This window comes from Brenneria sp. hezel4-2-4 (genome assembly GCF_013155275.1).
Classification (GTDB): domain Bacteria; phylum Pseudomonadota; class Gammaproteobacteria; order Enterobacterales; family Enterobacteriaceae; genus Brenneria.
The window spans coordinates 115343-173013 of sequence record NZ_JABJXS010000008.1; the positions used below are offsets into that span (position 1 = coordinate 115343).

Genomic DNA, 57671 nt, shown 5'->3' on the forward strand with positions numbered 1-57671 from the left:
GCCTGGGCAATGGCGAATCCCATTTTCCCCGAACTGTGATTGCTGATGAAGCGCACCGGATCGAGCGCTTCTCGCGTCGGGCCGGCCGTAACCATAATGTTCAAATGTTGCAGATCGTTGACGGCGGTAAAATGGCGCTGCGCCAGTTCGACAATCTCCAGCGGATCAATCATCCTGCCCGGGCCGATGTCGCCGCACGCCTGGCTGCCGCTGTCCGGCCCCCAGAGTTGCAAACCACGCGCCGCCAGCGTACGCAGGTTGTCCTGCGTCGGTAACGCGCGATACATCTGCTGGTTCATCGCGGGAACGACGGCTATGGGCGCGGGCGTCGCCAGACAGAGGGTGGTTAGCAGATCGTTGGCCATGCCAGCGGCCAGACGCGCGATCAGGTCGGCGGTGGCGGGAGCCAGAATAACCAAATCCGCCCATTTCCCCAACGCGATATGACCCATCGAAGCTTCCGCCGCCGGATCGAACAGGTCGTCCGACACCGGGTAACCGGACACGGCCTGCAAGGTCAGCGGGGTGATAAAGGTTTTGGCGGCTGATGTCATGACAACCCGCACTTCCGCCCCGCTATCGCGCAGGCGTCTTACCAGCTCCGGGCATTTATAAGCGGCAATGCCCCCGCTGATGCCGAGCACGATTCGTTTTCCAGAAATACGTTGGTTAGAAAGCTCATTCAGACTGGAAAGTCCCATCATCATGGTCCGATTAAAAACCGAAAGAGGCGTCATTTTATCATAACCTTGCCCTAAGCGCGGAATCTTAAGCCTCCCGGCTGACTGGCGAACAAAAATTGCGAACCGATTCGCAACCTGTCACGGCTGGCATCGTCCCTTAATGCCGGCCATGTCATGATGGCGTTCGGTCGGAGCGGGAGGTTCTATGAGCTGGGGAAATGAGCAGGCGCCGCGGGAGAAATTGGTGAGCCAGGGCGCTGAAGCACTGACGGATACCGAGCTGCTGGCGATTTTTTTACGCACCGGGTTGCCCGGTATGCACGTCATGCAACTGGCCGAGAGCCTGTTGGCGAAATTTGGTTCGCTGTATCACCTGATGTCCGCCGAACAGGCGGAGTTTTGTACCACCAAAGGCATTGGTATCGCAAAATATACGCAATTGCAGGCGGTGGCCGAGCTGTCGCGCCGGCTGTTTTCGTCCCGTCTGGCAAAAGAGGATGCGATGCTGAGTCCGGAAATCACCGGGCAGTATTTGCAATTATTACTGGCCCGTCAGGAACGGGAGGTTTTTTTGGTGATGTTTTTGGATAATCAGCATCGGGTTATTCGTCATCAGGAAATGTTCGCGGGTACGATTAACAGCGTAGAGGTACACCCGAGGGAAATTGTGCGTGAAGCGCTGAAAGCCAATGCCGCCGCGTTGATTTTGGCTCACAATCATCCATCCGGGAAAGCGGAACCCAGCCAGGCCGACCGGGCGATAACCGAACAAATTATTAAAGCGTGTCTGTTATTAGAGATTCGCGTGCTTGATCATCTGGTCATCGGGCGTGGCGAATATGTCTCTTTTGCCGAGCGCGGATGGATTTAACCGATATTTCCGTGATCCTGGGGGATCTTTAGCTGTTCGGGACTTGAGCACTTACGCTTCAAAGCGTATACTACGCCACCTTTGAGAATCTTGGGTGTGGCGTTAAGAGCCTATCTCAGCAGGTTTATCCTGATGACGGAGTCTTTTCAGTGAAGTTGCTGAGATGGGCTCTAGAGCCTGACGAGGCGGCCACCACTCTATACGAAGCTCGAGCTGATTTTGATTTTTGGAGAATAGACATGTCCCGAGTCTGCCAAGTTACTGGCAAGCGCCCGGTGAGCGGTAACAACCGTTCCCACGCACTGAACGCGACTAAACGCCGTTTTCTGCCGAACCTGCACTCACACCGTTTTTGGGTTGAGGGTGAAAAGCGCTTTGTAACGCTGCGCGTATCTGCTAAAGGTATGCGTGTTATTGATAAGAAGGGTATTGAGACGGTTCTGGCCGATCTGCGTGCCCGTGGTGAAAAGTATTAAGGAACTGAATCATGGCTAAGGGTGTTCGCGAGAAGATCAAGCTGGTTTCTTCTGCTGGTACTGGTCACTTCTATACCACCACGAAGAACAAGCGCACGAAGCCGGAAAAATTGGAACTGAAGAAATTCGATCCAGTTGTCCGTCAACATGTGATCTACAAAGAAGCTAAAATTAAATAATTTTGGCGGATTACTGAAAACCCGGCTTCGGCCGGGTTTTTTTATGGCGGGCTATCCTTGCCCGTCACCACAAGCAACGATTTTTTATGGTTCCGATTTTCTGTATCAGCCGCTTGTATCCTTCTTCATGTTATGCCAATTTCCTGAACTTGGGTTTCTGCAACCATTTGGTAATGAACACATATGAATTCGACGTTACACCAACTTTTGCTGACGACGCCGCATGCGCAACATCCTGCCGGATTGGCAAGAATATCAGGCGCAGATAAAGCAACAGCATGGGCGGAAATACGCTTTCTGGCAGCGGCTCAATTAACCGATCGAATTTTTCAGGAGATAAAGCATGCCCGAACTGCCAGAGGTTGAAACCAGTCGTCGGGGAATCTCACCCTATCTTATCGGTCATACCATCCTTTATGCCGAAGTCCGCAATTCTCGTCTGCGCTGGCCGGTTTCCAGCGAGATTTTATCGCTCAGCGATCAGGTTGTGCTGGGCGTCCATCGGCGCGCCAAATATCTGCTGATTGAGTTGACCGCCGGGTGGATTATCGTTCATCTGGGCATGTCCGGCAGTCTGCGTATCCTGCCGGAGTATATTGAGCCGGAGAAACACGATCATGTCGATTTGGTCATGGATAGCGGCAAAGTCCTGCGTTATACCGACCCGAGGCGTTTCGGCGCCTGGTTATGGACGGATAACCCTGAGGCAAGCCCGGTGCTGGCGCATCTGGGGCCGGAACCGTTGAGTGAGGCGTTTTCCGGCGATTATCTGTATCAGCGATCGCGCGGCAAAAAGACGCGGGTTAAGCTATGGATTATGGATAACAAGGTCGTGGTTGGCGTGGGGAACATCTATGCCAGCGAATCGTTGTTTATGGCGGGCATCAGGCCGGACAGGCCTGTCGGTTCGTTAAGCGAAACGGAAGCGAATTTGCTGGTGGAAACCATCAAACAGGTTCTACTGCGTTCGATTGAGCAGGGCGGCACAACGTTGCGGGATTTTTTGCAATCAGACGGCAAACCGGGATATTTCGCTCAGGAACTTCAGGTCTACGGACGGACCGGCGAACCTTGCCGGGCTTGTGGAACGCCGATAGAAATCGCCAGGCACGGGCAGCGAAGCACTTTCTTTTGTCGCCGTTGCCAGCGTTAATTTTCCTGCAATCACATTTATTAAATCAGGGTTGATGCATGCATAAAAATAACGATGTCGTATTTTTCCTCGAAAGTTCGAAAAATATGGGGGGACAGGAATGGCAACTGCTGCAACAGATGGAAGAATTGAACCGGCGAGGCGTGGCGACCTATTTATTATGTAATCCCCAAGGGCGCATTGATGGCGAAGCACGTTCGCGCGGGTTGTCCGTCATTAATTTGCCCTTTCGCAACAGCTTTCATCTGCCGACGATTCAGGGGATTAGAAAAGCGATAAAGCGCCATCGCCCGATGGCGTGTATTTGTCACAGCGGCCATGATGCCAACAATCTGTGCGTTGCGGCAATCACCCTGGTCAAACGGCCCAAAATCATCAGGTCGAGAACCTATTACACCAACAGAAAACCGAATCCTCTTAGCCGCTTTCTGCCGATTGATTTGGTCATGGTGCCAAGCCAGTTTATGGCTCACAAGATTAAGCCGCAGTTTTTGGGTAAAGAGATTGCGGTGGTTTATCCGGGAATTGATTTTGCAAAACTTGATAACGAGATCAATCTCCCCGTCAGGGAGGATTTATCCGACTGGCTCAATGAAAATCAGGGCGATGTGATTATTCAGCTCGGCATGTTGAGGGCGGAAAAAGGACATAACATAATCCTGTCTGCGATGAGCGAGCTAATAAAAAGCAGGCCTCACCTGAGATACGTTATTGCCGGTGGCGGTAATGCTGAGAAAATAACAGCAGAAATTGCTGAGCGTGGCTTACAAAAAAATATATGGCTAGGAGAATTAAAGTCGGTGGCCGCAGCCTTGAAGAGAGCGAACGTGCTGGTCATGCCTTCAACCAAAGAGCCGCTGGGGATGGCGCAAATAGAAGCGTTGGGATTGGCGGTTCCGGTGATTATCAGTAACGAAGGCGGGCTGCCGGAAACGGTCAAGGATCACGTCACCGGGCTTATCGTTGCACGAAACGAGCCGCAGGAATGGGTCAGGGCAATTGATTTCGCATTATCAAATCAGGAGACCATGCGATCCTATGCGCAAGCGGGACAAAAAGATGTTAGAGCCAGATTTGGGCTGGACGCGAATACCAATCGCCTGATGAGCATTATCAGGTCTTGATGCGCTTTAGGCGTGTTGCAGTTTTTTCTGTAATGCGCCGGCAATGGACGCGGGCAGGAAGTGAGAGACATCGCCGCCATGACGAGCCACTTCCTTGACCAGCGAAGAGGAAATAAAAGACCACTCTTCGGAAGGCATCAGGAACACGCTTTCCAGCGCCGGCATCAGATGGTGATTCATTTTGGCGAGTTGCAGTTCGTACTCGAAATCGGATACCGCGCGCAATCCCCGCACCAGAATGGTTGCTTGCTGATGTTGCGCAAAATGCGCCATCAGTTCGCTGAAGCCGACAACGTCCACATTCGGCAAATGTTGGGTGACTTCTTTTGCCAGCGCTACCCGCTCATCAAGCGTAAATAACGTATTTTTGCTCGGACTGGCGGCAATCGCCAGCACCAGATGGTCGAACATCCGTGATGCGCGGGTGAGTAGATCCAGGTGGCCGTTGGTTAGCGGATCGAAAGTGCCGGGATAAATCGCTTTGATTGTCATGATGATCCTCTGCTCCTATGCTCAAAACCACGGCCAATTATTGCGTCCGAGGCGGCAGATAGGGTTCCAGCAATGAGAGCAACTTCTGCAAGGCCCCTTGATTCTGATGCAATACCTCGACGGCGTGTCGGCCATAATAGCGGCGGTAATCTTCATCGGCGAGCAGATTCCCAACTTCTCTGGCCAGCGATGCCGCATCCGTCACGGTAATCAGGCCATCCGCCTGCTCAAGTTTGTTGCAGATGTCTTTAAAGTTAAAGGTGTGCGGCCCCATCAGAACGGGAATGGCATGGGCGGCGGCTTCGAGCGGATTATGACCGCCGCGTTCGACCAGACTGCCGCCGACAAACGCCAGATCGGCGATGCCGTATAACAACATGAGTTCACCCATGGTGTCGCCAACAATAACCTGAGTATCGGCGGAAGGGAGTTCGCCGCTGCTTCGCAAGGTGTAGTTGAAACCCAGGCTTTGGGTCAGCGCCTGCGTGGTGGAGAAACGCTCCGGATGTCTGGGAACCAGGATCAACAGCAGGTCAGGGAAATTAACCAGCAGCTGACGATGCGCCGCAAGCACAATGGACTCCTCGCCTTCGTGCGTGCTGGTCGCGATCCATACCGGGCGGTGTGGCGCCCACTGGCGCCGCAACGTCACCGCGCGGGCCGCCAGTTCCGGGGTAACGGAAATATCGAATTTAAGGCTGCCGGTAACGGTGAGACTTGAACGCTTCAAACCGAGATCGATAAAACGCTCGCCGTCTTCCCGATTTTGCGCGGCCACCAGTGTGATACGCCGCAGAATATGACGCGTCAGACTGCCGATTTTCTTGTAGCCGGCGGCTGAGCGGGCAGATAAGCGAGCGTTGGCGATCACCAGCGGAATTTTACGTTTATGCAGCTCATCAATCAGGTTAGGCCACAGCTCTGTTTCCATAATGATAACGACTTTGGGGCGAACCTGATTAAAGAAACGTCGCAAAGCGGAGGGTAAATCATACGGGAGATAAACGTGATAAACCGTATCGCCGAAAGCGGAACGTACACGCTCTGAACCGGTTGGCGTCATCGTGGTGACGGTAATCGGCAGGTTAGGGTAGCGATGCCGTAAAGCCCTGACCAGAGGGATAGCCGCCAGCGTCTCGCCCACGGAAACGGAGTGCAGCATTATGCCATCTGGTTTCACTTTTTCCGCGCAGAACCCGTAGCGTTCACTCCAGCGTCTACGATATGCCGGCGCCTTGCGACCGCGCAGCCACAGTCGAATCCATATCAGCGGCTGAATAAGGTAAAGAAGAACGGTGTAGAGAGTTTGTAGCATGCGTTTATTATGAGTCCAGTTAAGTACTAAGACCTATCATATAATGAAAATTTCATATTGCTAATGAGTTAGTAACTTGAGTAGTTTCGTATGTGCCTTCTCTGTAACAATTTTCTTTTTAGTTTATTTAGTACCCTTTTTATTTTAAGTTTTATTGGTAAGTTTTTCTTTATTTTTTTCTTTTTCTCTTGATTCACTGACTTATTTAAGTCAGTGAATCGGTCATTGCCAATATCTGATTGAAAGGAATGATCGCTTAGTTCAATGCAATGGGGGATGACACCTCTCAAATTTATTATACCGTATTCCTTAAATAAAAACCAGTGGTCTGCAATTGACCATGCAGGATAAAGGAACTTATATAGTTCATGTGCACCTTTATTGTTAATTACATAACCATGGGCTAGCGTCCCTGTAAGTCCATTATATATTTCATATGTCTTGTTTACTCGTATTTTCTCGTTTTCAATGTATTTTGATATAGGGGTAAGTAATGTTACTGTAGGTTTACAAAGTTCTTCTTTTTCCAGGAAAAGAAGAATATCCATTATGCTGGAATTTAATAACGCATCATCTTCTAAAATAAGAGCATTAGGTATGTTTTGGTCTATTATTTTTTTATATAAAAACAAATGACTTAATGCGCACCCTAATTCTCCTGGAGTATTTAGCATGTTGAGGGGTAATGTATGTGTTTTTTTATCAGTTTCCGACAGTTGATATCCATTGATTGCAGGGAATATCTCATAATCAAGGCCCAATTCAGAGCACTGATTGACTATGTTTTCCCTTCTTTGAACTTTTTCTTTTAAATTAATAATAAATGTTTTCATATTTTTATCGATAGTGAGTTGTAATTTACAATCAAATTGTGTTTTTATTTTATGGAGTTATATTTAATTCTGCTTTTTATAGCTTTAATAAACTTTCTTTTTCTAAATTCATGTTTTGATTTTTTCTTCCACTGGAGTGGTGTAACCGCTTCTACTAATGGAATATCACTCCATGTTGAAGCATGATAAGCTTTTTCAAAAAAAATCGTGGATGGATATTGACCCCATTCATTCCAAGGTTTTGTTGTGCCTACATAGTGGATAAGAATACTATCATCTGTAATCGTTTCTTTATATTTTTCATGTGTACGATCATTTAATTCGCTCTTTATACTATAAATACAATTAAACTTTCTTGGAAGTAAAAGGGTTTTATGAAACAGTAGAAAGTTTAATGCATCTTGGTCAGGATATTTCATTTTTGGATTTTTTACTATGAATGAAAGTGTTTCGCGTGTTAGTTCATCATCATGCCATTTTTGCATATTGATGAGCATTACACCGGAGTTGAAATAGACCCCCTCTAATTCATCATTTTTTAGTCTCTCAGCTGCTTTTTTCTGCATGGATGCCACATCTGGTATGACGGCACTAACATTATCCTGAAAATCCAAATGGGCTAGATAATCAAGATCTCCTTTACACATAACGTCTGCATCAAGATAGAGCAAGCGTTCAAGTGTTTCTCCCAGGTAGTCAAATGCAATTAGTCGGAAGTACGCGGAATGTGGCCAATATTTGGTAGGTAGATTTTCTAATGGTATAGTATTGACATGATATAAACTTATATCAACGTTAAATGTCTTCGCCATTTTTTCAAATCGTGAAACCGTATTTTCGTCAAGACAATCTATAAAAAAGTGAAAGCATAGTGGTATAGTGTTATTGATAATTATAGACGTTGCGGAAATTGCCGCTCCGAAAATAAAGTTTTTATCAATACCATAAGCAATATGCAGGCAAGGGAGAGCAGGGTTAACGTTGGGGAAACCTGTTATCTTTATAATATTTCTGATGATTGTTTTTTTAAAATACATGATTTTTCTGATGTGAGTGTTAGAAGATTTTTTTGATAAAATACATCATATAACTTTTTAAGCCCGCGACTATTTTCCCCGAGTGAAATTGGTGTTTCGCACAGTAGCGAAACTGGCTAGCAGATTTTGCACCAAGTAATTTTGAATTTGACCATGGTGAGTGGTTTTTAGCCTGAATGAAATATTTGGTACAATGATATTCACTGGACCATTTATGCCAAGGTTTTGTTGGTCCAATATAATGTATGAAAACAGTATTATCTACTATTGTATTGGCATATTCTTTATTTTTTTTAGTTTTCAACTCATAATTAATACTGAATTGTGCATTGTATTTTTTACTAATAAATATGACTTTTTTGACAAAAAGCATATTAAGTATATCTTGGTCAAGAAATGATATTTTTTCTTTTACTTCTTCCTTTGCTAATAAATTCATGGCTTTTTTGCTAATATCTTCTTCTGCCCAGCGGTATATATTGATAAGTAAAAAGCCAGCATTGAAATAACCATTTTTTATCTGTTCATCTTTCAGGGCAATAGATCGTTTTTCCCACCAATCTTTTTCACCTTCCGTAACTACGGCAGCCATAGTATTACTTAAGTCAAGAGTTAATAACTCTACCAGACTACCCTTACAGATAATGTCTGCATCAAGATAGAGTAGCTTCTCTATCTCATTATAGAAATAATCAGCAATAACGAATCGGAAATAAGTTGCATAGGACCAGTTTTTGGTGCTGGGTAAATCCTTTAATTCTTCACAATTTACGATATATACTATTATCTTTGTATTGTAATCTACAGAAAGTTTTTTGAAATCAATAAGATCATTATCTTCAAAATAGTCAGTAAAAATATGAAAGGTAAAATCAATATCTTTGTTGTTGAGTAATATTGAAGTAATGGATATTCCACATCCAAATAGGAAATTTTTATCAATTCCATATGCAATGTTTAATTCTTTATTATTTTCTGGATTTTTATTCTTCTTATTTAATATTATTTTTTTTGTGATAACATCGTTTTTATTAAAATACATAATGTTCTCAATGAAAGGTTATGTTATCAAAATGATTATAGATTAATCATTTTGTGTAGATTTGTTTTGAGATCTTTATAATATTCTGCATCGTAAAAATGGCTTATTGATAATTTAATGCTCTGGGATGATGGTAGCGGTTCTTTATCGACAATACTGTTCATGATCGACTGTAATTTGCTCAAATCATATGGGGGATACAATCTGCCGTTAATGCCGTTTTTTATAATATCTGCTGGCCCTGATGGGCAGTCTGAACTGATGCAATAGATACCGTAAGACATGGCTTCCGCAAGAACCATTCCGAATCCTTCAAAGGAGGATGTTAAGAGTAAGGAACTAACTGTTTTAATCTCGGTTCTAATATATTCCCATGGATTTGCCTGCCAGCCATGCCAATGGATATGCTGACTGATCCCTAACTGCTGTGCATAAGCCTGACATATTTTCAGATCTGAGCCATCGCCTACGGCATGGAATACCCAATCGCCTTCAAGCCTAGAGAGCGTATCCAATAAGTCCTTGAGCCGTTTTTGGCCTTCGAACTTGATTCTGCCAACATATAAGAAAGAGGCTGGCTGTGTAGATTCAGGTCGGGGAATGACTATCTCTGTTGGCGTCACTGGGTTAAATATCGTATAGATCTTCTCTGCCGGCACACCACGATTGACTAACTGTTGTTGAATGCCAGAACTGATAGCCAAATGATAATCCGCTTCCAGTACACGTTCGGAGTATTTTTTATGATCGAGAGAATAATGGATCCATGAAATCAGCCGAATATTTCTGTTGCTGTATTTTATCGCTCTGGCTGCAATCAGGCAGGAGGGCGAATCAAAAGCGATGATGATATCAGGATTATTTTTCTCAATATAACGACTGAGAGCATAAATGTGTTTAAGTCGTCTGAAAAATGAAATCTTAATCCCGGATCTGGAATAAACAGCTTTCTTCCCAGCCAGCCAGCTTTTATCCATTCTATCGTCACGACAAAGGAAATAGAGAGTATAGTGATGTCTGGTTGCAGGATCATCTGTTAGAAAACCGGTTACTTTTTGTATCACAGTTTCAATGCCGCCAAATCCGGATACCGCTTCACCAACAAAAAGTATATTCATATTGATTCGATCGTATTGTGCATTATAGTGATTTACGTTCAGTTCTGCTTTTTATCTTATCAGCTTTAATTTCTGCTTCGCTAAGCAGATTTTTTTCACTGTCTAATATCGTTTTCAATGGCTGATTAAAATAAATTTTTAAAAAATAAAAAATATCCGTTTGGGTTAAGCCGATAGTGAGCGACGAAAAATACAAACCGATAAGATCTTTATTACGCCAGCGCAATGGCACTTTTTTTCTAAGCTGCGCACGATGTAAATCAATTACCGATATTTTCAGCTTGCTGCTGTCCGGATTATACGGTAGATGCAGCAGGAAATGGCAGATATAACAATCCCGGTGGTTGATCCCGCTGGCGTGCATGCCGCGCACCATTTCCGCGACCCGACGGATGAGCCGCCTCTTTTCCTTAAATGTCGGACGATTTTTCGCCCAGGTTGCGCAGTAGTCTTCCAGGCTAATCGCCGGGTTAAGATCTTCCGTAATGATAAAGGAATGGCGGCGCAACGGATTTAAACCGCGTTGCCCGAATCCCACTCCTCGCATGGTATCGACGCCCTGCTTGGACAAACGGTGGATTGCATTCCATTCGCGATCGGCGCCTAACACCGGCAGCCTGAGTGAGATCAGGTTTTTCAGCACTTCTTTTAGCGTGGTGCCGCGGTGTATTTTTATAAAATAGGACTGCTTGCCCACAGTAAAACGCAACGTCCGGCGGCTTTCCAGCGCGCGGAATATATCGCCGTCGAGTTTATCGACCTCTTCAAACGGGTTTTTATTTTGCCATAATGATGCGAAAGGTTCTTTTAGCTCAATCATGATGGATCACCCGTTATCAACGCTGCGGCTTTCTCCGGCAAACTGTATAGATCTGCGGTATCGGCAAAATGGCGCGCATTGGCGGCCCATTGCGTACGCTCTTCCGTCTGGCTTAGCGCGTGGTGTAATACGGCATTTAATTCATTCTGACGGTAAGGTTCTTCGATAACGGCCCCGGCATTTGCCCGATCAATATAAAAAGCGTAGCCGCACACATCGGTCACAATGACCGGCAAACCCGCGGTCAGTGCTTCAAGTAGCACGATGCCAGCCGCTTCCTGATGCGCAGGGTGAATCAGTAAATCGGCCGCCGCCATAAAATCAGGAATATCGTTACGGCCTGAAAAGAAACGTACCTGAGCGCTGATTCCCAGACGCGAGGCGATTTTTTGATAACGGCCGGGTTTATCTTGCCCGACAACCAGATAAATCGTCTGTTTTCTCTGTGTTTCCGGCAGGCTGGCAATCGCATATAAACTTCGTTCAACGCCTTTACGATAGAAATCCGAGCCAACCTGCAAAACCACCAGACTATGCTGCGGGATCTGTTGCTCTTGTCTGAATCGTGTTCTGACCTGTGCCGCATCCGGACGATATTTACGATCGGGAGAAATACCCGGTGGTAAAATGACGAATCGCTCATCCTGTGTGCCGTAATGTTTTTTGAAGTCGTCAATCTGGCGGTGAGTGAGCATCAGCATTTTAGTGCGGCTATCACGCTCAAAAACGGCCTTTTCAAAAGCGGCATAATGTCGGTAACGCGACGTTAAGCGATAAAGAAAACCTTTCTCCTGCGCCACTTTTTCGGCATAGCAAACATCGGCGGCATAATAGAAATCCAACCCCGGCATTTTATTAAAACCGACTATCCGGTCTACCGGGTGTTGTTGCATATGTTGTTGTATCCACTGATAATATTCTTTATTGCGTGCGTGATTGGTGTGTTTCCGAACCGGAACCTGAATCAGTTCGAAATTATCAATCTGCGAACCTTCCCATGATTGGACGTATACGCGAATATGATGTCCGCGAGCCTGGCAGGCCTGAGCGATGCGTAAAAAATCTCTCTGTAGCCCACCAAAAGGGAAGTACTTGTACAAACAGAATGCAATGATCATTGTCGTGTCCCAGATTGGGATGCCTGCCTAGTTTTAGACAGCATAGTCAGTGCTGCCTCAATGACATCTGTTGCCGGAATACAAGACAGATATTTATGCTGCCTGTCTATTCCGCTGCGTTGGGGCATCGTCTGGTAATCTCCAGCCCAGATAACGATTTTATTCTCACTCCAGGGGCGCCAGAATAGATGATCCGTTGCGCCGAACAGACATACTATCGGCGTCTCCAACGCGGCAGCCATGTGCATGGGAGCGGAATCGACACCGATAAAGAGTTCCGCGTGATCTATTAATGCGGCTAACTGAGGAAATGTCGTTTTGCCCGCAAAATCCGTTATCGGTGGTGATTTACACAGCGCTGAAATAGCATTAATACATTGTTGATCTTCTTCGCTGGGGCCGGACGTTAAAATAACATTCAATCCGTTTGACTGAATGTTATCGATAACGTCAGCAAATTTATCATTATCCCAGCATTTAAATATCTGTCGCGCTGTGGGTTGTATAACGATATATTTTTTGTCTGCATTGATAGTTATCAGTTGGTTATGAATCGTTTCCCATTGTTTCTCATCGTAAGCCATAATGGTGTGCGTATTAATTTTTGATAAATGCAATGCGTTGGCTACCGAAAGATTATGTTCAACAACATGAGAACCTACTGGCCTGACGATTTCATCAAAGCAAAAGCGCCAGAAAAAGGAATCTCGATGCCTGAATTCCAAACTTATTTTCTTGCGGGCGTTGGCTAGCTTTAGCAATGGGGCTATAAGCCACTGATCCGTCAGGTTGATAATCAAATCATAATGGTTGGCTCTTAGTTTGCGAGTCAGATTCGAGAAACTTTTTAGTTTACGCAGTGCCCCTTTCTCTTTTCGCTTGATACCGTATAATACATTGATATCTTTATTTTCGGACAAAATCGGCATGGTATCTTCGTACAATAATACGTCGATTTGGGCATCCGGATAATTCATTTTCAGCGTGCTGATAAGCGGGGTGGTGAGTAGCATATCACCATGGAATCTGAGCTTTACAACCAGGATTTTTTGGTAATTTTGATAAACATTATCCACCGTAATTCCTTTGTTTATTTCACGTATAACGATTTTATTGCAGGACTACTTTATCAAAACTAGTCTGTTCACTTCTTTGGCTTTGGGCCAAGAAAATACTGAGGCAATAAGTAAGTACCCAAACTATGGTTGTGTTCCTACCGTAAAAAATCACGTCACTTAAGCCATAAATGATCAATGCTAATGAGAGTGATATTATTGCGTAGTCTCTTATAATAAAAAAAGAAAAATAAATTAGAGAAGCATAAAAAATAAGCAAAGCAGCTCCGCCGAATATTCCTTTTAGAGAGATGGCTTCGATAAATTCGTTATGCAAATGAATCTTAGTAAATAGTGATGCGCCCAAAAGGGAGCGATCCTTTTCCGCTTGTTGTTCGATATCAATTGCTCTTGACTCGGCAGATTGTCCCATTGGCGCATTTAAAAAACTGCTCATCCCGGCTTTATACATAGCAATGCGAGCACCAACTGATGTATTACTATCCGCCTGTTCGTATTTTTTTAAATCTGTAAGAAGGTTATTTGCTCTAGTATTTATCGTGTCATAACATAATGCTATACAAGCTATGCTGATTGTTATAAATTTCACGATTAATTTAAAATCTATCTTTTTGTTTTTATAAATAAAAGGGCTTAATACTATTATACTTAATAGCGGGTATGCTAATATTGCCGCCCGTGTTCCTGTAAGTATTATAAGAATAAAAAAAACAAAATAATTTAAAAGAAATAAATTAACTCTTATCTTGATATTACTTATAAAAATAGCTTGTGATATAAGAATTCCGATAAACGTTATCATATATGCAGAACTCGTCGCTATACCGTCAGATAGTGTAAATCTTTCATCGTATCGTGAGAAATAAAAATATATTAATAGTATGATGGGTGTTACATATATGCCAATAATTGATGGTTTTGATTCTTTATATTTCAGGGGAGATAATACTGTAATGAAAATAAATACTGACCCTATTAGTAATATTTTCTCTATATTGTGATAGGAATGATAGATGCCTATCATTTCACTGTCATCTGTTTTATATATTAATCCCCAAATGAAATTTACTGCACTTAGCAATAGCATGCTGAGTGCGACCATTATATTTTTATTATTTATCTCCTTTGTCTTGAAGACCAGGAATAGAAATATAATAGCAATTATACCTATATTGTTGAATATTTTTACAGATAATCGTGAGTTAAAAATCATGAAATTTAATGCAATAATAAATCCTATGTAGATGGAAGTAGAAAGTAGATTTTTTCGGATGTTTAATTCAAAGTTTTTCATGTTTAATTTTATATTAAGTTTGTTTTTTGGTGTGTGTATAAATGAGAATCTGTTCTTTAAGTAATAAGATTGATATACCTAAATGAAAATAATAAAAGCTACGACTTTGCTCAAAAATGGACGTTTTGCAAACAAACCACGCTACCGCCCCTGGCTCGACAGCTACCAGTGGACTGAGATGACCGATCGGGCGGCACAGCGGTTTGCGGTGCGCCATTTTAGCCTGCCATGGTACTAAAACCCAGCTCCCTGTCACAGCGATAATTGCCTATATCACGATGTTATATGTGGTTATTACTTAAGCCATCTGCCGGTCAATGTGGTGCCGAGGCAAAAGGTCAGCAGCCAGGCGATTAGCATATCGCGAGAGTACAAAATAACATCGCTCAAACCGTACATGAGTAGCGCAAAAATCATGGCTGCCAACAGATGGCTTCTGAGTATAAAGACGGAAAAATAGATCAATGCGGCATAGAGCATCAGCAGGATAAAAGCGCCGGGCAACCCTTTAAGAGAAAAGGCATCGATCGCTTCATTATGGAGATGCACGTTCAGGAATCCTACGGCGCCCGCCAATCCGGGATCCTGTTCCGCCAACTGAACAATACGCACTGAACGCTGTTCCGCCGATTGGCCGAACAACGCGTCTTCGCCGACCTGTACGCCGGCCTGGTACATGGCCAGGCGGGCGCCGACTGACGTTTTGCTGTTGTTCATACTGTAATTGCGGATATCGTTAATCAGATCGTTGGTGCGCTGATGGATCGTCTCCTGGAAGAGAAACGAGCACAGCAGAACAGTGATAACCGAACCCGCAAAGGCTTTGATAAATAAACGCCTATTGTGTCTGACTTCTGATAATAAAATCGTGGCGCCGACAATCGGATAAACAAATATTGCCGCCCGCGTTTCCGTGAGCAGAATGGCGATGGTCATCAACAGAAAATGAGCCAGATAAAGGTAATACTTGTAGGGTGTACTGAGCGTTAATATCGCCTGGGCGCTCAGCGCGCCGATAAAGGTAAGGAAATAGGCCGCGCTGGTTGCCGGGCCGAATACCAGCCCGATACGGTGCACACCGCTAAATAAGGACTGATAAAAGGCATAGCCCAGCGTCAGAGCGCAGATCGCCAGGATGCAGGGAAGCTGAAATTTTTGCTTCTCCCGGGCGATATGCAACGTCGTTAGTAGGATGAATGCCCCCAGAATACAGGCGTGGGCGGAGGTTTCATAGGCGTTGTAGACTGCGGAAAAGGCGGTGTCCGGCTGATAATATTGATGATACCAGACAAGATTGGTCAGGCCGAGGAGCAACAAACACAGCGGGATCGTCAGAAGTCGTTTGGTCGCCGCGATGGTTTTCAGGTGCGTCATCACGTAAAAAACGGAAAGCGAACCGGTCAGGTAGAAAACCCAACCGGCGACGATGGTACTGAATGGCATAATACAGAGCGTCAGTAAACAGCCGGGGAAAATAAGATTAAGGGCGAGGGCCGCGCTTATGCCGGAAGATCTTGTCAGATCATATCCTAAGTTATTGATCATCTATTTATTCAACGTGGGGAGAGCGGGATTACTCGCCTGATGGAGTTAATTCTATCATTTGATCCAGCTTTTGGCGGACTTCCCCGGCCGTAATTGTACTCATCTGCCGATTTTCAGACATTTCCACTGCCTGATTCAGCCCATAACCGCCAATCAATCCCGGATCGGTCGGGCCATACAGGGTGATATTCGGACGATCCAGCGCCGCGGTTAAATGGCTTAAGCCCGTATCGACGGAAACCACCGCTTTTGCTCCGGCCAGCACCTCGGCGACCTGTTGCAGCGTAAGACGAGGTAAAACGTCGACGTGCGCAAACCCTTGCGCCAGACGCAGAGCGCGCTGGCGTTCATGCTCCGCGCCCCAGGGAAGCTTGATCCGGAGTCCGCTGGATTGCAGTAGGGAAATCAGCTCGCGCCAGTGAGATTCCGGCCAGTGTTTTTCATCCCGGGTAGTAGCATGAAGAAAGACCAAATATTGATTGGCATCGGCCGGTAGCTGGGAAAGAAAGCGCTGAGCGATGGCATAATCGCCGCGCTCGGCGGGTTTCTTGTAGCCAAGGCTGGCGGCGAACAGTTCGCGCACGCGTTCTACGGCATGTTGCCGACGGCTGACGGGATGGCGGTAGTTATAGAACCCGCTCGCCAGGGGTTCCCGCGCGCTTTTACAGTCGAGACCGTGCTTTTTGCCTCGGGCAAGGCGGGTGACCAGCGCGGCGCTTTTAATTAACCCCTGGGCATCGATCACCGCATCATAATGATATTCACGTAGTTGCCGCTTAAAATCTTTGCGTTCCTGACGTGTCTGGGCGCTGAACCAGCTTTTTCTCCAGCGCCGGATAGCCACCGGGATCACGCGGGATACGGCCGGGTGCCAACCGGGGATCTGGGCAAAGCCCTCTTCCACCACCCAGTCGAAGGTTATGCCGGGCAGGGCCAGCATGGCGTCGGTTAACGCGGGTAACGTATGCAGCACATCGCCCATTGAGGATGTTTTGATAATCAGCACCCTCATGCGGGTTCTCCCGGCGTGGTCAGATATTTTTCCAGCGCGTCGAGCACGCGCTCCGGTTGGATGTCAATCAGGCTTTGATGATATCCCTGCTCGGCATCGCCTTTGCGCACCCGGTGATAACCGGTAATCAGGCGAATGACCTCCGCCTGATGCGACAACGGCGGGGTGAAGTCCGGGCTGCTGGGGCCATAAAGCGCGATGAGCGGACGGTTGAGGGCGGCGGCAATGTGCATTAATCCTGAGTCATTGCTCACTACCGCGTGGCAGGCGGCGATCAGCACTACCGCCTGTTCCAAAGCGGTTTTCCCGGCGAGGTTGGCGCAGTGTTGCTGCGCTTTCTCGGTTAAGGCCTGGCGGATATCCTCGCCTGCCGCTTGGTCGCTGGCCGAACCAAACAGGACGACCTGATAGCCCCGTTCAATCAACTTCTGCGCCAGCGTGGCGTAATGATAATGCGGCCAGCGTTTAGCGGGGCCAAATTCTGCGCCGGGACAAAAACCAATCATCGGACGCGGATCGCGCAGGCCGAAAGTTTGCGTCATCTCAGCGGTTTCTTCCGCGCTAACCTGTAGCTGAGGCCACAGTAACGGCTGCGGAAGATCTTGAGCGCCATGAACGCGTTGGCGATCGTAGGCCAGCGCGACATAGCGCTGCACCATCAACGGAAATGCCGCTTTATCCAGTACGCGGATATCATTCAGCAGCCCGTAACGCATTTCACCGCGCCAGCCGGTGCGTTGCGGGATACCGGCGAAGAAAGGCACCAGCGCGGATTTAAACGAGTTAGGCAACACGTAAGCGCGGTCGTATTGGGCGGCCCGCAGGGAAATCCCCAAACGGCGACGCTCCCCCAGCGCCAGCGCGCCGTGGCCGAGCGGCATCGCCAGCGCCTGATTAACCTCGGGCATACGGGCCAGCAGAGGACGGCACCAGGCGGGGGCCATCACGCCAATGACCGCTTGCGGATGTTCAGCCTTCAGCGCGCGATACAGGCTGTGCGACATCATCATGTCGCCTACCCAGGAAGGGCCGATGACCAGAATTTTCATACCGTTTGTCCGTTCCTTATCCGATTAAACGGTACGGTTTAGCCAGGCCATGTATTCGGCAACGCCTTCGGCGACGGTTTTAAACGGTTTATCGTAACCGGCGGCGCGCAGGTTGGTCAGATCGGCCTGGGTGTACGCCTGATAACGGCCTTTCAGCTTGGCCGGGAATTCAATGTATTCCACGCTGCCTTTTTTATGGAATGCCAGCGTGGCGTCAGCGACAGCCTGGAAAGATTCCGCCCGGCCGGTGCCGCAGTTGAAAATGCCGGAAACCCCTTTTTGCCAGAACCACAGGTTGACGTCGGCGACATCGCCGACGTAGATAAAGTCCCGCTTAAAGTTTTCGCTGCCGGCGAACAGTTTCGGGTTTTCACCCTGATTGATCTGGTTGTTCAGATGGAAGGCGACGCTGGCCATGCTGCCTTTGTGCCCCTCGCGCGGGCCGTAGACATTGAAGTAGCGGAAGCCGCAGATTTGCGACTCGGCGTGCGGCAGAATTTCGCGCACGTACTGATCGAACAGGAACTTGGAGTAGCCATAGACGTTCAGCGGTTGCTCATATTGGCGATCTTCAATGAAGTTATCGTTGCGGCCGCCATAGGTTGCGGCAGACGAGGCGTACAGGAACGGGATGTTGCGATCGAGGCAATATTGCAACACATCTTTGGAGTATTGATAGTTGTTATCCATCATGTACTTGCCGTCCCACTCGGTGGTCGACGAGCAGGCGCCTTCGTGGAAGACGGCATCGATATCACCCAGATCGTCGCCAGCGATGATGCTGGCGATGAAATCTTCTTTATCCAGGTAGTCTGTGATATCCAGATCCACCAGATTGACGAATTTCGTCCCGTCTTTCAGGTTATCGACGACCAGAATATCCCGATAACCCATATCATTGAGAGATTTTACAATATTGCTGCCGATGAAGCCGGCGCCGCCAGTAACGATAATCATGGGGTCTACCCTTATTAATCTTGCCGGTGAAGCACCACGCCTCACGCTGTCTATAAGCGCTATAATAGCATTACATTTTACGGCAAGCAGCCTGAGGTTTTTTTAGCGCCGTTTCCTGCATTCGTTCTCGCGCCGGACGAAGATAAATACCGCGTGACGCAGATTGCATTTTCAGATTCTTTCTCCCTCATTCACGTCCACTTCCGCTAGTTTATTAATCTATACCCGTCATACTTCAAGTTGCATGTGCGTTGGCCGCGCTCAGTCACCCGAATCACTTACCTGAGTAAGCTCATCGGGATTCCTTCACTTGCCGCCTTCCTGCAACTCGAATTATTTAGGGTATACATGGCATCCTTTTTACCGGAGAGATCGCTTATGCCCGCCGCTTTTTATCAGCAACTCGCCACACAGATTATGGCTGCCCGCACCGAGGGCTTATTCAAACAAGAGCGCATCATTACCTCTCCGCAGCAGGCTGAAATTGATGTCGCCGACAGCGGTAAGCTGCTCAATTTTTGCGCCAACAACTACCTTGGGCTGGCAAATCACCCGGAGCTGATCGCTGCCGCGAAACAGGGACTGGAGAGCCACGGTTTTGGTATGGCGTCGGTGCGTTTTATTTGTGGCACGCAGGATATTCATCAGCAGCTGGAGCAAAAGCTGGCTGACTTTCTGGGAACGGATGATGCGATTCTTTATTCCTCTTGTTTTGATGCCAACGGCGGTCTGTTTGAAACGCTGGTGGGTCCGGAAGACGCCATTGTTTCCGATGCGTTGAATCATGCTTCGATCATCGACGGTATCCGTCTTTCCAAAGCCCGACGTTATCGTTACGCCAACAACGATATGAGTCAGTTGGAAGCTCAGCTTCAGCGGGCAAGGGCGGAAGGCGCACGCCATATCATGATCGCTACCGATGGCGTTTTTTCGATGGATGGCGTTATCGCCAATCTGTCGGGGATCTGCGATCTGGCCGATCGCTACGATGCGTTGGTCATGGTGGATGATTCGCATGCGGTCGGTTTTGTCGGGGCGCAGGGGAGGGGAACGCACGAATATTGCGGCGTGATGGATCGTGTCGACATCATCACCGGGACATTGGGCAAAGCGCTGGGCGGCGCCTCTGGCGGCTATACCGCCGGGCGTCGTGAGGTTATCGAGTGGCTGAGGCAACGCTCGCGCCCTTATCTGTTTTCCAACTCGCTGGCGCCGGCGATGGCGGCGGCGTCGCTCAAAGTGCTGGACCTGCTGGCGGATGGCAATGAACGACGCCAGCGGCTGTGGGCGAACGCCAGTCTGTTTCGCGCGCAGATGAAGGCGGCGGGATTCACCCTTGCGGGGGCCGATCATGCCATTATTCCGGTTATGCTGGGGGAGGCCCGGTTAGCGCAGGACTTTGCCGCGGCGCTGCAACGCGAAGGTATTTACGTCACCGGATTCTTTTATCCCGTCGTCCCCAGCGGCCAGGCCCGCATTCGTACCCAAATGTCCGCGGCCCACACGCTGTCGCAGGTTCAGCGGGCGGTTGACGCCTTTATCCGGGTAGGCAAACGCCTGGGCGTGATTGACTGAGATCACGACGATGAAAGCATTGGCGAAATTGCGCCCCGAGGCCGGTATCTGGATGATGGATGCGCCCAAGCCGGAACTGGGGCATAACGACATTATGATTAGCATTCGTAAAAGCGCCATCTGTGGTACGGATGTGCACATTTATAACTGGGATGAGTGGTCACAGAAGACCATCCCGGTGCCGATGGTGGTCGGACATGAGTATGTCGGCGATATCGTGGCCATCGGTCAGGAAGTGAGCGGTTTCAACATCGGCGACAGGGTATCCGGCGAAGGGCATATCACCTGCGGATATTGCCGCAACTGCCGCGCGGGACGCCGGCATTTGTGTCGCAATACCCTTGGCGTGGGAGTAAACCGTCCCGGAGCGTTCGCCGAGTATCTGGTTATCCCCGCCGAAAACGCATTCCGTATTCCTGACAATATTTCCGATGAGCTGGCGGCGATTTTCGATCCCTTGGGCAATGCGGTGCATACCGCGCTGTCGTTTGATTTGGTCGGCGAGGATGTATTGATTACCGGCGCGGGGCCGATCGGTGTGATGGCCGCGGCAGTGTGTCGCCACGTGGGCGCCCGGCATGTGGTGATTACCGATGTGAACGATTATCGACTGGATCTCGCCCGTAAAATGGGGGTATCGAGGGCGGTAAATGTGGCGCATGAAAATCTTTCAGACGTCATGCTGGCGCTGGGAATGACCGAAGGGTTTGATGTCGGGCTGGAAATGTCCGGCGCGCCGCCTGCGTTTCGCGCCATGCTGAAAGCCATGAATCACGGCGGCCGCATCGCCATGCTCGGTATTCCCCCGGAGCCGATGTCGATTGACTGGGGCGAGGTCATATTCAAGGGGCTGTTTATCAAAGGTATCTATGGTCGGGAAATGTTTGAAACCTGGTACAAGATGTCCGCCCTGCTCCAGTCCGGTCTGGATTTATCCCCCATTATTACGCATCGTTTTCCGATTGATGATTTTCAAAAGGGATTTGATGTCATGCGTTCCGGGCAGTCGGGGAAAGTTATTCTCAGTTGGAAGGGATAACTTCCGGCTTGAGTGACCTGTTTGCGCCTCAAATTGAGGCGCAAACACGAAAAATAAACCTAGGGTCTCACATCCGATTCGGCGGGCGCTACCCAGGTTTGCCAACGACGTTTTACAAATGTGATGGCGGCGCTATCGCGAATGCTGCTATCGACCAGTTTGAACATCACATCGTTTTTCACGGGTTCAGGCGGGCGTTTCACCAGGCATTGTTTGATGCCCCGGAATGGATTACGCGGTTTAACCGGTTTCGGCGTCTCTGGCGCGGGTGACGGTTCGTAATGCCAGGTCGGTTCATTCAGCAACTGGCTTGGACGCACCAGTACGATATCCGCATCCAACGCGGGCAGCATTTGCTGCAACACTTTGATGGTCGACGGATGGGGATGCCCAATGGCGATGGCGGAGCCGCTGCGCCGTGCAATCTGCACTGCGCGGTTAAACTGGCGGCGGATGTCGGCTTCGTTCTGGCTATCATCCAGAAAAACCTTTCGTTTAATCACTTTTACGCCGGTTCCTGCGGCGGCCTGAGTGGCTTTGCTGCTGCCGATCGTCATACTGTCGAGAAAATAGAGCTGATAGGCGCTCAGGGCCTGCATCACTTTTTGCATACCGGGGAGATCGGCGGTCATCGCGCTGCCCATGTGGTTATTCAGGCCGACGGCATAAGGCACATTATTGACCGACTGACGGATAATGCGCTGGATCTCTTCGCCGCTCATGTCCGGGCGCAGCGTGTCGCGCTCCAGCGGCTGTTTGCTCATCGGCGCCATCGGCAGATGGATCAGGACTTCCCGTCCCTGATTATGCGCTTTGGTCGCCATTTCTCTGGCGTAAGGCGCATTGGGAAGCACCGCCACCGAAATGGCCGCGGGCAGGTTTAAAACCTGATTTTCGTTATGCGGACGGTAGCCGAAGTCATCAATCACAATGGAAAGCTTACCGGCCATACCGGATTGGGAGAGCACCAATAGACTGAAAAAAAATAAGATTTTTGATTTTAAATGATACAAGACTATCTTCCCAACCAAGGTTGTGGGTTTACCGCCTGACCCTGGCGACGAATTTCAAAATAGAGCGCAGGCTGGCTTTGTCCGCCGCTGGTGCCGACCAGCGCGATAGGCTGGCCTGCTTTAACCTGTGCCCCGACGGAAACCAACGCGCTTTGGTTATAGCCATAAAGACTCATGTCGCCCTTGCCGTGCTGGACGACCACAACCAGACCATAGCCTTGCAGCCAGTCGGCCATCAGCACGTTGCCATCGGCGATGGCCTTGACTTCGGTTCCTTCCGGCGCGGCGATGACCAGCCCTTTCCAGCGTAGCTCGCCTTGCAGCGGTTCACCAAAACGATGCTCAATATTCCCCCGAACCGGCCAGAAGGCCTGTGCGGCCGGTCGGCCGAGGCCGCCGGTGCGCGCCATGAGCGAGCGCTCGTTTTCTGTTGGTTTGTAGCTGCCGCCGCTGCGTTTGGCCTGTTCTTCTTTGGCGCGGACTTTGGCCGCCTCACGGGCTTCCCGCTCGGCCCTTGCTTTGGCTTCGCGCTCAGCGCGGGCGATTTGATCGCGCAGGCGCGTTTCATTCTGACGTAATTCGGTGAGCTGTTGCCGATCTTTTTCCAGCGAGCTTTCCAGCGTCGATAGGGTTTTTTGCCGCTCTGTCTGCGCCTGCTCCAGCGTTTTCTGCTGTTGCTGCTGGTCGCTCAACAACGTTTTCTGCTGCGTCTGTTTTTGCTCAAGCAGTTGTCTCTGGCTGGCCAACTCGGTTCGCGTTTGTTGCAACTCATTGATGGATTTCTGCCGTGCTTCGTTCAGGTAGCCAAAATAAGCCAGGATACGTTCACTGCGCTGGCTCTCTTCGCCGCTCAGAATCAACTGCAAAGCGCTGTGCTGACCCTGTCTGAATGCGGCATCAAGCTGGCGGGAAAGAATTTCTTGCTGTGTGTCTTGCTGTGATTGTAATTTGGCGATGGATGCGCCAAGCGCGTTCAGCTCTTTATTCAGCGTGGACAGCGTATTGCGCGTTTCATGCAGTTGACGGCTTGATTGCGCGATAGACTGCTCCTGCTTTTTCAACTGCTGGACTAACGCGCCGCGCTGTTGCTGTTGCAGTCGAACGCTTTTTTCCTTGGCGGCGATATCCTGTTGCAGGGCTTTGAGCTGTTGCTGATTATCCGCCGCCTGGCTGAAACCGGACAGCAGCAAGGCGCCGACGCAAAACGCGCTGGCGCACCGGGCGAACAGCTTGTGTAACGCCCGGGATTGAATTTTGGCGCGACATACTGCTCTCAACTGTACAGATAACGCTTTTTTACTCATAGCGAAGGATTATTCCACGATGAACAGCGGCTTACCAGTCGTCTCTTTCTGGATTTCTATTTCCATTCGTGACAAGGATGACACGGAATCCGCAGCAGGGATGCATCAATAATAGATAAATGGGAACGTATGCGCATAGAATGGTTGAATTACACAATCTGTGAGGTGATTTTTACCTATCGCGCCGCAGATTCAGTACGCTATGTTGGCTTACTGGCTGTAATTGCCGTATCGCGCAGGTATACTCAGGAACCTTATATTTTATCGCTTAACTGATTCGGGAGTCGTTATACCCCATGCAAGAGATTATGCCATTCATTAGCAAGCACCCTATATTGAGTTTGGCCTGGGTTGCCCTGTTGGTCGCCGTCATTGTGCTTACTGTGAAGAGTAAACTTTCTAAAGTGAAGGAAGTGGTTCGCGGTGAAGCGATCCAATTGATCAACAAAGAAGACGCCGTGATAGTCGATATTCGCAATCGTGACGACTATCGTCGCGGCCACATCGCCAATGCGTTTAACCTGTTACCCAATGATATTAAAAACGGCAGCGTAGGCGAGTTGGAAAAACATAAAGCGCAACCGGTGATTGTGGTGTGCGCCAACGGCATTTCTTCGCGCGAAGCGGCGGATAACCTGCTCAAAGCAGGATTTGAACGCGTATTGGTGTTGAAAGACGGCCTTGCCGGCTGGAGCGGTGAAAATCTGCCCCTGGTCCGCGGCAAATAACGGTTCGCCGCAAATAATTCTTGCAAGACGGCGCAACGGGCTGTCCGCAACGCTAAAATGACTAATGTGCTGGCGTCCACCTTCTCTGACGATGGAAGGCGTCAAAAAAACCAACAAAAGGTATTATTCAACATGTCTGAACAAAACAACGCCGAAATGTCTTTCCAAATCCAGCGTATCTATACCAAGGATATCTCCTTTGAAGCGCCGAACGCCCCTCAGGTATTCCAGCAGGAATGGCAGCCTGAAGTGAAGTTGGATCTGGACACGGCATCAAGCCAACTGGCGGAAGATATTTATGAAGTGGTGCTGCGCGTTACCGTCACGGCTTCGCTGGGTGAAGAAACGGCATTTCTGTGCGAAGTTCAGCAAGGCGGGATTTTCACCGTTGGGGGCATTGAAGGCACTCAACTGGCGCATTGCCTGGGCGCGTATTGCCCGAACATTCTGTTCCCTTATGCCCGCGAGTGCATCACCAGCCTGGTTTCCCGCGGCACCTTCCCACAGCTGAATCTGGCGCCGGTTAACTTTGATGCGCTGTTCATGAACTATTTGCAGCAACAAACGGCAGATGAAAATGCCGCGCCGCGTCAGGATGCCTGATGAACGCGTCTGACGCTTCAATGACCGTGATCGGTGCCGGTTCATACGGCACCGCATTGGCGATTACCCTGGCGCGTAACGGTCATCGGGTGGTGCTCTGGGGTCATCAGCCTGAGCATATCCGTGCATTGCAGGCGGCCCGCTGCAATCAGGCGTTCCTGCCTGACGTTTCTTTTCCTGATTCGCTGCAACTGGAAACCGATCTGGCGCAGGCGCTGGCGGCCAGCCGGAATGTTCTGGTGGTGGTTCCCAGCCATGTGTTCGGCGATGTGTTGCGTCAGATTAAACCCCATCTGCGCGCTGACGCGCGGATAGTGTGGGCGACGAAAGGGCTGGAAGCGGAAACCGGACGCTTGTTGCAGGACGTGGCCCGAGAAGCGTTGGGGGAACAAATCCCGCTTGCTGTCGTATCCGGGCCGACCTTTGCGAAAGAGTTGGCCGCCGGCCTGCCTACGGCGATTGCGCTGGCGGCGACGGATGACGCATTTGCCGATGATCTTCAGCGTTTGCTGCATTGCGGTAAAAGTTTCCGGGTATACAGCAATCCTGATTTTATCGGCGTACAGCTGGGCGGGGCGGTTAAAAATGTTATTGCTATCGGCGCCGGTATGTCTGACGGCATTGGCTTTGGGGCCAACGCACGTACGGCGTTGATTACCCGGGGTCTGGCGGAGATGACCCGGCTGGGTGTGGCATTGGGCGCCGATCCCACCACTTTTATGGGCATGGCCGGATTGGGCGATCTGGTGCTGACCTGTACCGATAACCAATCCCGTAATCGACGTTTCGGTATGATGCTGGGGCAGGGGATGGGAGTTCAGGAAGCGCAGGATACGATTGGTCAGGTTGTCGAAGGATATCGCAATACCAAAGAGGTATTGGCATTAGCGAAGCGTTACGGCGTTGAAATGCCGATTACCGAGCAACTTTGGCAAGTCCTGTACTGTGGAAAAGATGCCCGGGAAGCAGCGTTAAGTCTGCTGGGGCGTACACGCAAAGACGAAAGCACTCATTTATAACATCCTATGACCAAGCTTGCTTAATGCCGGCGGCCTAGGGTGTTTTTTGTGTGTGAACGGCGTCGGCGACAAATTGTATACCCAAAGTCATGGGCGCTGCGGGCGGGCGGTGAGTGAACGAACATCCCTCGCGACTTCAAGCCGGCAGGGTATAATTCGGTATGTGGTACTGCGGAGAGCAAGGCAATGTCGACAGAAGAACTGGAACTGGTCTGGAAAAATATTAAGGCTGAGGCGCGTAATCTGGCGGATTGCGAACCGATGCTGGCCAGTTTTTTTCATGCCACATTGCTGAAACACGAAAATCTGGGTAGCGCGCTAAGCTATATGCTGGCTAATAAGCTGTCTAGTCCGATCATGCCCGCCATTGCCATCCGTGAAGTCGCTGAAGAGGCTTACCATGCCGATCCGCAGATGATCATTTCCGCCGCGCGCGATATTCAGGCGGTCTGCCTGCGCGATCCCGCCGTGGATAAATACTCAACGCCGTTGCTTTATCTGAAAGGATTTCACGCCTTACAGGCGTATCGCATCGGTCACTGGCTGTGGTCTCAGGATCGTAAGGCGCTGGCGATCTATTTCCAGAATCAGATCTCGGTGTCCTTTGGCGTTGATATTCACCCGGCTGCGACTATCGGCTGCGGGATCATGCTCGATCATGCGACCGGTATTGTGATCGGCGAAACGGCGATTGTTGAGAATGATGTGTCCATTCTGCAATCCGTTACCCTGGGCGGTACGGGGAAAACCAGCGGCGATCGCCATCCTAAAATCCGCGAAGGGGTAATGATCGGCGCGGGCGCCAAGATCCTGGGGAATATTGAGATCGGGCGCGGCGCCAAAATCGGCGCGGGTTCGGTGGTTTTACAGCCTGTTCCGCCCCATACCACCGCTGCCGGCGTTCCTGCCCGGATAGTCGGCCGTCCGGAAACGGATAAGCCGTCAATGGATATGGATCAGTATTTCAACGGTGTGAATCGTGGTTTTGAGTATGGAGACGGTATTTAATACCGTCGCTTCATACGTCAATAAAAAACGTTATTTATAAATTATCCGCCAGCTCGCTGTTGTTAGTTATTCAGGGTAGGAAACGTCTGAAACTATTTCACGGATAGTCATTTAGTTAACTACCCTCGTCGTATTTTACTACATAATGACGAGCTGTTTTATTGTCGTACTATCTGTGCAAACAGAATGGGTTGAACGATATATTCTGATATCTGTGTAGGTGGTGTTATGGTTGCAGAGAGTTCAATAATGTATTTAAAGCGCGTTTTAATAACCCTGTGTTTTATGGCGTCATCCGCTATGCCGATGTTGGCTCATGCAACTGACACGGAAAATAATTACTCTGCGGCGAACAACGGTGCGGATAACCGCAGCGCCGGAACCGTCACGGCAGAGCACGATGAAAGCTGGTGGCAGAGAAGTAAAAATAACCTGTCTAAAACCTGGTCGGAATCACCAAACCACGATATCTACATCCCGGCGATTACCTGGCATAACCGCTGGACGTACGATAAAGAAAAAACGGATGAGTATAACGAGCGTCCGTGGGGGGCCGGGTATGGCGTGTCGCGCTTTGATGAAGATGGCGACTGGCATGGGATTTATGCCATGGCGTTTAAGGATTCCCATAACAAATGGGAGCCTATCGGCGGCTATGGTTTTGAGAAACGCTGGCGGCCGACCCGCGATCAGGACTTCCAACTGGGGTTAGGTTTCACCGCCGGCGTCACGATGCGCGACAACTGGAACTATATTCCTATTCCGGTCTTGTTGCCTCTGGCATCAATAAGCTACCAAAAGCTTTCTTTTCAGGCGACGTATATTCCCGGCACTTATAATAATGGGAACGTCTTTTTTGCCTGGTTCAGATGGCAAATTTAATAGTGATATTCAATCTTCTTATTACTCACTTCGATTAATTGCTAACCCCTTTCGGAATATTGAAAGGGGTTATTTCTTTTGATGCCTTTGCCGGAATGTATCGACGATACATTGCAATTGATTACATCGGTTCAGGCTAAGTTTTTGCCGTACAGCTTTTGAGGATTGTTAGCTGTTTATTTGCTCAGATGTAAACCATATTGGTTAAAATTTATTTTCTTTCCTCCGTTACAATAATGGCACTTCTTTGCTGAGCGGATATTGTGCTGTGCCATTACTCGTTATCACCACTATATTGTGGGCTTTTTCATTTAGTCTGATTGGCGAATATCTGGCGGGCCAGGTCGATAGCTGGTTTTCCGTATTGATGCGCGTCGGGCTGGCTGCGTTGGTGTTCCTGCCCTTTTTACGTTGGCGGGGCTATGCGCCGCGCGTCATTTTACTGTATCTACTGGTTGGCGCCTGCCAACTGGGGATTATGTATCTATTTGTTTTTCAGGCTTATTTATATCTTACTGTGCCGGAGTTTTTGCTCTTTACGGTGATGACGCCGTTATATGTCACGCTGATTTACGATCTGTTGCGGCGTGAGCGTCTGCGTTGGGGGTATGTCTTTAGCGCGTTGCTGGCGGTGCTGGGCGCGGCGGTGATCCGTTACGATGAGGTCAGCACGCATTTTGTCTGGGGACTGGTGCTGGTTCAGGCAGCGAACATCTTTTTTGCCATCGGGCAAGTCGGGTATAAGCGCCTGATGGAAGTCCATCCGATGCCGCAACACACCGCCTTTTCATGGTTTTATCTGGGCGCGCTGGCGGTTTCGGTGGTCGCCTGGCTGTTGTTCGGCAATGCCAACCAACTGCCCACCACCTCGTTGCAGTGGGGGGTTTTAATCTGGCTGGGTGTCGCGGCCTCGGGTCTGGGCTACTTTATGTGGAACTACGGCGCCACTCAGGTGGATGCGGGCACGCTGGGGATCATGAATAATTTCCATGTTCCGGCCGCGCTGCTGGTCAATCTGGCTATCTGGCAGGAAAAACCCCATTGGCCGAGCTTTATCATCGGGGCATTAATTATTATGTCCTCGTTGTGGGTGCACCGGCATTGGGTCGTGAAGCGTCCCGCACAAACGGTAAATGATCGCAAGCGTGCTGACGCGCCGAGCGAATAAACGCTTCGATCACCGGTTGGCGCTGTTCTCCGTCCCGGACGGCGGCGTACAACCGGCTCCATAACCCCTCTCCCAACGTTTTTGTCACAATCAGCCCCTGACGTTCAAAACTTTCCACCACCCAGTGCGGCAGCGCGGCGATCCCCATGCGGGCGGCAACCATTTGAATCAGCAGCAAGGTGTTGTCGACGCTCTTCAACGCCGGGCTGATGCCGGCAGGTTGCAGAAAATGGCGCCAGACATCCAATCGTTGACGCTGAACCGGGTAGATCATCAGGGTTTCCGCGCTTAAGTCTTCAGGTTCGATTTTTTCTTTGGCGACCAGCGGATGATCGGGCGCCAGCACCAGTCTGACCTCAAAATCAAACAGCGGCGCATAGTGCAGCCCGCTGCGCGGCAGGATATCCGAGGTCATCACCAGATCCAGTTCGCCCTGTTGCAGAGCGGGTTGCGGATCGAACGTGACGCCGGATTTAAAATCCATCGCCACCTGCGGCCAGCTTTGATGGAACTCATCCAGCGCCGGCGTCAGCCACTGAATACAGCTATGACACTCAATCGCCAGACGCAGCGTGGTTTGGTGCGGTTCGTGGCATGCCTGTAACGCCTGCTGGATCTGCGGCAACACCTGCTCGGCCAACTGCAACAGGATCTCTCCCTGCGGCGTGAAGCGCAGCGGCTGGCTTTTACGCACAAATAGCCTGAACCCAAGACGCTGTTCCAGATCGCTGAACTGGTGGGACAACGCCGACTGGGTCTGATGAAGCGCAGCGGCAGCCGCGGCTAACGATCCCGTATTGCGCAGTGCTTGCAGCGTTCGCAGGTGTTTAAGTTCGATCATGAGAGTCCTTCACAGTGACAGTGAATAAATTGCGCTTGTGCATCATACACTACCTGCGGATTATGGATGTGTAAACATCTGGACGGCTAAATGAGGAATTACGATGACGATTTTAAATCACACACTGGGTTTTCCACGTGTTGGATTGCGACGCGAATTGAAAAAAGCGCAGGAAAGCTATTGGGCAGGCAACGCGACACAGCAAGAGTTGCTGACTGTCGGACGTGAACTTCGGGCGCGTCACTGGCAGCAACAAAAAGATGCGGGCGTCGATCTGCTGCCGGTGGGTGATTTTGCCTGGTACGATCATGTGCTGACCACCAGCCTGCTGTTGGGCAACGTACCGGCCCGTCATCAGAACGCGAATGGCTCCGTTGACCTGGATACGCTGTTCCGCATTGGTCGCGGACGGGCGCCGACCGGCGAACCCGCCGCCGCCGCCGAAATGACCAAGTGGTTCAACACCAACTACCACTATATGGTCCCGGAGTTTACCAAAGGGCAGCAGTTCAAACTGACCTGGACGCAGTTGCTGGATGAAGTGGATGAAGCGCTGGCGTTGGGGCACAAGGTGAAGCCCGTGCTGCTGGGGCCGGTAACCTATCTGTGGCTCGGTAAGGTAAAAGGCGAGCAGTTCGATCGTTTATCGCTGTTGCAGGACATTTTGCCGGTCTATCGCCAGGTGCTGACTGAACTGGCTAAACGTGGCATCGAATGGGTACAGATCGATGAACCCGCATTGGTTCTGGAGTTGCCGCAGGAATGGCTGGCGGCGTTCAAACCCGCATACGATGCGCTGCAAGGGGCGGTGAAATTATTGCTGACCACCTATTTCGACAGCATCGGTCAGAATCTGCCGACCATCAAAGCGCTGCCGGTACAGGGGCTGCACGTCGATCTGGTGCACGGCAAGGATGATGCCGCGGCGTTGAATGCGCAATTACCCGCTGACTGGCTGCTGTCGCTGGGCGTGATTAACGGGCGTAACGTATGGCGCGCCGATCTGAGTGGTTGGTTTGAACGTTTGCAACCGCTGGCGGGCAAACGCACGCTTTGGCTGGGAAGCTCCTGTTCGCTGCTGCATAGTCCGATCGATCTCAACGTGGAAACGCGCCTGGATGATGAAGTAAAAAGCTGGTTTGCGTTTGCTATCCAGAAGTGCGCCGAGCTGTCGCTGTTGTCTCAGGCGTTGAATAGCGGCGACGATCGGGCGCTGGCGGCATACAGCGCGCCGATCCGCGCCCGCCGTACCTCGACCCGCGTGCACAATGCGGCGGTGGCTCAGCGTCTGGCGGCCATTACGCCGCAGGACAGCCAGCGCCGGCAGCCGTATCCGCTGCGCGCCAAAGCACAGCGCGAGCGTTTCAATCTGCCCGCATGGCCGACAACCACCATTGGTTCTTTCCCGCAAACCACGGAAATTCGCGGCCTGCGTCTGGACTTCAAGCAAGGGCGTCTGGACGGCAATCATTATCGTACCGGCATCGCCGAACACATTAAGCAAGCGGTGGCGGAGCAGGAACGTCTGGGGCTGGACGTGCTGGTGCACGGCGAGGCCGAGCGTAACGACATGGTGGAATACTTCGGCGAACATTTGGACGGCTTTGTGTTTACGCAGAATGGTTGGGTGCAGAGCTACGGTTCCCGCTGCGTGAAACCCCCGGTGATTATCGGCGATGTCAGCCGCCCTGAAGCGATTACCGTTGAGTGGGCGAAGTATGCCCAGTCGCTGACGGATAAGCCGATGAAAGGCATGCTGACCGGCCCGGTCACCATCCTGTGCTGGTCTTTCCCGCGAGAAGACGTGACGCGGGAAACCATTGCCAAACAGATCGCGCTGGCGCTGCGCGATGAAGTGGCGGATCTGGAAAAAGCCGGTATCGGCATTATCCAGATTGACGAACCTGCGCTGCGTGAAGGTCTGCCGCTGCATCGCTCCGACTGGTCGGCCTATCTGGCCTGGGCGGTGGACGCCTTCCGTCTGAATGCGGCGGTCGCGCAGGATGACACGCAGATCCATACCCATATGTGCTATTGCGAATTCAACGACATCATGGATTCCATTGCGGCGCTGGACGCCGATGTGATCACCATTGAAACGTCACGTTCCGATATGGAATTGCTGGAGTCGTTTGAAGAGTTTGAATACCCGAATGAAATCGGCCCGGGCGTGTATGATATTCACTCGCCGAACGTGCCGAGCGTTGAATGGATGGAAGCGCTGTTGCTTAAAGCCGCGCAGCGTATCCCGGCGGAGCGCCTATGGGTTAACCCGGACTGCGGCCTAAAAACCCGCGGCTGGCCGGAAACCCGTCAGGCGCTGGCGAACCTGGTACAGGCGGCCCGGCGTCTGCGTGAAACGCAGTAAGCATGTATCAATGACCAGGGAGGCGAAAGCCTCCTTGAGGTTGCTGACAAAGCCTGGTGAGCGGCGATAATGGATGGATCGTAAAGACGCTGCAAGTACGTCCCTGTAAGCTCGAACCGCGCCATCCCTGGCGCGGACGCTTTACTCTTCCATTCCATTATCACCGTTCGATAAAGGGTGATAGGTTTGTCAACGGTCTGAGGGAGGCGAAAGCCTCCTTTTTTCATTTCGGCAGCAAATTTCACTTCTGCGACAAATCGTATCGATGAGTAAAGAATCTACAATAAAAGGGGCGAACGGCGGGAAGCGTTGTGAAGCTCTGATTGGTGATGCGTATCACGTTTTTATGTACGTTTAGTTTTTGTTTCTTTTTTATGAGTGATAGTCATCACTAAAAATGCCATCGTAATACGATAAAGTCTGTCCTTATCCCTCTGATTATCCAACTCATTGCCTGGGAGGCGGTTATGTCTACATCTGATGTGTTCCATCTCGGTCTGACGAAGCATGATTTACAAGGGGCGACGCTGGCGATTGTTCCCGGCGATCCCGAGCGCGTCGAAAAAATAGCCCGTCTGATGGAGAACCCGGTACATCTGGCGTCGCACCGTGAATTCACCTCCTGGCGCGCCGAATTGGACGGAAAGACGGTTATTGTCTGCTCTACCGGCATTGGCGGCCCGTCAACGTCGATTGCGGTTGAAGAACTGGCTCAGCTTGGTATCCGCACTTTCCTGCGAGTCGGCACTACCGGCGCTATTCAGCCGGGCATCAATGTGGGAGATGTGCTGGTGACGACGGCGGCGGTGCGCCTTGACGGCGCCAGTCTGCATTTTGCGCCGATGGAATTTCCGGCGGTGGCGGATTTTGCCTGTATGACCGCGCTGGTCGAGGCGGCGAAAGCGGCCGGCGCCGCGCTGCATGTCGGCGTGACCGCATCATCCGACACGTTTTATCCGGGGCAGGAACGTTATGATACGTTTTCCGGCCGCGTGGCGCGCCGCTTCCGCGGTTCAATGGAAGAGTGGCAAAGCATGGGCGTTTTGAATTATGAGATGGAATCTGCCACGCTGCTGACCATGTGCGCCAGCCAGGGGCTGCGCGCCGGCATGATCGCCGGGGTTATTGTCAATCGCACCCAGCAGGAAATTCCTGATGCCGCGACCATGAAGCTGGCGGAAACGACGGTCGTTAAGGTTATGCTGGATGCCACCCGTCGATTGCTGGCCTCGGCATAATTGTTCTTTAAGCCATCACCGGGAGAGGTATGACCGAACCAACGTTACTCCATCCGTCTTTAGTGCCGCTGGACGGCGGGATCAATTTCCGCGATTTGGGCGGTAATCGGGCGGCGGATGGGCGTCTTATCCGGCGTGGAAAGTTATTTCGCTCCGGCTCGCTGGATTTATTGAGTCCGGCGGATTGTGAACAACTGGCCGGGGTGCCCGTTACCGATATTCTTGACTACCGCGATCCCGATGAAATTGCGCTCAAGCCCGATATTCTTTGGTCTGGCGCAAACTACCATCCATTCCCCGCAAACCCGCTGCGGCACGAGGTCACGGCGAACCTGGATTCTTTAGGTTCGGATGTGCTGGAGACCTTTGATTCACAGGCATTCATGCTGGAGCTTTACCGCCGCTTACCTTTCGATAACTCCGCATACCGCCACCTGGTCTCGCTGCTGTTGCAACCGGATAACGGCGCGCTGGTACAGCACTGCGCGGTGGGGAAAGATCGTACGGGTATGGGGTCGGCGCTGGTGATGCTGGCCCTGGGAGCCGATGAGCAAACGGTGATCGAAGATTATCTGCTCACCGACACCACGCTGACGCCTTTCCGACAACAGTTAATGGCGCATTTGTCCCAGACCATGAGTGATAAAGCGCTGGGGCAGTTTGCGTATGTACTGTCGGTTCAGGAAGCGTTTATCTCGACGGCATTACAGGCCATTTATGAGCGTCATGGTTCTGTCGATAGCTGGCTTGAAGCGGAGTACGGATTAGACAATCGCGCCCGGCAATTTTTACAGGATAAGTATTTGATTTGATTCAGGCGACGGACAGGAGCATATCAATTGAGAGGCCGGTCACATGAACCGGCCTCTGCTTTTTACTGAAGATCGCTGTGCGGTGATTAGCCGGTGTTGCGCATGCCGGCGGCAACACCGGCGATAGTCACCATCAGCGCCAGTTCTACCTCGGGTTCGGGATTTTCCTGTTGGCGTGAACGGTGCAACAATTCAGCCTGAAGAACGTTCAGCGGGTCGGTATAAACGTTACGCAAGGCGATGGATTCGGCAATCCACGGCAGGTCTTCCATCAGGTGGTCGTCATTGGCGATCGTCAGCACGACATGAATATCGGCCGCCAACTGTTCACGCAGCTGTTTTCCCAACGGCCACAGCTTCTTATCCACCAGGCGCTGATCGTAATATTCGGCCAGCCACAGGTCGGCTTTGGAAAACACCATTTCCAGCATCCCGAGACGGGTGGAGAAAAACGGCCAGTCGCGACACATGGTTTCCAACTGTTTCTGTTTGCCGTCTTCCACGACTTTTTGCAACGCGGCGCCCGCACCCAGCCACGCCGGCAACATCAGGCGGTTCTGCGTCCAGGCGAAGATCCACGGAATGGCGCGCAGGCTTTCGACGCCGCCGTTAGGACGACGTTTCGCCGGGCGCGAGCCTAACGGCAGTTTGCCCAGCTCCAGTTCCGGCGTGGCTGCGCGGAAATAAGAAACAAAGTCTGGATTTTCACGCACATACCCACGGTACATATCGCAAGACACACGCGACAGCTCATTCATAATCTCATGCCATTCCTGCTCGGGTTCCGGCGGCGGCAACAGGTTGGCTTCCAAAATGGCGCCGGTATAAAGCGCCAGGCTGCTGATCGTGACTTCCGGCAGGCCGTACTTAAAGCGAATCATCTCACCTTGTTCGGTCACGCGCAGGCCGCCTTTCAGGCTTCCCGGCGGCTGGGACAACAGAGCGGCGTGGGCGGGGGCGCCGCCGCGGCCGATGGAACCGCCGCGGCCGTGGAACAGCGTCAGGGCAATGCCGGCTTTCTCGCAGGTTTTAATCAGGGCATCCTGCGCCCGGTATTGCGCCCACGATGCCGCCATGACGCCGGCATCTTTCGCCGAGTCGGAGTAGCCAATCATGACCATCTGCTTGCCCTGAATGAAACCGCGATACCAGTCGATATTCAACAGTTGCGTCATGACATCATCGGCGTTGTTCAGGTCTTCCAGCGTTTCGAACAGCGGGGCGACCGGTAAAGCAAACGGGCAGCCAGCCTCTTTGAGCAGCAGATGAACGGCCAGCACGTCTGATGGCGTGCGGGCCATCGAAATGACATAGGCGGCAATCGAACCCGCCGGGGATTTGGCGATAACCTTACAGGTATCAAGCACTTCTTTGGTGTCCGCGCTCGGTTCCCACTGACGTGGCAGCAGCGGACGTTTGGAACTTAATTCACGGATCAGGAAGGCCTGTTTGTCGGACTCGGACCAGCTTTCGTAATCCCCTAAACCAAGATAGCGGGTAATTTCAGCCAACGCTTCGGTGTGGCGGGTGCTCTCCTGACGCACATCGATACGCACCAGCGGTACGCCGAAGCAGCGTACGCGACGCAGCGTGTCGAGCAACTGCCCGTCGGCGATGATGCCCATACCGCAGGCGTGCAGCGACTGATAACACGCATACAGCGGCTCCCAGAGCTGTTCATTGCTAATCAATAAATCCTTGGGCGGAAGCGATTGCGCGCCTTTAAGGCGGGATTCCAGATAGCTTAGCGTGGTCGTGAGCTGGGCCCGCAATGATTTCATGATGGCGCGGTACGGTTCCTGTATTTCGCTGCCGCCGGCAAGTTCGCTCACTTCCGGCGTGCAGGCGGACATTGACAGTTCCGACACCAGAACCTGAATGTCGCGCAGGAACAGGTCGGCGGCTTTCCAGCGGCCGAGCAGCAATACATGCTGGGTAATTTCAGCGGTGACATTGGGGTTGCCGTCACGGTCTCCGCCCATCCAGGACGTAAAGCGTACAGGAACGGCTTCTATCGGCAGCCGATAACCAAACGATTTCTCCATCTGCTCGTCCAGTTCACGCAAAAACGCCGGAACGCCTTCCCAGAGGCTATTTTCAACCACGGCAAAGCCCCACTTCGCTTCATCCACGGGGGTGGGGCGAATTTTACGGATTTCGTCGGTATGCCAGGATTGCGCAATGATCTGACGTAAACGACGCATAATCTTGTTGCGTTCATAATCCGCCAGGTCGTCATGATCGAGCTGCTGGAGACAGGTATTGACTTCGACCAGCTTGTGAATCAGCGTCCGACGGGTAATTTCCGTCGGATGCGCGGTCAGCACTAATTCAATAGAAAGCGATTCTATGGCTTCCCGAATGTCTTTTTCCGTCAAATCCTTGCTGGCTTTCAAACGATTAAAGGCGGTGGTCAGCATCTCCGGATTGCTGGCGGCCTCGCCATGGGGCGAAATGGTGTGGTATTGCTCAGCGGTATTGGTCAGGTTAAGAAATTGACTGAATGCACGGGCAACCGGCAATAGCTCATCGTTGGACAGATTTTGTAGTGTGTTCAGCAGTTCCTTACGGTGCTTTTCACTGCCTGCTCGGGAGGATTTTGACAATTTACGAATTGTTTCTACTTTATCAAGAATGTTCTCACCCAGCGCTTCCTTGATCGTATCGCCAAGTAGCTTACCTAGCATGCTGACGTTACTGCGCATTGCCGAATATTGCTCGTTCATAGTTACCCTGACCCATCTCAATTTTTTGTAAGTTTGTTTCACCAGAAAAAATACAGCTCTTCCCTCATCTAGCCACGACCAGGTTGATTCGTCAATTGGCGATTCTTTGTTCCCACGATTCTTTATATCAGCCGATCTTTTTACCCGTATTGATGCAGGTTTGGCAATTTGTGAAATTTAATTACAGATGCGCTGATATTAGGGGCGCTAATTTAAGCAGGGGAAACGGGGGCATAAATGCCCCGTAAAATGGCCCGCGGTTAGTGATATACGCTGGCGAGGCCGCTATCCGTTGACTCAGTGGTGACAGAAATGCTGAATCATCTGCGCAATCAACGCGCGCGTCGGTTTGATAAACGCGGTATCAAGGAATTCGTCCGGCTGATGCGCCTGATTGATGGAGCCCGGCCCCAGCACCAGCGTCGGACAGAGTTCCTGAATAAACGGCGCCTCGGTGCAGTAATTGACGACTTCTGTTTGCGTACCGAGTAATTTCTCCACCACCGACACTAAATGATGATCCGCCGGACATTCATAACCGGGGATCGGCGGATGCAGTTCACTGATGGTTAAACGCCCCGGCCAGCGTTGGCTTACCGGGGCCAGCGTTTCAGACAGTAGCCCGTTCAGATCGTTGAGCGTCAACCCCGGCAGCGGACGGATATCCATATGCAGTTCACAGCAGGCGCAGATGCGGTTGGCCGCATCGCCGCCATGAATATGACCCAGATTCATGGTCGGATAGGGGATATTGAACGCCGCATGGTGATAGCGCTCTTTCAGGGTATTGCGCAACGCCAGCAGATGCGAGATGGCCTCATGCATCAATTCGATGGCGTTGACGCCGCGCGCCGGATCGCTGGAGTGGCCGGATTGCCCCTGTATGCGGATAGCGCTGGACATATGGCCTTTGTGGGCGCGAACCGGCTGTAGCGACGTCGGTTCGCCGATAATGGCGCAGTCCGGGCGGATCTGCGTCGATCCGGCAAAATATTTGGCGCCGGCCATGGTGGTTTCTTCGTCGGCGGTGGCAAGCACATACAGCGGTTTAGTCAGTTTCGCCGGATCAATGTCGCGCAGCGTATCGAGAATGAAAGCGAAGAAGCCTTTCATGTCGGCGGTGCCTAAGCCGTACAGCTTATTGTCGTGTTCGGTCAGCGTGAAGGGATCGCGCGTCCAACGCCCGTCGTCGAAAGGCACGGTATCCGTATGCCCGGCCAGCAACAATCCCCCTTTACCTTCACCGATTCGCGCCAGCATGTTAAATTTATGTTGCGTGCCGGGGACCGGCTGGACTTCAACATGAAAGCCTAAATCGGTAAACCAGCCTGCCAGCAGGTTGATTAATGCCTGATTACTTTGATCGAGCGCGCTGTCGGTCGCACTGATGGACGGAGTCGCGATCAACGCCCGGTATAGCTCAATAAAAGGGGGTAAATTCATCTTCACTGTTGACAGCCTCTGGTTAGGATAGTATCAATATTCATGCATTTATTTTGAATAAAAATACAATAACGCTAAGTGAAAGGAAACCATAAGGTATCAGTGATGATGAATTCACCACTCCGCTTAGCTTCACGGGTGAACAGCGTGATGGCGCTGGTGAGCCCTGTTACCTGTTCCATTGATAAGTAAGAAGGTACGCAGATCCCATGCTGAATACGTTGATTGTTGGTGCAAGCGGTTATACCGGCGCCGAACTTGCGCTTTACCTGAACCGTCACCCACAGATGAACATAACCGCTTTAGCCGTTTCAGCGCAAAGCGTAGACGCAGGAAAATTAATTTCTGATTTGCATCCGCAGTTGAAAGGCATCATTGATTTGCCGGTCCAGCCGTTAACCCATGTCGCGGAAGCGGCCAAAGGGGTCGATGTGGTCTTTCTGGCGACGGATCACAAGGTCAGCCACGATTTGGCGCCCGAGTTTCTGGCTGCGGGCTGCGCCGTTTTCGATTTATCCGGCGCATTCCGTGTTAATGATGCGGAATTTTACCGTCAGTATTATGGGTTTGAGCATCAGCACACCGACTGGCTGGCTCAGGCTGTCTACGGGCTGGCCGAATGGCAGGCCGAAAGCATCAAACATGCGCAACTGATTGCGGTGCCGGGATGTTACCCGACAGCCTCACAGCTGGCGTTGAAGCCGCTGGTGGACGGTCAATTGCTGAATACCGCGCAATGGCCGGTGATCAACGCCGTCAGCGGCGTCAGCGGCGCGGGGCGTAAAGCCTCCATGACCAACAGTTTCTGTGAGGTCAGTCTGCATCCTTATGGTATTTTTACCCATCGTCATGAGCCTGAAATCTCGACTCACCTCGGTACGCCGGTTATTTTTACGCCGCATTTAGGCAATTTTGCTCGCGGGATACTGGCGACTATCACCTGTCGGTTGCAGCCGGACGTGACGCAGCAGGATGTGGCCGAAGCCTATCACAACGCCTATCACGGCAAACCGCTGGTGCGCCTGTATGAGAAAGGGGTGCCGGCGCTGAAATCCGTCGTCGGGCTGCCGTTCTGCGATATCGGTTTTTCCGTACAGGGCGAGCATCTGATTGTGGTCGCCACGGAGGATAACCTGCTGAAAGGCGCCGCGGCGCAGGCGGTACAATGTATGAATATTCGTTTTGGTTTCCCGGAAACCCAGTCTTTACTCTGATTATCATTTACCATTCTGAGGCGCGAAGAGAACAATGAATCCGTTAATTATCAAGCTAGGTGGCGTTTTACTGGATAGCGAAGAGGCGCTGGAGCGTCTGTTCACCGCACTGGTTACCTATCGTCAGCAGCACCAGCGCCCGCTTGTGATTGTGCATGGCGGCGGATGTCTGGTTGACGATCTGATGAAAAAGCTGTCGTTGCCGGTGGTGAAGAAAAACGGCCTGCGCGTGACGCCCGCCGATCAGATCGACATTATTACCGGCGCGTTGGCGGGGTCGGCGAATAAAACGCTGCTGTCGTGGGCCAGGAAGCACGGTATTGACGCCGTCGGCCTGTGTCTGGCGGACGGCGGCAGCACGACAGTGACGCAGTTGGATGAAGCGCTGGGTTTTGTCGGTAAAGCGCAGGCGGGTTCGCCTGCGCTGCTGAATACGCTGTTGTCGGCGGGTTATCTGCCGGTGGTCAGCTCCATCGGGATTACCGATGGGGGCGACTTGATGAATGTGAATGCCGACCAGGCCGCGACGGCGCTGGCGCAAACGCTGGGCGCGGATTTAATCCTGCTTTCCGACGTGAGCGGCATTCTGGATGGAAAAGGCCAGCGCATTGCGGAAATGACCGCGCAAAAAGCGGAGCAACTGATTGAGCAGGGCATCATCACCGATGGCATGATCGTCAAGGTCAACGCGGCGCTGGATGCGGCCCGTACGTTGGGGCGGCCGGTGGATATCGCCAGTTGGCGGCATGCCGATCAGCTACCGTCGCTGTTTAACGGGGTGGCGATTGGGACGCGTATTTTAGCGTAAGCGGTTTTCGGGTATGGCATGATGTCATACCTGCATTTATCTGAATTTCAGGAGTAAGGGTTATGGCTTTGTGGGGCGGTCGGTTTAGTCAGGCGGCAGATCAACGTTTTAAACAGTTCAATGACTCACTGCGGTTTGATTACCGTCTGGCAGAGCAGGACATCATCGGCTCGATTGGCTGGTCGAAAGCATTGGTTACCGTCAATGTGCTCAGTCGGCAGGAGCAACAGCAGTTGGAACAGGCGCTGAACGCGTTGCTGAGCGAAGTGCGGGTCGATCCTGAAATGATCCTGCAAAGCGATGCGGAAGATATTCATAGCTGGGTCGAGCAGCGTTTGATCGAAAAGGTCGGCGATTTGGGCAAGAAACTGCACACCGGGCGCAGCCGCAACGATCAGGTCGCGACCGATCTGAAGCTGTGGTGCAAGGCGCAGGTTGCCGAACTGCTGCTGGCGGTGCGCCAGTTGCGTCAGGCGCTGGTCGCCACGGCGGAAGCCAATCAGGACGCGGTGATGCCGGGTTATACCCACCTGCAACGCGCCCAGCCGGTTACGTTTGCCCACTGGTGTCTGGCTTATCATGAAATGCTGGTGCGCGACGAAAGCCGTCTGGAAGATACGCTGAAGCGTCTGGACGTCAGCCCGCTGGGCTGCGGCGCGTTGGCCGGCACCGCCTATCCCATCGACCGCGAACAACTGGCGGGCTGGCTGGGATTTGCCGGCGCCACGCGCAACAGCCTGGATACGGTCTCTGACCGCGATCACGTACTGGAGCTGTTGTCTGATGCGTCGATCGGCATGGTGCATTTATCCCGTTTTGCCGAAGACCTGATTTTCTTCAACAGCGGCGAAGCGGCTTTTGTGGAGCTTTCCGACCGTGTGACTTCCGGCTCATCGCTGATGCCGCAGAAGAAGAACCCCGATGCGCTGGAGCTGATCCGCGGCAAATGCGGCCGGGTTCAGGGCGCGTTGACCGGTATGATGGTGACGCTGAAAGGGCTGCCGCTGGCGTACAACAAAGACATGCAGGAAGACAAGGAAGGGTTGTTCGATGCGCTGGATACCTGGCATGACTGTCTGATGATGGCGGCTCTGGTGCTGGAAGGCATTCAGGTGAAGCGTCCGCGTTGTCAGGAAGCGGCCGAGCAGGGTTACGCCAACGCCACGGAGCTGGCGGATTATCTGGTGGCGAAAGGCGTTCCGTTCCGCGAGGCGCACCATATCGTCGGTGAGGCGGTGGTGGAGGCCATTCGTCAGGGGAAAGCGCTGGAAGCCCTGCCGTTAGCCGACTTGCAGGCGTTCAGCGCCGTTATCGCTGACGATGTTTACCCGATCCTGTCGCTGCAATCCTGTCTGGATAAACGCGCCGCGCAGGGCGGCGTGTCGCCGCAGCAGGTGGCGAAAGCCATCAGCGAGGCGAAACAGCGTCTGAGCTGACGGTTATCTGAGGCCGGTCACTGTACCGGCCTCAGACCATTGACAAAGCCCGTTATTAGGGAGAGCGTGGCGAGGGGCCGTAGCGGCGTAAGCCGCCGGAGCGCCCCTCGGTACGGTAGGCCCGTGTATCTCAGGCTTAAAGACGACTTTGTCAGCAACCTCAGGCCGGTCACTGTACCGGCCTTGTTTGTTTCATCGCCAAATCGCAATCCCGCCCGCATTTTCTGATTTTTCACCGCGCTTTTCGCCAAATTTGTTTCATTATCAGCATTGCCTCTGGACATCCATACAGTATCATTCTACTTTGACGAGCAGCAATGGCAGCCAGCGGAGGCGCAGTGGATATCAGCATATTTTATGGATTGGGCGGCGGCGTTATTGGTCTGTTGGCCGGTTGGCTCATCGTCGGCGTATCGCACCAGCAGCGGCAGTCTCGTCATGAAACCGATCGGCGTTTGCTTGAACAGACATTGCAGCAGACCCAACAGTTGCTGAACGAAAGTCAGCAGGCGAGAAAACAGCATGAACAGCAATTACGTGAAAATGAACTGGCGTTGCGCAACGTTCATGGCCAGTTGGCCGCCAGTCAGGAAAAGTTGCAACAGCTGGCGCAACTGCGTGAGGAATGCGTTCAGTTAAATCAGGAACTGCGCGCCTTGCGTGAGGTCAATAGCGCTCAAGAGGCGGAGCTGCGCGAGGTCACCATCCGGCTTGAAGAAACGCGCATGGCCGCCGAAGAGAAACAGCGTCTGCTGATAAACAGCGAGCAGCGGCTGACCACGCAGTTTGAAAATCTGGCGAACCGTATTTTTGAGCACAGCGGCCGCAAGGTGGATGAACAGAATAAACAGAGTCTGGATCGTCTGTTGATGCCGCTGCGCGAACAGCTTGATGGTTTCCGGCGTCAGGTTCAGGATAGCTTTGGCGCTGAAGCCCGTGAACGCCACACCCTGACGCATGAAATTCGTAATCTGCAACAGCTCAATGCGCAGATGGCCCGCGAAGCGATTAATCTCACCAAGGCCCTGAAAGGAGACAATAAGACGCAGGGAAACTGGGGCGAGGTGGTGCTCAGCCGGGTGCTGGAAGCCTCCGGGCTGCGCGAAGGCTATGAATACCAGACTCAGGTCAGCGTACAGACCGGCGCGAATAACCGTATGCAGCCGGATGTGATTGTCCGTTTGCCGCAAGGCAAAGATGTGGTGATTGACGCCAAGATGTCGCTGGTCGCCTATGAGCGCTATTTTAACAGCGAAGACGACGCCGAGCGTTTGGCCGCCCTTAATGAGCATTTGCTTTCGGTGCGCGGTCATATTCGCCTGTTAGGCGGCAAAGACTACCAACAGTTGCCGGGGCTGCGTTCGCTGGATTATGTTTTGATGTTTATTCCTGTCGAACCGGCGTTTCTGGTGGCGATCGATCGCCAGCCGGAGTTGATCGCTGAAGCGCTGAAGCACAATATTATGCTGGTAAGCCCGACCACGTTGCTGGTGGCGTTACGCACCATCAACAACCTGTGGCGTTATGAACAGCAGAGTCGCAACGCACAGCAGATCGCTGAACGAGCCGCGAGGCTGTACGATAAACTGCGTTTGTTTGTCGATGATATGGAAACGTTGGGGCAAAGCCTGGATAGGGCGCACGGCAGCTACCGTCAGGCGATGAATAAACTGGCTTCCGGTCGTGGTAATCTTATCGGCCAGGCCGAAGGTTTTCGCGCATTGGGGGTGGAGGTAAAGCGTCCCATCAGCCCATCGCTGGCGGAGCAGGCAACCGACCATGAAAACGCCGCCGGCGAGGCGCTGGCGGATACGGCCGGCGACGGTAAACCGTCGGCAATCGATGCGGAAGGACGTTAGGTTTTTTCTGCGTCGCAGGCTTGGCGGGTAGCTGTCGCAATGGCTTTTCGTCCCTTTTCGGCAAAGAAGGGCGGTGGGCTTTTTATCCGGGTCTGTTACACTCTTCCCAATAACCGGTAGACCCGAAATTTGACTGAATAAGTAGGCGGATAAAATGGCAAATGAGCCGGAGAAAACGACCGATTTTGGTTTTCGCACTGTCGCCAAGGATGAGAAAGAAGTCATGGTGGCTGACGTTTTTCATTCTGTCGCAGCAAAATATGACCTGATGAATGACCTGATGTCTTTCGGCATTCATCGAATCTGGAAAAGATTCACCATTGAGTGCAGCGGCGTGCGGCGCGGTCAGCGTGTGCTGGATGTCGCCGGCGGCACTGGCGATCTGACGGCGAAATTTTCCCGTATTGTGGGCGACGAAGGGGAAGTCGTTTTAGCCGATATCAATGCTTCCATGCTAAAAGTCGGCCGTGAGAAACTGCGCAATAAAGGCATTATCAATAATGTCAGCTATGTGCAGGCAAACGCCGAAGAACTGCCGTTCCCGGATAATTTCTTTGACTGCATCACCATTTCCTTCGGCTTGCGTAACGTTACCGATAAAAATAAAGCGCTGCGCTCCATGTATCGCGTTTTGAAACCCGGCGGCCGGTTGCTGGTGCTGGAATTCTCCAAACCGGTGATGAAACCGCTGAGCAAGGTTTATGACGCCTATTCGTTCCACATCCTGCCTAGAATTGGCGAGATGGTCGCGAGCGACGCCGGGAGCTACCGCTATCTGGCTGAATCTATCCGTATGCACCCCGATCAGGAAACCCTGAAAGGGATGATGAGCGACGCGGGCTTTGACAGTGTCAATTATTTCAATCTTACCGGTGGGATTGTCGCGTTGCATCGTGGTTTTAAATTCTGATTGGGAAGGCCAATGCTGATAACGTCTGTGCTGACTGCTTCGCTGGAAACTGCGCTGAATCAGCTACTGTTTCGTGACCGCGGTATGAAAGCGGCGCGTCAGCGCCTGCACGGCAAAACGCTGCAAATCGAGCTATCTGAACTGAACGCGCCGCTGGTGCTTATCTTCAGCGAACACCGGCTCGATGTGATGAGCGAGTGGGGGGAACCGGCGGATTGCCGGCTAAAAACGCGTTTACCGGTTCTGATGAAGCTGCGCGATCGTCAGCACCTCTCTTCGCTGATGCGCAGCGGCGATTTGATCATCGAGGGCGATATCCAGGTCGTGCAGCAGTTTATCGGGCTGCTTGATTTGGCCGAGTTTGATCCGGCGGAATGGCTGGCGCCTTATCTGGGGGATGTGGTTGCGCAGGGGCTGAGTCAGACCGCGCAGAAGACGCTGAATATACTGCGGCGTACATTGCGCGGACAGCGGCACGCCTTATCCGAGACGCTTACCGAAGAGTGGCGGTTAGCGCCGGGAAAACTTGAAAACGCCTGGTTCCAGGATGAAATCGCCGCACTGGAGAAATCCACGGACAATCTGGCTGAACGGCTGGCGAAACTGGAGGCCCTGCCATGATGCCAAGTGAACTGTTGCGGCTTTACAGCATCGTACGCGTTTTGCTGAGCTATGGGCTGGATGAGCTCATCCCCAAAATGCGTTTGACCATCCCGCTGCGTTTTGGCCGCCGGCTGTTATTTTGGTTGCCGAATCGGCATAGCCACATGCCGTTGGGCGAGCGTTTGCGCTTGGCGCTGCAAGAGCTTGGCCCGGTGTGGATCAAGTTCGGTCAAATGATGTCGACGCGGCGTGATTTGTTCCCGCCCGCCATTGCCGATCAACTGGCTATGCTGCAAGACCGGGTCGAACCTTTTGACGGTATGTTGGCGCGCAAACAAATCGAGCTGTCGATGGGCGGCATCCCGCTGGAAAACTGGTTTGATGATTTTGATGTGAAGCCGCTGGCATCGGCATCGATTGCGCAGGTTCATACCGCTCGTCTGAAAGCCACCGGCAAAGATATCGTCATTAAGGTGATCCGGCCTGATATTTTACCGGTGATTCAGGCCGATATGCGGCTGATGAAGCGTCTGGCCGGCTGGCTGCCGAGACTATTGCCGGATGGCCGGCGTCTGCGCCCGCGAGAGGTGGTGCGCGAGTATGAAAAAACGTTGCTTGATGAATTGAATCTGTTGCGTGAAGCGGCCAATGCGATTCAACTGCGGCGTAATTTTGAAGGCAGCCGTATGCTGTACATTCCTGAAGTGTACTCGGATTACTGCACTGAGAGTATGCTGGTGATGGAGCGGATCTATGGCATTCCGGTTTCTGATATTGAAGCCTTGAAAGCCAATGGCACCAATTTGCAGTTACTGGCGGAACGCGGGGTTCAGGTTTTCTTTACCCAGGTATTCCGCGACAGTTTCTTTCATGCGGATATGCATCCCGGCAATATTTTTATCAGTTACGAACACCCGGACGATCCTCAGTACATTGGGATTGACTGCGGGATTGTCGGCTCGCTGAACAAGGAAGATAAACGCTATCTGGCGGAGAACTTTATTGCGTTCTTCAATCGTGACTATCGTAAGGTGGCCGAGTTGCATGTGGATTCAGGCTGGGTGCCGGCGGATACCAACGTTGAGGACTTCGAGTTTGCTATTCGCACCGTTTGCGAGCCTATTTTTGAAAAGCCGTTAGCGGAAATTTCATTCGGTCATGTATTATTGAATCTCTTTAATACGGCTCGTCGTTTTAACATGGAAGTACAGCCACAACTGGTGCTGTTGCAAAAAACGCTGCTGTATATTGAAGGGATTGGACGCCAGCTCTATCCGCAGTTGGATCTGTGGAAAACAGCAAAACCATTTTTAGAAAACTGGCTGAAAGAACAGGTTGGCTTGCCTGCCGTTATTCGGGCATTAAAGGAAAAGGCGCCGTTCTGGGCCGAAAAATTGCCGGAGATCCCGGAATTATTCTATGACGGTTTACGTCAGCACAAGATACTGCGGCAGAGTGTCGACAAGCTTGCCGATGAATTGCGCACGCAGCATGTTCGTCAGGGACAATCCCGTTATCTACTGGGAATTGGCGCAACGCTATTAATAAGTGGTACGGTGTTGCTGGTCAGTCACGTGGAAGCGGACATTGTTCCTTCTGGTTTGATGGCCGCGGGAATTATCGCCTGGATTATCGGCTGGCGACGAACTCGTTGAAGCAGATCATGATGCATAACCAGATTACCCTATATACTGAGGGTAATCTGGGTGACCCCCTTTTGAAAGAGGTAAATATTATGGGCGGTATTAGTATTTGGAACCTGTTGATTATCGCAGTAATCGTCGTATTGCTGTTTGGTACCAACAAGCTGAGAACCTTGGGCTCAGACTTGGGCGCTTCCATCAAAGGCTTTAAAAAAGCGATGGGCGATGAGCAACCGTCAGCGAATAATGCTGATAAAACACAGCAGGATGCTGATTTTGCAACTAAATCGATTGCAGACCAACAGCCGGAAGTTGTTAAGCAGGATGAAGCAAAGAGCAAGCATAAAGAGCAGGTATAATCGGTGTTCGATATCGGGTTTAGCGAACTGCTACTGGTAATGGTGATTGGCTTGGTGGTTCTTGGGCCAGAACGTTTGCCCGTGGCGGTTAAGACAGTGGCCGGCTGGATTAGAACACTGCGTTCGCTGGCGTCCACGGTTCAGAATGAGCTGTCGCAGGAATTGAAATTGCAGGAATTACAGGACAGCCTCAAGAAAGTAGAGAAAGCCAGCCTGCAAAATCTGTCGCCGGAATTGAAAGCCTCCATGGATGAACTGAAAGAAGCGGCAGAAGCCATGAAGCGCAGCTATGCTGAAAAATCGCCCCAGAGCGAGGATTCGGCGGAACCGTCATCCTATCAGCCGCTCAACGATCCCGAGGCTGTTCATGATGGCGTGATCGACACGGAAAAAGCGCCGGAATCGGTTGCGGTTAATCACCAGCCTGATGACAATCCGATCGCGCCTGTACCGGTTTCGGACAACAAAATCAAACCTGAGCACTCCCCTGCTGCTTCTGCCCGTCAACCAAGTGATGATCGTTAGTTTATGGCCGCTGAAGATACCCAACCGCTGATTAGTCACCTGATCGAACTGCGTAAGCGGTTGCTGAACAGTATTATTTGTGTGCTGGTGGTGTTTTTCGCACTGATTTACTTTGCTAATGACATTTACCAGATGGTTTCCGCTCCGCTGATTGCGAAACTTCCCGCCGGTGCCAGCATGATCGCCACCGATGTGGCATCGCCATTTTTTACGCCGATAAAACTCACCATGATTGTGTCGGTGTTTGTCTCGGCGCCGCTGGTGTTGTATCAGGTTTGGGCATTTATTGCGCCGGCCCTGTACAAGCATGAACGTCGCTTGATGATACCGCTGTTGGTTTCCAGTAGCCTGTTGTTTTATGCCGGTATGGCGTTTGCCTACTTCGTGGTTTTTCCGCTGGCGTTTGGCTTCTTTGCCAAAACCGCCCCGGAAGGCGTATTGATTGCGACCGATATCAATAATTACCTCGATTTTGTCATGGCGTTATTTATGGCCTTCGGCGTGTCGTTTGAAGTGCCGATCGCGATTGTATTGTTATGCTGGAGCGGCGTGGTCACGCCGGAAGACCTGAAAAAGAAACGGCCTTATATGTTGGTCGGCGCTTTTATCGTCGGTATGTTATTGACGCCGCCCGATGTGTTCTCGCAGACGTTGCTGGCTCTCCCCATGTATCTGTTGTTTGAAATCGGTGTGTTCTTCTCCCGGTTTTATGTGGGTAAAGGTCGCCGGGCGAAAGCGGAAGAACCTTCACCGTAGTTATCTGCGAATACGTCAGCACATGTTTGATATCGGAGTTAATTTAACCAGTACGCAGTTTGCGAAAGACCGCGGGCAAGTGATTGCCCGGGCTAAACAAGCTGGCGTCCGCGGTATGCTGGTGACGGGCACCAACGTTGATGAAAGCCGTCAGGCACTGGCGCTGGCATTGGAGTATCCGGATTACTGCTGGGCAACGGCGGGTGTTCATCCCCATGATGCCAGCCATTGGCAGGCGTCGGCCGCTGAGCAGATTTACCGCATGGCGCAATCCGATCCCGTGGTTGCGATCGGCGAATGCGGACTCGATTTCAACCGCAACTTTTCCCCCCCTGAGCAACAGGAACAGGCATTCAGCGCCCAACTGGCGTTGGCGGCGGAGTTATCGCTGCCCGTGTTTCTGCACTGTCGCGACGCCCACGCCCGTTTTATTACCTTGCTGACGCCCTGGTTGAGCAAATTGCCGGCTGCAGTTATCCATTGCTTTACCGGGAATCGCAGTGAGCTTGAAGAATGTCTGTCGGCAGGGTTAATGATCGGCATTACCGGTTGGGTGTGCGATGAGCGGCGGGGCCTTGAGCTGCGCGCGTTGTTAACGGATATTCCAGCCGATCGGCTGTTATTGGAAACCGACGCCCCCTATTTATTGCCCCGGGATTTAACGCCCAAGCCCGCATCCCGCCGTAATGAATCCTGTTTTCTGCCGCACATTGTCCGTCAGGTCGCGGGTTGGCGCGAAGAAGATGCCGCGTGGCTGGGGCAGAAAACAGATGAAAACGCCCGCCGGGTTTTCCAACTGGCTTGATTCAGGAGAATAATTATATGAGCAATGTTTTTCCCGGTACGTTCCCTGGCCGACGTCTGCGTCGTCTGCGTCGTCACGACTTCAGTCGCCGCCTGGTTGCTGAAAATCAACTGACGGTAAACGATCTGATCTATCCCGTTTTCGTCATGGAAGGAAAAAACCATCAGCAGGAAGTCCCTTCTATGCCAGGCGTATACCGGATGACCATTGATGTATTGCTAAGGGAGGCTGAGGACATCGCTAAACTTGGCATCCCGGTACTGTCGTTGTTTCCGGTAATCGAAGCGGATAAAAAATCATTACATGCCGAAGAAGCGTATAACCCGGATGGTCTGGTTCAGCGCACGGTTCGCGCCCTCAAAGACGCGGTGCCGGAACTGGGGCTGTTGACGGATGTGGCGCTCGATCCCTATACCACGCACGGGCAGGATGGCATCATCGATGCAGATGGCTATGTTATTAACGATGTCACGAAAGAGATTCTGGTGCGTCAGGCGCTGTCGCATGCACAAGCGGGCGCGGAAATTATCGCGCCCAGCGATATGATGGACGGGCGTATTGGCGCTATCCGCGAGACGCTGGAAGCGCAGAGTCTGATTAATACGCAGATTATGGCGTATTCGGCGAAATATGCGTCCTGTTATTACGGCCCGTTCCGTGATGCGGTGGGTTCCGCCGGCAATCTGAAAGGCGGCGATAAAAAAACCTATCAAATGGATCCGGCCAACGGCGATGAGGCCTTGCAGGAAATTGCCCAGGATCTTCAGGAAGGCGCCGATATGGTGATGGTAAAACCCGGTATGCCCTATCTGGATGTGGTTACGCGCGTGAAAGAGACATTCGGCGTGCCGACTTTCGCCTATCAGGTGTCCGGAGAGTACGCGATGCATATGGCGGCTATTCAGAATGGCTGGCTACAGGAGCAGCCTGTCGTCATGGAATCGCTGCTGTGCTTTAAACGTGCCGGGGCGGACGGTGTACTGACCTACTTCGCCAAGCGCGTCGCGCAGTGGTTACGCGATGGGCAATTACAGCGCTGATGTCAGTGACGTCAGGGCGGTTTTCGCCGTCCCTGACGATTACATTTTTTGAAATTGCCGATTATCAATGCTCTGGCGAACCTGTTTATTCAACAAATTCAGCAACAACATTGAGCGGGCTTCCCCATCCGGTTCCGTATAGATAGCTTGCAGGCCGGTAAAAATCCCATCGGTGATCGTTACTTCATCGCCTGGCTGAGGCGTCAGCGGATCGGTAACGCCCTGTGTCGGATGCTGCGACAGGTCATCGATCACCTGTTGCGGAACGGTGGCGGGCAGATTACCGAAACGTACGAAATTGCTTACGCCACGCGTAGCGCTGATGGTGGTGGTATGGATGCGTTCAGGATCGAACTCCACAAACAGGTAGTTCGGAAACAACGGCTCGCAAACCTCGGTACGTTTACCCCGTACTATTTTTTCCAGCGTGATCATCGGACTCAGGCAGGTAACATCCTGGCGCTCTAAATGCTCTTTCGCCCGCAGTAATTGACCGCGTTTGCAATACAGTAAATACCAAGCTTCCATAATTTCGCAGACTTGTCATTTCGGTGGCTAAGCATAACAAAAGCCGAGGTGGATAAAAAATTTTCAGCAGGAATTTTTAACGCCATATCACGTTGCGGCGACCATAAATAGCCACACTAAGAAGCGACAGGTCGGCGAAGAGACTTTATAATAACCAGTTCCACTGACTGCCCCGATGATCAGCATGAAATATCGTGATTTACGCGAATTCCTCTCGCTGCTGGAAGAGAGAGGGGAATTGAAACGCATTAGCCAGCCCATTGATCCCTATCTTGAAATGACGGAAATAGCCGACCGTACCCTGCGGGCGGAAGGCCCGGCGCTGCTGTTTGAAAATCCGAAAGGCTATGACATGCCGGTGCTGTGCAACTTGTTTGGCACGGCAAAACGCGTCGCCATGGGAATGGGACAGGAGGACGTCAGCGCGTTGCGCGATGTCGGAAAACTGCTGGCCTTTCTGAAAGAGCCTGAACCGCCGAAAGGATTTCGCGATCTGGTGGATAAAATGCCGAAATTCCGCCAGGTGCTTAATATGCCGACGAAACGGCTGGCTTCAGCGCCTTGTCAGGAACAGGTGTGGCAGGGGGATGACGTTGATTTACGCCGCATACCGGTGATGCACTGCTGGCCGGAGGATGCGGCGCCGCTGATTACCTGGGGGCTGACGGTGACGCGCGGCCCGAATAAAGAGCGTCAGAATCTGGGCATTTACCGTCAGCAGGTGCTGGGTAAAAACAAGCTGATTATGCGCTGGCTGTCGCATCGCGGCGGCGCGCTGGATTTTCAGGAGTGGTGTCAGGAACATCCGGGCCGGCGTTTCCCGGTGTCGGTGGCGTTGGGCGCCGATCCCGCCACTATTCTGGCCGCGGTCACGCCCGTACCGGATTCGTTATCTGAATATGCTTTTGCCGGGCTATTGCGCGGCCATAAAACTGAAGTCGTAAAATGTCTTTCCAACGATTTGGAAGTGCCCGCCAGTGCGGAAATTGTTTTGGAAGGTTATATTGAGCCGGGTGAAATGGCGTCGGAAGGGCCCTACGGTGACCACACCGGTTACTACAATGAGGTTGATGACTTCCCGGTCTTTACCGTGACGCGCATAACACAGCGGCATGATGCGATTTATCATTCCACTTATACCGGGCGTCCGCCGGATGAACCCGCCGTGCTGGGCGTGGCGCTCAATGAAGTGTTTGTGCCGATTTTGCAAAAGCAATTTCCGGAGATCGTCGACTTTTATTTACCGCCGGAGGGTTGCTCTTATCGTCTGGCGATCGTTACCATGAAGAAGCAGTATGCCGGTCACGCCAAACGCGTCATGATGGGCGTTTGGTCTTTTTTACGGCAATTTATGTACACTAAGTTTGTTATTGTCTGTGACGATGACATCAATGCGCGTGACTGGAAAGATGTCATCTGGGCGATCACGACACGCATGGATCCGGCGCGAGATACCGTATTGGTGGAAAATACGCCGATAGACTATCTGGACTTTGCCTCACCGGTTTCCGGTTTGGGTTCCAAAATGGGACTGGATGCCACCAACAAATGGCCGGGCGAAACACAACGCGAGTGGGGGCATCCGATCGAGAAAGATCCGCAGGTATGTGCACGTGTTGATGCCATATGGGATGACCTTGCCATTTTTAGTGACAGAGAACCCCGGCGTTAATTTGCGGTTGCTCTGTTTCCAGTTTTGCTTCGATTACCCTACAGAGGGAATGCATGACAACATTGAGCTGTAAAGTGACTTTGGTAGAGGCAATAACCGATACGGTTTATCGGGTTCGTTTATTACCTGAGGCACCTTTTTCTTTTCGTGCTGGTCAGTATCTGATGGTGGTCATGGACGAACGCGATAAACGTCCTTTCTCGATGGCGTCCACGCCGATGGAGCAGAACTTTATTGAACTGCATATTGGTGCTTCTGAGCTTAATCTTTACGCTATGGCGGTGATGGAGCGTATCCTGAAAGAGAAAGCGCTGACGGTGGATATTCCGCATGGTGAAGCATGGCTGCGTGAAGAGAGCGAACGTCCTCTGGTGCTGATTGCCGGCGGTACGGGGTTTTCGTACGTGCGTTCTATTTTGCTGACGGCGCTGGCGCAGCAACCCGAACGTTCCATCGCGATCTATTGGGGCGGCAGGGAAACCAAGCACCTTTATGATCTTGCCGAGTTGGAAAAACTTGCCGCGCGATACGTCAATCTTCAGGTGATCCCGGTGGTTGAGCAGCCGGAAGAGGGCTGGAACGGCAGAACCGGCACCGTATTAAGCGCGGTACTACAGGATTACGGCTCATTAGCCGAACAGGACATTTATATCGCCGGCCGCTTTGAAATGGCGAAAATCGCCCGCGAGCGTTTCTGTAATGAACGCGGCGCGCTGGCGGCGAATATGTTCAGCGACGCTTTTTCGTTTATCTGAGCAAGTTGTCTGCGCTCGAATAAAATAAAAACCCCGCCTGACGATCCGCGGGGTGATTTATTGGTTACGCCTGAATGGCTGACGGTATTTACGGCCGCTCAAATACGGTGGCAATCCCCTGGCCCAGACCAATACACATGGTCGCCACGCCGAATTGCACATCGCGGCTTTCCATCAGGTTAATCAGCGTGGTGGAAATCCGGGCGCCGGAACAGCCCAGCGGATGACCGAGCGCAATCGCGCCGCCGTTAAGGTTCACTTTCTCATCCATGGTTTCCAGCAGACCGAGATCTTTTATGCACGGCAGAGTTTGTGCGGCGAACGCTTCGTTCAGTTCAAACAGGTCAATGTCTGCAACGCTCAAGCCGGCCCGTTTCAATGCCAGCCTGGTGGCGGGAACGGGGCCGTATCCCATGATGGAAGGCTCACAGCCGACCACGGCCATCGCACGAATGCGCGCCCGTGCGGTCAAGCCCAATGACGCCGCCCGCGATTCGCTCATGATTAACATCGCTGCCGCGCCGTCGGACAGCGCGGAAGAACTGCCGGCGGTCACGGTGCCGTTAACCGGATCAAAGGCCGGCTTTAGCGCCGCGAGGCCGGACGCGGTGGTTTCCGGACGAATGACCTCGTCATAGTCAAAGCGCTGTAAAACGCCATCGGCGTCATGACCGGCGGTCGGGACTATCTCCTGACGAAACGCACCTGACGTCGTTGCGTTAGCGGCGCGCTGGTGCGAACGCGCGGCAAACCGATCCTGCATTTCACGGCTGATATTATGTAGGCGAGCCAGCATTTCGGCGGTCAATCCCATCATCCCCGCCGCCTTTGCGACGGTGCGGCTAAGCCCGGGATGGAAATCCACGCCATGATTCATCGGCACGTGGCCCATATGCTCAACGCCGCCAATCAGACAGACATGAGCGTCGCCAACCATAATGGCGCGCGCCGCGTCATGCAGCGCCTGCATAGAGGAGCCGCATAACCGGTTAACCGTGGTGGCAGGAACAGCGGCGGGAATTTCTGCCAGCAAGGCTGCATTGCGGGCGATGTTGAAGCCCTGTTCGAGCGTTTGCTGCACGCAGCCCCAGTAAATATCATCAATGCCGCCCGCCTCAAGCGCAGGGTTGCGGCTGAGCAAGCTACGCATCAGATGAGCGGACAGATCTTCAGCCCGTACCTGACGGAATGCGCCGCCTTTGGAGCGGCCCATCGGCGTACGCACGGCATCGACAATCACCACGTTTTCCATATTCTCCGACCTCATGCTGGTTGCCCTTGAGAAACGTCCGCGTGCGGCGCGACAGGGGGATAATAACTTTCATTGCGGCTGGCTTTTTGTCGCAGCCCATCCGGAACCTGATAAATCGGCCCGAGGTGCGTCAGTCGCTGCGCCATTTCGACATAGCGGGCGCTGCCCTGCGTGTCCAGATAGCGGCAGGCGCCGCCGTGGAAAGGCGGGAAACCGAGTCCGTACACCAATGCCATGTCCGCTTCCGCCGGACTATCGACGATGCCTTCTTCCAGACAGCGAACAACCTCGTTAATCATCGGGATCATCAGCCTGGCAACGATCTCTTCAGCGCTGAAGTGTCGTCGTGGCTGGCTGATGGCCGTCAGCAGGCTATCGATATTTTCATCCTGTTCTTTACGCTGCTTTCCTTTGTTGTCCGTTTGATAGCGATAGAAGCCTCGGCCATTTTTCTGGCCGAATCGCTGATGTTCAAACAGTACGTCAATGGCATCGCGATAATCTTTCGCCATGCGCTGTGGAAATCCTTCGGCCATCACCGCCTGAGCATGGTGCGCGGTATCAATACCGACCACATCCAGCAGGTACGCCGGGCCCATCGGCCAGCCGAAGTGTTTCTCCATGACCTTATCAATCTCACGAAAATCCGCGCCATCTCGCATCAATAAACTGAAAGCGGCAAAGTAGGGAAACAGCACCCGGTTAACGAAGAATCCCGGGCAATCATTGACGACAATCGGCGTTTTCCCCATCTTGCCGGCATAGGCCACCACATGGGCGATGGTTTTCTCGTCAGTCTGCGGGCCACGGATAATTTCCACCAGCGGCATACGGTGCACCGGATTGAAGAAATGCATACCACAGAAATTTTGCGGCCGCTTTAATGAGGCGGCAAGCAGCGCAATCGGGATGGTTGAGGTATTTGATGCCAGTATAGTGCGCTCGCTGACTTGTGATTCGGTTTCCGCCAGTACGCTGGCCTTCACTTTGGGATTCTCGACCACGGCTTCAACCACGATATCCATCCGTTCAAATCCGGCGTAGTCCAGCGTTGGGCAAATGTTCGCCAGTATGCCCGCCATTTGCACACCGTCCAGCTTGCCGCGCGCCATCTGTTTGTTCAGCAGCGTCGCCGCTTCATTCATTCCCAGCGTGAGCGGTTTTTGGTTAATGTCTTTCATGCGGATGGGCACCCCTTTGAACGCGGACTGATAGGCGATGCCGCCGCCCATAATGCCTGCGCCCAATACCGCTGCCTGTCCCGGTGGTTGAATGTCGCCGACGATTTTTTTCGCTTTGTCTTTGACATACCGATCGCTAAGGAAAATACCGACCAGCGCCCGCGCGGCGTCGGAATGCGCCAGCGGGACGAAATTTTTTGTCTCAAGCCGCAATGCCTCATCACGAGCCATCGTCGCGGCGGCTTCGATGGTATTTACCGCAGTCATTGGCGCGGGGTAATGTTTACCGGCCGTTTGCAGCACCATCGCTTTCGCCGTGGTGAAACTCATGCCGGCTTCAATGCTACTGAGTTTCAGGGCTTCAAGTTTCGGGCGCCGATAGGCTTTCCAGTCCAGTTCACCGTTAATCGCTTGCTTTAATATCCGCATTGCGGCGGCAACAAGCTTCTCATTGGCCACGACCGCCTGTACCAGACCGACTTTTAATGCTTCAGCCGCGCCGAGGTCTTTGCCTGCGGCAATGATTTCCAGCGCGTTGTCTGCGCCCAACAGGCGTGGTAACCGTACGGTTCCGCCAAATCCCGGCATGATGCCGAGTTTGGTTTCTGGCAGGCCGATACGGGCATCGGCCGAGGCGAGCCGAAAATCGGTCGCCAGAACGCACTCGCAGCCGCCTCCCAGCGCGTAGCCATTAATCGCCGAAAGCGTAGGGACGGGCAGATCTTCCAGCCGATTGAAAATACCGTTGGCGAAATTCAGCCACTGGTGGAGCTTATCGGCCGGCGCGGCGAACAAAGAGAGAAATTCCGTGATATCGGCGCCGACAATAAAGGCTGATTTATCCGAGCGTAACAACAGCCCTTTCAATGCTTTCTGTTCCGCCAGTATATCCAATGCCTTACCCAGGCTGGCTACCGTATGCGTATCCAGTTTATTGACGGAACCCGGCGCGGAAAAAACCAACTCCGCAATGCCGTATTCAAGCCAGTTAAGGTAGAGCGTTTCGCCTTGATAAAGCATGGTGATCTCCGCATTCAGGATGAGTGATCTGGTACGACCAGATGATCGAATTGTGGCTATAATGTTAATTATTTGCAAATGAGCGAGTAATTTTTTGCCAAAGAGATCACAAAGCGCCCGGCGCTGCCGTTGAACTACGGCTGTGTTAAAATGGAAAGACAATGCAGTGACAAACAGGGATACCTATGGAAAAGCTGGCTTCTTTATATCACCATCATTTGGTTACGTTGCAGCAACGCGCACAGGCGGTTTTGGCGCGTCATCAGCTTGACGCATTGTTGATTCACTCCGGTGAATTATTGACGGTATTCCTGGACGATCACGACTACCCTTTTAAGGTCAAT

The 57671-nt window shown here is 51.9% G+C and carries 54 protein-coding genes (2 of these 54 running past the window's edge); 31 read left to right on the forward strand and 23 right to left on the reverse strand.

Translation table 11 applies throughout. From position 1 onward, the window contains the following. A protein-coding gene (coaBC, locus tag HOY33_RS15595; RefSeq protein WP_172291113.1) for a bifunctional phosphopantothenoylcysteine decarboxylase/phosphopantothenate--cysteine ligase CoaBC crosses the window boundary here: on the reverse strand, positions 1-704 show its 5' portion. It extends 553 nt beyond the left edge of the window; the window shows 704 of its 1257 coding nt (coding positions 1-704); its start codon is at positions 702-704; its stop codon lies beyond the left edge, outside the window. A 184-nt stretch (positions 705-888) separates the two neighbouring features. On the opposite strand from coaBC, the gene radC reads away from it, so the two are divergent. The 5 genes from radC to HOY33_RS15620 all read left to right on the forward strand — a co-directional run bounded on the left by radC (position 889) and on the right by HOY33_RS15620 (position 4486). Further along, positions 889-1554, forward strand: coding sequence for a DNA repair protein RadC (gene radC, locus HOY33_RS15600; RefSeq protein ID WP_172291059.1), 666 nt, complete (start codon positions 889-891; stop codon positions 1552-1554). Between the two features lie 239 nt (positions 1555-1793). Continuing rightward, positions 1794-2030, forward strand: a complete 237-nt coding sequence (gene rpmB, locus HOY33_RS15605) for a 50S ribosomal protein L28 (protein ID WP_048637009.1) — start codon at positions 1794-1796, stop codon at positions 2028-2030. A gap of 11 nt (positions 2031-2041) precedes the next feature. Continuing rightward, positions 2042-2209: a 50S ribosomal protein L33 gene (gene rpmG / locus HOY33_RS15610; protein ID WP_004392084.1), complete on the forward strand. Its 168-nt coding sequence runs from the start codon at positions 2042-2044 to the stop codon at positions 2207-2209. Between the two features lie 343 nt (positions 2210-2552). Continuing rightward, on the forward strand, positions 2553-3362 hold the full coding sequence (mutM, locus tag HOY33_RS15615) for a bifunctional DNA-formamidopyrimidine glycosylase/DNA-(apurinic or apyrimidinic site) lyase (protein WP_172291060.1): 810 nt from the start codon (positions 2553-2555) through the stop codon (positions 3360-3362). Positions 3363-3400: 38 nt separating this feature from the next. Continuing rightward, positions 3401-4486 carry a glycosyltransferase family 4 protein gene (locus tag HOY33_RS15620; RefSeq protein WP_172291061.1) on the forward strand — a complete coding sequence of 362 codons (1086 nt, stop codon included), beginning with the start codon at positions 3401-3403 and terminating at the stop codon, positions 4484-4486. Between the two features lie 6 nt (positions 4487-4492). Here the strand turns inward: HOY33_RS15620 and coaD are convergent, their stop codons facing one another. The 14 genes from coaD to rfaD form a co-directional block, all read right to left on the reverse strand. Then, entirely contained in the window at positions 4493-4978 is a 486-nt protein-coding gene (coaD, locus tag HOY33_RS15625; RefSeq protein ID WP_172291062.1) for a pantetheine-phosphate adenylyltransferase, read from the reverse strand. Between the two features lie 37 nt (positions 4979-5015). Next, the gene (gene waaA, locus HOY33_RS15630) at positions 5016-6293 is read right to left on the reverse strand and encodes a lipid IV(A) 3-deoxy-D-manno-octulosonic acid transferase (protein WP_172291063.1); all 1278 of its coding nucleotides are present in this window, start codon (positions 6291-6293) and stop codon (positions 5016-5018) included. Positions 6294-6361: 68 nt separating this feature from the next. Further along, entirely contained in the window at positions 6362-7126 is a 765-nt protein-coding gene (locus tag HOY33_RS15635; protein WP_172291064.1) for a glycosyltransferase family 25 protein, read from the reverse strand. A 44-nt stretch (positions 7127-7170) separates the two neighbouring features. Further along, on the reverse strand, positions 7171-8163 hold the full coding sequence (locus HOY33_RS15640; RefSeq protein ID WP_172291065.1) for a glycosyltransferase: 993 nt from the start codon (positions 8161-8163) through the stop codon (positions 7171-7173). A gap of 19 nt (positions 8164-8182) precedes the next feature. After that, positions 8183-9205 carry a lipopolysaccharide 3-alpha-galactosyltransferase gene (gene waaO / locus HOY33_RS15645; protein WP_172291066.1) on the reverse strand — a complete coding sequence of 341 codons (1023 nt, stop codon included), beginning with the start codon at positions 9203-9205 and terminating at the stop codon, positions 8183-8185. 35 nt (positions 9206-9240) lie between these two features. Next, complete coding sequence (waaB, locus tag HOY33_RS15650; RefSeq protein WP_172291067.1) at positions 9241-10323, reverse strand: lipopolysaccharide 1,6-galactosyltransferase; 1083 nt, start codon at positions 10321-10323, stop codon at positions 9241-9243. A gap of 22 nt (positions 10324-10345) precedes the next feature. Then, a complete protein-coding gene (rfaP, locus tag HOY33_RS15655) occupies positions 10346-11143 on the reverse strand; it encodes a lipopolysaccharide core heptose(I) kinase RfaP (protein WP_172291068.1) in 798 nt (265 codons plus the stop codon). Then, positions 11140-12261: a glycosyltransferase family 4 protein gene (locus tag HOY33_RS15660; protein ID WP_172291069.1), complete on the reverse strand. Its 1122-nt coding sequence runs from the start codon at positions 12259-12261 to the stop codon at positions 11140-11142. Before HOY33_RS15660 ends, rfaP begins: the two co-directional genes overlap by 4 nt. After that, positions 12258-13337 (reverse strand): lipopolysaccharide core heptosyltransferase RfaQ, encoded by a 1080-nt coding sequence (gene rfaQ, locus HOY33_RS15665; RefSeq protein WP_172291070.1) that lies wholly within the window; start codon positions 13335-13337, stop codon positions 12258-12260. The genes HOY33_RS15660 and rfaQ overlap by 4 nt, the downstream gene beginning before the upstream one ends. Before the next feature lie 34 nt (positions 13338-13371). Continuing rightward, positions 13372-14631 carry an O-antigen ligase gene (locus HOY33_RS15670; protein WP_172291071.1) on the reverse strand — a complete coding sequence of 420 codons (1260 nt, stop codon included), beginning with the start codon at positions 14629-14631 and terminating at the stop codon, positions 13372-13374. Positions 14632-14925: 294 nt separating this feature from the next. Continuing rightward, positions 14926-16074 carry an O-antigen ligase gene (locus HOY33_RS15675; RefSeq protein WP_253906980.1) on the reverse strand — a complete coding sequence of 383 codons (1149 nt, stop codon included), beginning with the start codon at positions 16072-16074 and terminating at the stop codon, positions 14926-14928. A 130-nt stretch (positions 16075-16204) separates the two neighbouring features. After that, a complete protein-coding gene (gene rfaC / locus HOY33_RS15680) occupies positions 16205-17188 on the reverse strand; it encodes a lipopolysaccharide heptosyltransferase RfaC (protein WP_172291073.1) in 984 nt (327 codons plus the stop codon). Next, a complete protein-coding gene (gene rfaF / locus HOY33_RS15685) occupies positions 17185-18237 on the reverse strand; it encodes an ADP-heptose--LPS heptosyltransferase RfaF (protein ID WP_172291074.1) in 1053 nt (350 codons plus the stop codon). The genes rfaC and rfaF overlap by 4 nt, the downstream gene beginning before the upstream one ends. 24 nt (positions 18238-18261) lie before the next feature. Further along, a complete protein-coding gene (gene rfaD, locus HOY33_RS15690) occupies positions 18262-19194 on the reverse strand; it encodes an ADP-glyceromanno-heptose 6-epimerase (RefSeq protein ID WP_172291075.1) in 933 nt (310 codons plus the stop codon). Positions 19195-19572: 378 nt separating this feature from the next. Here rfaD and HOY33_RS15695 point away from each other — a divergent pair, with 378 nt between their 5' ends. Continuing rightward, positions 19573-20769, forward strand: a complete 1197-nt coding sequence (locus HOY33_RS15695; protein WP_172291076.1) for a glycine C-acetyltransferase — start codon at positions 19573-19575, stop codon at positions 20767-20769. Positions 20770-20779: 10 nt separating this feature from the next. Continuing rightward, entirely contained in the window at positions 20780-21808 is a 1029-nt protein-coding gene (tdh, locus tag HOY33_RS15700) for an L-threonine 3-dehydrogenase (protein ID WP_172291077.1), read from the forward strand. A gap of 59 nt (positions 21809-21867) precedes the next feature. On the opposite strand, the gene HOY33_RS15705 is transcribed toward tdh, so the two are convergent. Together HOY33_RS15705 and envC are read right to left on the reverse strand one after the other, a co-directional pair. Continuing rightward, complete coding sequence (locus tag HOY33_RS15705; RefSeq protein WP_172291078.1) at positions 21868-22758, reverse strand: divergent polysaccharide deacetylase family protein; 891 nt, start codon at positions 22756-22758, stop codon at positions 21868-21870. A gap of 65 nt (positions 22759-22823) precedes the next feature. After that, a complete protein-coding gene (gene envC / locus HOY33_RS15710; RefSeq protein ID WP_172291079.1) occupies positions 22824-24125 on the reverse strand; it encodes a murein hydrolase activator EnvC in 1302 nt (433 codons plus the stop codon). 296 nt (positions 24126-24421) lie between these two features. Between envC and HOY33_RS15715 the strand changes: the two genes are divergently transcribed. The 6 genes from HOY33_RS15715 (at position 24422) to HOY33_RS15740 (ending at position 29533) form a co-directional block, all read left to right on the forward strand. Then, positions 24422-24853, forward strand: coding sequence for a rhodanese-like domain-containing protein (locus HOY33_RS15715; RefSeq protein ID WP_172291080.1), 432 nt, complete (start codon positions 24422-24424; stop codon positions 24851-24853). Between the two features lie 132 nt (positions 24854-24985). Further along, positions 24986-25456 (forward strand): protein-export chaperone SecB, encoded by a 471-nt coding sequence (secB, locus tag HOY33_RS15720; protein ID WP_172291081.1) that lies wholly within the window; start codon positions 24986-24988, stop codon positions 25454-25456. After that, positions 25456-26475 carry an NAD(P)H-dependent glycerol-3-phosphate dehydrogenase gene (gene gpsA, locus HOY33_RS15725; protein ID WP_172291082.1) on the forward strand — a complete coding sequence of 340 codons (1020 nt, stop codon included), beginning with the start codon at positions 25456-25458 and terminating at the stop codon, positions 26473-26475. The genes secB and gpsA overlap by 1 nt, the downstream gene beginning before the upstream one ends. 186 nt (positions 26476-26661) lie before the next feature. After that, complete coding sequence (gene cysE / locus HOY33_RS15730) at positions 26662-27483, forward strand: serine O-acetyltransferase (RefSeq protein ID WP_172291083.1); 822 nt, start codon at positions 26662-26664, stop codon at positions 27481-27483. Between the two features lie 249 nt (positions 27484-27732). After that, positions 27733-28365, forward strand: coding sequence for a lipid IV(A) palmitoyltransferase PagP (gene pagP / locus HOY33_RS15735; protein ID WP_253906981.1), 633 nt, complete (start codon positions 27733-27735; stop codon positions 28363-28365). 268 nt (positions 28366-28633) lie between these two features. Beyond that, positions 28634-29533 (forward strand): carboxylate/amino acid/amine transporter, encoded by a 900-nt coding sequence (locus HOY33_RS15740; RefSeq protein ID WP_172291084.1) that lies wholly within the window; start codon positions 28634-28636, stop codon positions 29531-29533. Here the strand turns inward: HOY33_RS15740 and metR are convergent. After that, positions 29439-30374, reverse strand: a complete 936-nt coding sequence (gene metR, locus HOY33_RS15745) for an HTH-type transcriptional regulator MetR (RefSeq protein WP_172291085.1) — start codon at positions 30372-30374, stop codon at positions 29439-29441. The genes HOY33_RS15740 and metR overlap by 95 nt on opposite strands. Before the next feature lie 103 nt (positions 30375-30477). Between metR and metE the strand changes: the two genes are divergently transcribed. From metE to HOY33_RS15760, 3 genes are all read left to right on the forward strand, one after another. After that, positions 30478-32742, forward strand: a complete 2265-nt coding sequence (gene metE / locus HOY33_RS15750) for a 5-methyltetrahydropteroyltriglutamate--homocysteine S-methyltransferase (RefSeq protein WP_172291086.1) — start codon at positions 30478-30480, stop codon at positions 32740-32742. Between the two features lie 467 nt (positions 32743-33209). Further along, a complete protein-coding gene (gene udp / locus HOY33_RS15755) occupies positions 33210-33980 on the forward strand; it encodes a uridine phosphorylase (protein ID WP_172291087.1) in 771 nt (256 codons plus the stop codon). Between the two features lie 29 nt (positions 33981-34009). Continuing rightward, the gene (locus HOY33_RS15760) at positions 34010-34792 is read left to right on the forward strand and encodes a tyrosine-protein phosphatase (RefSeq protein WP_172291088.1); all 783 of its coding nucleotides are present in this window, start codon (positions 34010-34012) and stop codon (positions 34790-34792) included. A gap of 86 nt (positions 34793-34878) precedes the next feature. On the opposite strand, the gene ppc is transcribed toward HOY33_RS15760, so the two are convergent. Next, positions 34879-37518: a phosphoenolpyruvate carboxylase gene (gene ppc, locus HOY33_RS15765; RefSeq protein WP_172291089.1), complete on the reverse strand. Its 2640-nt coding sequence runs from the start codon at positions 37516-37518 to the stop codon at positions 34879-34881. 297 nt (positions 37519-37815) lie between these two features. After that, positions 37816-38967, reverse strand: a complete 1152-nt coding sequence (argE, locus tag HOY33_RS15770; RefSeq protein WP_172291090.1) for an acetylornithine deacetylase — start codon at positions 38965-38967, stop codon at positions 37816-37818. A 203-nt stretch (positions 38968-39170) separates the two neighbouring features. On the opposite strand from argE, the gene argC reads away from it, so the two are divergent. The 12 genes from argC to hemB all read left to right on the forward strand — a co-directional run bounded on the left by argC (position 39171) and on the right by hemB (position 50919). Next, complete coding sequence (gene argC, locus HOY33_RS15775; RefSeq protein WP_172291091.1) at positions 39171-40175, forward strand: N-acetyl-gamma-glutamyl-phosphate reductase; 1005 nt, start codon at positions 39171-39173, stop codon at positions 40173-40175. Between the two features lie 34 nt (positions 40176-40209). Continuing rightward, positions 40210-40983 (forward strand): acetylglutamate kinase, encoded by a 774-nt coding sequence (gene argB, locus HOY33_RS15780; RefSeq protein WP_172291092.1) that lies wholly within the window; start codon positions 40210-40212, stop codon positions 40981-40983. Positions 40984-41045: 62 nt separating this feature from the next. Next, complete coding sequence (argH, locus tag HOY33_RS15785; RefSeq protein WP_172291093.1) at positions 41046-42419, forward strand: argininosuccinate lyase; 1374 nt, start codon at positions 41046-41048, stop codon at positions 42417-42419. Between the two features lie 338 nt (positions 42420-42757). After that, positions 42758-44278 carry a DNA recombination protein RmuC gene (gene rmuC / locus HOY33_RS15790; RefSeq protein WP_172291115.1) on the forward strand — a complete coding sequence of 507 codons (1521 nt, stop codon included), beginning with the start codon at positions 42758-42760 and terminating at the stop codon, positions 44276-44278. Between the two features lie 154 nt (positions 44279-44432). Then, positions 44433-45188 (forward strand): bifunctional demethylmenaquinone methyltransferase/2-methoxy-6-polyprenyl-1,4-benzoquinol methylase UbiE, encoded by a 756-nt coding sequence (ubiE, locus tag HOY33_RS15795; RefSeq protein ID WP_172291094.1) that lies wholly within the window; start codon positions 44433-44435, stop codon positions 45186-45188. 12 nt (positions 45189-45200) lie between these two features. Next, positions 45201-45809, forward strand: a complete 609-nt coding sequence (locus HOY33_RS15800; protein WP_172291095.1) for an SCP2 domain-containing protein — start codon at positions 45201-45203, stop codon at positions 45807-45809. Further along, on the forward strand, positions 45806-47446 hold the full coding sequence (gene ubiB / locus HOY33_RS15805; protein WP_172291096.1) for a ubiquinone biosynthesis regulatory protein kinase UbiB: 1641 nt from the start codon (positions 45806-45808) through the stop codon (positions 47444-47446). Before HOY33_RS15800 ends, ubiB begins: the two co-directional genes overlap by 4 nt. An 80-nt stretch (positions 47447-47526) precedes the next feature. Further along, complete coding sequence (tatA, locus tag HOY33_RS15810) at positions 47527-47793, forward strand: Sec-independent protein translocase subunit TatA (RefSeq protein WP_172291116.1); 267 nt, start codon at positions 47527-47529, stop codon at positions 47791-47793. 3 nt (positions 47794-47796) lie between these two features. Next, positions 47797-48318: a Sec-independent protein translocase protein TatB gene (gene tatB, locus HOY33_RS15815; protein WP_172291097.1), complete on the forward strand. Its 522-nt coding sequence runs from the start codon at positions 47797-47799 to the stop codon at positions 48316-48318. A gap of 3 nt (positions 48319-48321) precedes the next feature. Continuing rightward, positions 48322-49074 carry a Sec-independent protein translocase subunit TatC gene (gene tatC / locus HOY33_RS15820; RefSeq protein ID WP_172291098.1) on the forward strand — a complete coding sequence of 251 codons (753 nt, stop codon included), beginning with the start codon at positions 48322-48324 and terminating at the stop codon, positions 49072-49074. A gap of 22 nt (positions 49075-49096) precedes the next feature. Further along, entirely contained in the window at positions 49097-49879 is a 783-nt protein-coding gene (gene tatD / locus HOY33_RS15825) for a 3'-5' ssDNA/RNA exonuclease TatD (RefSeq protein WP_172291099.1), read from the forward strand. A 17-nt stretch (positions 49880-49896) separates the two neighbouring features. Continuing rightward, positions 49897-50919 carry a porphobilinogen synthase gene (gene hemB / locus HOY33_RS15830; protein ID WP_172291100.1) on the forward strand — a complete coding sequence of 341 codons (1023 nt, stop codon included), beginning with the start codon at positions 49897-49899 and terminating at the stop codon, positions 50917-50919. A 39-nt stretch (positions 50920-50958) separates the two neighbouring features. Here the strand turns inward: hemB and rfaH are convergent, their stop codons facing one another. Continuing rightward, positions 50959-51447: a transcription/translation regulatory transformer protein RfaH gene (gene rfaH, locus HOY33_RS15835; protein WP_172291101.1), complete on the reverse strand. Its 489-nt coding sequence runs from the start codon at positions 51445-51447 to the stop codon at positions 50959-50961. 175 nt (positions 51448-51622) lie between these two features. On the opposite strand from rfaH, the gene ubiD reads away from it, so the two are divergent. Together ubiD and fre are read left to right on the forward strand one after the other, a co-directional pair. Next, positions 51623-53119, forward strand: a complete 1497-nt coding sequence (gene ubiD / locus HOY33_RS15840) for a 4-hydroxy-3-polyprenylbenzoate decarboxylase (protein ID WP_172291102.1) — start codon at positions 51623-51625, stop codon at positions 53117-53119. A 53-nt stretch (positions 53120-53172) separates the two neighbouring features. Then, positions 53173-53874, forward strand: a complete 702-nt coding sequence (fre, locus tag HOY33_RS15845) for an NAD(P)H-flavin reductase (RefSeq protein WP_172291103.1) — start codon at positions 53173-53175, stop codon at positions 53872-53874. Between the two features lie 88 nt (positions 53875-53962). Here fre and fadA read toward each other — a convergent pair whose 3' ends face one another. Further along, positions 53963-55126 carry an acetyl-CoA C-acyltransferase FadA gene (gene fadA / locus HOY33_RS15850; RefSeq protein WP_172291117.1) on the reverse strand — a complete coding sequence of 388 codons (1164 nt, stop codon included), beginning with the start codon at positions 55124-55126 and terminating at the stop codon, positions 53963-53965. An 11-nt stretch (positions 55127-55137) separates the two neighbouring features. After that, positions 55138-57327 carry a fatty acid oxidation complex subunit alpha FadB gene (fadB, locus tag HOY33_RS15855; RefSeq protein ID WP_172291104.1) on the reverse strand — a complete coding sequence of 730 codons (2190 nt, stop codon included), beginning with the start codon at positions 57325-57327 and terminating at the stop codon, positions 55138-55140. A 185-nt stretch (positions 57328-57512) separates the two neighbouring features. On the opposite strand from fadB, the gene pepQ reads away from it, so the two are divergent. Further along, positions 57513-57671: the beginning of a Xaa-Pro dipeptidase gene (gene pepQ, locus HOY33_RS15860; protein WP_172291105.1), read on the forward strand. Its footprint extends 1173 nt past the window's final position; 159 of the gene's 1332 nt are visible here — the first part of the coding sequence; it begins with the start codon at positions 57513-57515; its stop codon lies beyond the right edge, outside the window.

What these genes read in the sequence shown, in the direction of transcription:
- ubiD (WP_172291102.1), top strand. Translation starts at nt 51,623, where the DNA reads ATGATCAGCATGAAATATCGTGATTTACGCGAATTCCTCTCGCTGCTG.
- tdh (WP_172291077.1), top strand. Translation starts at nt 20,780, where the DNA reads ATGAAAGCATTGGCGAAATTGCGCCCCGAGGCCGGTATCTGGATGATG.
- HOY33_RS15670 (WP_172291071.1), bottom strand. Translation starts at nt 14,631, where the DNA reads ATGAAAAACTTTGAATTAAACATCCGAAAAAATCTACTTTCTACTTCC.
- HOY33_RS15675 (WP_253906980.1), bottom strand. Translation starts at nt 16,074, where the DNA reads ATGCCATTCAGTACCATCGTCGCCGGTTGGGTTTTCTACCTGACCGGT.
- rfaF (WP_172291074.1), bottom strand. Translation starts at nt 18,237, where the DNA reads ATGAAAATTCTGGTCATCGGCCCTTCCTGGGTAGGCGACATGATGATG.
- HOY33_RS15760 (WP_172291088.1), top strand. Translation starts at nt 34,010, where the DNA reads ATGACCGAACCAACGTTACTCCATCCGTCTTTAGTGCCGCTGGACGGC.
- ubiE (WP_172291094.1), top strand. Translation starts at nt 44,433, where the DNA reads ATGGCAAATGAGCCGGAGAAAACGACCGATTTTGGTTTTCGCACTGTC.
- coaD (WP_172291062.1), bottom strand. Translation starts at nt 4,978, where the DNA reads ATGACAATCAAAGCGATTTATCCCGGCACTTTCGATCCGCTAACCAAC.
- ubiB (WP_172291096.1), top strand. Translation starts at nt 45,806, where the DNA reads ATGATGCCAAGTGAACTGTTGCGGCTTTACAGCATCGTACGCGTTTTG.
- pagP (WP_253906981.1), top strand. Translation starts at nt 27,733, where the DNA reads ATGTATTTAAAGCGCGTTTTAATAACCCTGTGTTTTATGGCGTCATCC.
- rfaH (WP_172291101.1), bottom strand. Translation starts at nt 51,447, where the DNA reads ATGGAAGCTTGGTATTTACTGTATTGCAAACGCGGTCAATTACTGCGG.
- tatA (WP_172291116.1), top strand. Translation starts at nt 47,527, where the DNA reads ATGGGCGGTATTAGTATTTGGAACCTGTTGATTATCGCAGTAATCGTC.
- HOY33_RS15640 (WP_172291065.1), bottom strand. Translation starts at nt 8,163, where the DNA reads ATGTATTTTAAAAAAACAATCATCAGAAATATTATAAAGATAACAGGT.
- HOY33_RS15715 (WP_172291080.1), top strand. Translation starts at nt 24,422, where the DNA reads ATGCAAGAGATTATGCCATTCATTAGCAAGCACCCTATATTGAGTTTG.
- HOY33_RS15705 (WP_172291078.1), bottom strand. Translation starts at nt 22,758, where the DNA reads ATGGCCGGTAAGCTTTCCATTGTGATTGATGACTTCGGCTACCGTCCG.
- HOY33_RS15660 (WP_172291069.1), bottom strand. Translation starts at nt 12,261, where the DNA reads ATGATCATTGCATTCTGTTTGTACAAGTACTTCCCTTTTGGTGGGCTA.
- envC (WP_172291079.1), bottom strand. Translation starts at nt 24,125, where the DNA reads ATGAGTAAAAAAGCGTTATCTGTACAGTTGAGAGCAGTATGTCGCGCC.
- rfaC (WP_172291073.1), bottom strand. Translation starts at nt 17,188, where the DNA reads ATGAGGGTGCTGATTATCAAAACATCCTCAATGGGCGATGTGCTGCAT.
- rfaD (WP_172291075.1), bottom strand. Translation starts at nt 19,194, where the DNA reads ATGATTATCGTTACTGGCGGCGCCGGCTTCATCGGCAGCAATATTGTA.
- argH (WP_172291093.1), top strand. Translation starts at nt 41,046, where the DNA reads ATGGCTTTGTGGGGCGGTCGGTTTAGTCAGGCGGCAGATCAACGTTTT.
- tatD (WP_172291099.1), top strand. Translation starts at nt 49,097, where the DNA reads ATGTTTGATATCGGAGTTAATTTAACCAGTACGCAGTTTGCGAAAGAC.
- fadB (WP_172291104.1), bottom strand. Translation starts at nt 57,327, where the DNA reads ATGCTTTATCAAGGCGAAACGCTCTACCTTAACTGGCTTGAATACGGC.
- tatC (WP_172291098.1), top strand. Translation starts at nt 48,322, where the DNA reads ATGGCCGCTGAAGATACCCAACCGCTGATTAGTCACCTGATCGAACTG.
- HOY33_RS15695 (WP_172291076.1), top strand. Translation starts at nt 19,573, where the DNA reads ATGCCCGCCGCTTTTTATCAGCAACTCGCCACACAGATTATGGCTGCC.
- argB (WP_172291092.1), top strand. Translation starts at nt 40,210, where the DNA reads ATGAATCCGTTAATTATCAAGCTAGGTGGCGTTTTACTGGATAGCGAA.
- ppc (WP_172291089.1), bottom strand. Translation starts at nt 37,518, where the DNA reads ATGAACGAGCAATATTCGGCAATGCGCAGTAACGTCAGCATGCTAGGT.
- waaO (WP_172291066.1), bottom strand. Translation starts at nt 9,205, where the DNA reads ATGTATTTTAATAAAAACGATGTTATCACAAAAAAAATAATATTAAAT.
- udp (WP_172291087.1), top strand. Translation starts at nt 33,210, where the DNA reads ATGTCTACATCTGATGTGTTCCATCTCGGTCTGACGAAGCATGATTTA.
- waaB (WP_172291067.1), bottom strand. Translation starts at nt 10,323, where the DNA reads ATGAATATACTTTTTGTTGGTGAAGCGGTATCCGGATTTGGCGGCATT.
- hemB (WP_172291100.1), top strand. Translation starts at nt 49,897, where the DNA reads ATGAGCAATGTTTTTCCCGGTACGTTCCCTGGCCGACGTCTGCGTCGT.
- waaA (WP_172291063.1), bottom strand. Translation starts at nt 6,293, where the DNA reads ATGCTACAAACTCTCTACACCGTTCTTCTTTACCTTATTCAGCCGCTG.
- HOY33_RS15635 (WP_172291064.1), bottom strand. Translation starts at nt 7,126, where the DNA reads ATGAAAACATTTATTATTAATTTAAAAGAAAAAGTTCAAAGAAGGGAA.
- mutM (WP_172291060.1), top strand. Translation starts at nt 2,553, where the DNA reads ATGCCCGAACTGCCAGAGGTTGAAACCAGTCGTCGGGGAATCTCACCC.
- rpmB (WP_048637009.1), top strand. Translation starts at nt 1,794, where the DNA reads ATGTCCCGAGTCTGCCAAGTTACTGGCAAGCGCCCGGTGAGCGGTAAC.
- HOY33_RS15800 (WP_172291095.1), top strand. Translation starts at nt 45,201, where the DNA reads ATGCTGATAACGTCTGTGCTGACTGCTTCGCTGGAAACTGCGCTGAAT.
- rpmG (WP_004392084.1), top strand. Translation starts at nt 2,042, where the DNA reads ATGGCTAAGGGTGTTCGCGAGAAGATCAAGCTGGTTTCTTCTGCTGGT.
- metR (WP_172291085.1), bottom strand. Translation starts at nt 30,374, where the DNA reads ATGATCGAACTTAAACACCTGCGAACGCTGCAAGCACTGCGCAATACG.
- gpsA (WP_172291082.1), top strand. Translation starts at nt 25,456, where the DNA reads ATGAACGCGTCTGACGCTTCAATGACCGTGATCGGTGCCGGTTCATAC.
- argC (WP_172291091.1), top strand. Translation starts at nt 39,171, where the DNA reads ATGCTGAATACGTTGATTGTTGGTGCAAGCGGTTATACCGGCGCCGAA.
- rfaP (WP_172291068.1), bottom strand. Translation starts at nt 11,143, where the DNA reads ATGATTGAGCTAAAAGAACCTTTCGCATCATTATGGCAAAATAAAAAC.
- fre (WP_172291103.1), top strand. Translation starts at nt 53,173, where the DNA reads ATGACAACATTGAGCTGTAAAGTGACTTTGGTAGAGGCAATAACCGAT.
- fadA (WP_172291117.1), bottom strand. Translation starts at nt 55,126, where the DNA reads ATGGAAAACGTGGTGATTGTCGATGCCGTGCGTACGCCGATGGGCCGC.
- HOY33_RS15620 (WP_172291061.1), top strand. Translation starts at nt 3,401, where the DNA reads ATGCATAAAAATAACGATGTCGTATTTTTCCTCGAAAGTTCGAAAAAT.
- metE (WP_172291086.1), top strand. Translation starts at nt 30,478, where the DNA reads ATGACGATTTTAAATCACACACTGGGTTTTCCACGTGTTGGATTGCGA.
- cysE (WP_172291083.1), top strand. Translation starts at nt 26,662, where the DNA reads ATGTCGACAGAAGAACTGGAACTGGTCTGGAAAAATATTAAGGCTGAG.
- secB (WP_172291081.1), top strand. Translation starts at nt 24,986, where the DNA reads ATGTCTGAACAAAACAACGCCGAAATGTCTTTCCAAATCCAGCGTATC.
- radC (WP_172291059.1), top strand. Translation starts at nt 889, where the DNA reads ATGAGCTGGGGAAATGAGCAGGCGCCGCGGGAGAAATTGGTGAGCCAG.